This window comes from Mesorhizobium sp. M0676, from assembly GCF_040320535.1.
GTDB lineage: Bacteria > Pseudomonadota > Alphaproteobacteria > Rhizobiales > Rhizobiaceae > Mesorhizobium.
The window spans coordinates 215,172-272,168 of sequence record NZ_JAMYPU010000001.1 but is presented as its reverse complement, the minus strand read 5'-3'; the positions used below and the strand labels follow the sequence as shown (position 1 = coordinate 272,168).

General features: G+C 62.9%; 51 protein-coding genes and 2 pseudogenes (2 of these 53 running past the window's edge). 26 read left to right on the top strand and 27 right to left on the bottom strand.

Annotation, left to right across the window (positions count from 1 at the left end; all coding sequences use genetic code 11):
• A protein-coding gene (locus NKI35_RS01280; RefSeq protein ID WP_031245915.1) for a ribonuclease D crosses the window boundary here: on the bottom strand, nucleotides 1-497 show its 5' portion. 124 nt of this gene lie to the left of the window's left edge; only the first 497 of its 621 coding nucleotides appear in the window; it begins with the start codon at nucleotides 495-497; its stop codon lies off the left edge, out of view.
• A 77-nt stretch (nucleotides 498-574) separates the two neighbouring features.
• On the bottom strand, nucleotides 575-1,960 hold the full coding sequence (locus NKI35_RS01275) for a M20/M25/M40 family metallo-hydrolase (RefSeq protein ID WP_023740823.1): 1,386 nt from the start codon (nucleotides 1,958-1,960) through the stop codon (nucleotides 575-577).
• A 444-nt stretch (nucleotides 1,961-2,404) separates the two neighbouring features.
• On the opposite strand from NKI35_RS01275, the gene polA reads away from it, so the two are divergent.
• Both polA and NKI35_RS01265 read left to right on the top strand, forming a co-directional pair.
• Complete coding sequence (gene polA, locus NKI35_RS01270) at nucleotides 2,405-5,332, top strand: DNA polymerase I (protein ID WP_023740822.1); 2,928 nt, start codon at nucleotides 2,405-2,407, stop codon at nucleotides 5,330-5,332.
• A gap of 7 nt (nucleotides 5,333-5,339) precedes the next feature.
• Nucleotides 5,340-5,618, top strand: a complete 279-nt coding sequence (locus NKI35_RS01265; protein ID WP_023740821.1) for a hypothetical protein — start codon at nucleotides 5,340-5,342, stop codon at nucleotides 5,616-5,618.
• Nucleotides 5,619-5,816: 198 nt separating this feature from the next.
• Here NKI35_RS01265 and NKI35_RS01260 read toward each other — a convergent pair whose 3' ends face one another.
• Nucleotides 5,817-6,221: a Fur family transcriptional regulator gene (locus NKI35_RS01260; RefSeq protein WP_023669789.1), complete on the bottom strand. Its 405-nt coding sequence runs from the start codon at nucleotides 6,219-6,221 to the stop codon at nucleotides 5,817-5,819.
• Nucleotides 6,222-6,516: 295 nt separating this feature from the next.
• Here NKI35_RS01260 and NKI35_RS01255 point away from each other — a divergent pair, with 295 nt between their 5' ends.
• The 6 genes and pseudogenes from NKI35_RS01255 to amrB all read left to right on the top strand — a co-directional run bounded on the left by NKI35_RS01255 (nucleotide 6,517) and on the right by amrB (nucleotide 14,815).
• The gene (locus NKI35_RS01255) at nucleotides 6,517-8,727 is read left to right on the top strand and encodes a caspase family protein (RefSeq protein ID WP_352738150.1); all 2,211 of its coding nucleotides are present in this window, start codon (nucleotides 6,517-6,519) and stop codon (nucleotides 8,725-8,727) included.
• A gap of 89 nt (nucleotides 8,728-8,816) precedes the next feature.
• The gene (locus NKI35_RS01250; protein WP_031201314.1) at nucleotides 8,817-9,209 is read left to right on the top strand and encodes a hypothetical protein; all 393 of its coding nucleotides are present in this window, start codon (nucleotides 8,817-8,819) and stop codon (nucleotides 9,207-9,209) included.
• Entirely contained in the window at nucleotides 9,206-9,919 is a 714-nt protein-coding gene (locus NKI35_RS01245; protein WP_023804601.1) for a DUF4760 domain-containing protein, read from the top strand. Before NKI35_RS01250 ends, NKI35_RS01245 begins: the two co-directional genes overlap by 4 nt.
• 166 nt (nucleotides 9,920-10,085) lie before the next feature.
• Nucleotides 10,086-10,673, top strand: a pseudogene (locus NKI35_RS01240) (WD40 repeat domain-containing protein); the annotation flags it as partial.
• 66 nt (nucleotides 10,674-10,739) lie between these two features.
• Nucleotides 10,740-12,947 (top strand): caspase family protein, encoded by a 2,208-nt coding sequence (locus tag NKI35_RS01235; protein WP_352738286.1) that lies wholly within the window; start codon nucleotides 10,740-10,742, stop codon nucleotides 12,945-12,947.
• A 149-nt stretch (nucleotides 12,948-13,096) separates the two neighbouring features.
• Nucleotides 13,097-14,815, top strand: coding sequence for an AmmeMemoRadiSam system protein B (gene amrB, locus NKI35_RS01230; protein WP_352738147.1), 1,719 nt, complete (start codon nucleotides 13,097-13,099; stop codon nucleotides 14,813-14,815).
• A 29-nt stretch (nucleotides 14,816-14,844) separates the two neighbouring features.
• On the opposite strand, the gene NKI35_RS01225 is transcribed toward amrB, so the two are convergent.
• The gene (locus NKI35_RS01225) at nucleotides 14,845-16,683 is read right to left on the bottom strand and encodes an MORN repeat-containing protein (RefSeq protein WP_352738145.1); all 1,839 of its coding nucleotides are present in this window, start codon (nucleotides 16,681-16,683) and stop codon (nucleotides 14,845-14,847) included.
• Between the two features lie 151 nt (nucleotides 16,684-16,834).
• The gene (locus NKI35_RS01220) at nucleotides 16,835-17,914 is read right to left on the bottom strand and encodes a trypsin-like serine peptidase (RefSeq protein WP_352738142.1); all 1,080 of its coding nucleotides are present in this window, start codon (nucleotides 17,912-17,914) and stop codon (nucleotides 16,835-16,837) included.
• 402 nt (nucleotides 17,915-18,316) lie between these two features.
• Here NKI35_RS01220 and NKI35_RS01215 point away from each other — a divergent pair, with 402 nt between their 5' ends.
• Nucleotides 18,317-19,408, top strand: coding sequence for a S1 family serine peptidase (locus tag NKI35_RS01215; RefSeq protein WP_023733609.1), 1,092 nt, complete (start codon nucleotides 18,317-18,319; stop codon nucleotides 19,406-19,408).
• An 80-nt stretch (nucleotides 19,409-19,488) separates the two neighbouring features.
• On the opposite strand, the gene mgrA is transcribed toward NKI35_RS01215, so the two are convergent.
• From mgrA to NKI35_RS01180, 7 genes are all read right to left on the bottom strand, one after another.
• Complete coding sequence (gene mgrA / locus NKI35_RS01210) at nucleotides 19,489-20,535, bottom strand: L-glyceraldehyde 3-phosphate reductase (RefSeq protein ID WP_352738140.1); 1,047 nt, start codon at nucleotides 20,533-20,535, stop codon at nucleotides 19,489-19,491.
• 58 nt (nucleotides 20,536-20,593) lie between these two features.
• Entirely contained in the window at nucleotides 20,594-21,736 is a 1,143-nt protein-coding gene (locus NKI35_RS01205) for a Gfo/Idh/MocA family protein (RefSeq protein WP_352738138.1), read from the bottom strand.
• A gap of 11 nt (nucleotides 21,737-21,747) precedes the next feature.
• The gene (locus NKI35_RS01200; RefSeq protein WP_352738136.1) at nucleotides 21,748-22,494 is read right to left on the bottom strand and encodes a sugar phosphate isomerase/epimerase family protein; all 747 of its coding nucleotides are present in this window, start codon (nucleotides 22,492-22,494) and stop codon (nucleotides 21,748-21,750) included.
• Nucleotides 22,495-22,612: 118 nt separating this feature from the next.
• A complete protein-coding gene (locus tag NKI35_RS01195) occupies nucleotides 22,613-23,713 on the bottom strand; it encodes an ABC transporter ATP-binding protein (RefSeq protein WP_023728557.1) in 1,101 nt (366 codons plus the stop codon).
• Between the two features lie 5 nt (nucleotides 23,714-23,718).
• Entirely contained in the window at nucleotides 23,719-24,654 is a 936-nt protein-coding gene (locus NKI35_RS01190; RefSeq protein ID WP_023669802.1) for a carbohydrate ABC transporter permease, read from the bottom strand.
• Nucleotides 24,647-25,540 (bottom strand): carbohydrate ABC transporter permease, encoded by an 894-nt coding sequence (locus tag NKI35_RS01185; protein ID WP_023683029.1) that lies wholly within the window; start codon nucleotides 25,538-25,540, stop codon nucleotides 24,647-24,649. Before NKI35_RS01185 ends, NKI35_RS01190 begins: the two co-directional genes overlap by 8 nt.
• An 81-nt stretch (nucleotides 25,541-25,621) precedes the next feature.
• Nucleotides 25,622-26,860 carry an ABC transporter substrate-binding protein gene (locus NKI35_RS01180; RefSeq protein WP_023683028.1) on the bottom strand — a complete coding sequence of 413 codons (1,239 nt, stop codon included), beginning with the start codon at nucleotides 26,858-26,860 and terminating at the stop codon, nucleotides 25,622-25,624.
• A gap of 88 nt (nucleotides 26,861-26,948) precedes the next feature.
• On the opposite strand from NKI35_RS01180, the gene NKI35_RS01175 reads away from it, so the two are divergent.
• Nucleotides 26,949-27,113, top strand: a complete 165-nt coding sequence (locus tag NKI35_RS01175; protein ID WP_023740814.1) for a hypothetical protein — start codon at nucleotides 26,949-26,951, stop codon at nucleotides 27,111-27,113.
• Nucleotides 27,114-27,252: 139 nt separating this feature from the next.
• Nucleotides 27,253-28,296 (top strand): LacI family transcriptional regulator, encoded by a 1,044-nt coding sequence (locus NKI35_RS01170; protein WP_023740813.1) that lies wholly within the window; start codon nucleotides 27,253-27,255, stop codon nucleotides 28,294-28,296.
• A gap of 34 nt (nucleotides 28,297-28,330) precedes the next feature.
• Here NKI35_RS01170 and gnd read toward each other — a convergent pair whose 3' ends face one another.
• Entirely contained in the window at nucleotides 28,331-29,758 is a 1,428-nt protein-coding gene (gene gnd, locus NKI35_RS01165) for an NADP-dependent phosphogluconate dehydrogenase (protein WP_023714135.1), read from the bottom strand.
• 206 nt (nucleotides 29,759-29,964) lie between these two features.
• Between gnd and NKI35_RS01160 the strand changes: the two genes are divergently transcribed.
• Nucleotides 29,965-30,402 (top strand): VOC family protein, encoded by a 438-nt coding sequence (locus tag NKI35_RS01160; protein ID WP_352738133.1) that lies wholly within the window; start codon nucleotides 29,965-29,967, stop codon nucleotides 30,400-30,402.
• Nucleotides 30,403-30,427: 25 nt separating this feature from the next.
• Here the strand turns inward: NKI35_RS01160 and NKI35_RS01155 are convergent, their stop codons facing one another.
• The 5 genes from NKI35_RS01155 to NKI35_RS01135 all read right to left on the bottom strand — a co-directional run bounded on the left by NKI35_RS01155 (nucleotide 30,428) and on the right by NKI35_RS01135 (nucleotide 34,779).
• Nucleotides 30,428-32,053, bottom strand: a complete 1,626-nt coding sequence (locus NKI35_RS01155; RefSeq protein WP_023740811.1) for a copper resistance CopC/CopD family protein — start codon at nucleotides 32,051-32,053, stop codon at nucleotides 30,428-30,430.
• A gap of 53 nt (nucleotides 32,054-32,106) precedes the next feature.
• Complete coding sequence (locus NKI35_RS01150) at nucleotides 32,107-32,625, bottom strand: YcnI family copper-binding membrane protein (RefSeq protein WP_023700138.1); 519 nt, start codon at nucleotides 32,623-32,625, stop codon at nucleotides 32,107-32,109.
• A gap of 39 nt (nucleotides 32,626-32,664) precedes the next feature.
• The gene (locus NKI35_RS01145) at nucleotides 32,665-33,204 is read right to left on the bottom strand and encodes a copper chaperone PCu(A)C (RefSeq protein WP_352738130.1); all 540 of its coding nucleotides are present in this window, start codon (nucleotides 33,202-33,204) and stop codon (nucleotides 32,665-32,667) included.
• 105 nt (nucleotides 33,205-33,309) lie between these two features.
• The gene (locus NKI35_RS01140) at nucleotides 33,310-33,666 is read right to left on the bottom strand and encodes a DUF2946 family protein (protein ID WP_352738127.1); all 357 of its coding nucleotides are present in this window, start codon (nucleotides 33,664-33,666) and stop codon (nucleotides 33,310-33,312) included.
• 210 nt (nucleotides 33,667-33,876) lie between these two features.
• Entirely contained in the window at nucleotides 33,877-34,779 is a 903-nt protein-coding gene (locus NKI35_RS01135) for a GntR family transcriptional regulator (protein ID WP_023700141.1), read from the bottom strand.
• Between the two features lie 251 nt (nucleotides 34,780-35,030).
• Here NKI35_RS01135 and NKI35_RS01130 point away from each other — a divergent pair, with 251 nt between their 5' ends.
• The 7 genes and pseudogenes from NKI35_RS01130 (at nucleotide 35,031) to NKI35_RS01100 (ending at nucleotide 42,627) form a co-directional block, all read left to right on the top strand.
• Nucleotides 35,031-36,536, top strand: coding sequence for a UxaA family hydrolase (locus NKI35_RS01130; RefSeq protein ID WP_023728563.1), 1,506 nt, complete (start codon nucleotides 35,031-35,033; stop codon nucleotides 36,534-36,536).
• Between the two features lie 52 nt (nucleotides 36,537-36,588).
• Nucleotides 36,589-37,587 (top strand): aldo/keto reductase, encoded by a 999-nt coding sequence (locus NKI35_RS01125; protein WP_352738125.1) that lies wholly within the window; start codon nucleotides 36,589-36,591, stop codon nucleotides 37,585-37,587.
• Between the two features lie 73 nt (nucleotides 37,588-37,660).
• Complete coding sequence (locus tag NKI35_RS01120; protein ID WP_023728565.1) at nucleotides 37,661-37,876, top strand: hypothetical protein; 216 nt, start codon at nucleotides 37,661-37,663, stop codon at nucleotides 37,874-37,876.
• 12 nt (nucleotides 37,877-37,888) lie between these two features.
• A complete protein-coding gene (locus tag NKI35_RS01115) occupies nucleotides 37,889-38,881 on the top strand; it encodes an ABC transporter substrate-binding protein (protein WP_023728566.1) in 993 nt (330 codons plus the stop codon).
• A 147-nt stretch (nucleotides 38,882-39,028) separates the two neighbouring features.
• Nucleotides 39,029-40,577: pseudogene (locus NKI35_RS01110) on the top strand (sugar ABC transporter ATP-binding protein); the annotation flags it as partial.
• Complete coding sequence (locus tag NKI35_RS01105) at nucleotides 40,575-41,540, top strand: ABC transporter permease (protein WP_023692012.1); 966 nt, start codon at nucleotides 40,575-40,577, stop codon at nucleotides 41,538-41,540. The pseudogene NKI35_RS01110 and the gene NKI35_RS01105, both read left to right, overlap by 3 nt.
• Before the next feature lie 70 nt (nucleotides 41,541-41,610).
• A complete protein-coding gene (locus tag NKI35_RS01100) occupies nucleotides 41,611-42,627 on the top strand; it encodes a zinc-binding alcohol dehydrogenase family protein (protein WP_352738120.1) in 1,017 nt (338 codons plus the stop codon).
• 298 nt (nucleotides 42,628-42,925) lie between these two features.
• On the opposite strand, the gene NKI35_RS01095 is transcribed toward NKI35_RS01100, so the two are convergent.
• From NKI35_RS01095 to NKI35_RS01085, 3 genes are all read right to left on the bottom strand, one after another.
• Entirely contained in the window at nucleotides 42,926-43,777 is an 852-nt protein-coding gene (locus tag NKI35_RS01095) for a sugar phosphate isomerase/epimerase family protein (protein ID WP_023683013.1), read from the bottom strand.
• 125 nt (nucleotides 43,778-43,902) lie between these two features.
• Entirely contained in the window at nucleotides 43,903-45,090 is a 1,188-nt protein-coding gene (locus NKI35_RS01090; protein ID WP_023744062.1) for a Gfo/Idh/MocA family protein, read from the bottom strand.
• Nucleotides 45,091-45,108: 18 nt separating this feature from the next.
• Nucleotides 45,109-46,164 carry a sugar phosphate isomerase/epimerase family protein gene (locus NKI35_RS01085; RefSeq protein ID WP_023744061.1) on the bottom strand — a complete coding sequence of 352 codons (1,056 nt, stop codon included), beginning with the start codon at nucleotides 46,162-46,164 and terminating at the stop codon, nucleotides 45,109-45,111.
• Between the two features lie 399 nt (nucleotides 46,165-46,563).
• Between NKI35_RS01085 and NKI35_RS01080 the strand changes: the two genes are divergently transcribed.
• From NKI35_RS01080 to NKI35_RS01060, 5 genes are all read left to right on the top strand, one after another.
• A complete protein-coding gene (locus tag NKI35_RS01080) occupies nucleotides 46,564-47,451 on the top strand; it encodes a sugar phosphate isomerase/epimerase family protein (protein WP_023692016.1) in 888 nt (295 codons plus the stop codon).
• 9 nt (nucleotides 47,452-47,460) lie between these two features.
• On the top strand, nucleotides 47,461-48,630 hold the full coding sequence (locus NKI35_RS01075; RefSeq protein WP_352738117.1) for a mandelate racemase/muconate lactonizing enzyme family protein: 1,170 nt from the start codon (nucleotides 47,461-47,463) through the stop codon (nucleotides 48,628-48,630).
• Nucleotides 48,631-48,632: 2 nt separating this feature from the next.
• Nucleotides 48,633-49,349, top strand: coding sequence for a FadR/GntR family transcriptional regulator (locus NKI35_RS01070; RefSeq protein WP_352738115.1), 717 nt, complete (start codon nucleotides 48,633-48,635; stop codon nucleotides 49,347-49,349).
• Nucleotides 49,350-49,434: 85 nt separating this feature from the next.
• Entirely contained in the window at nucleotides 49,435-50,412 is a 978-nt protein-coding gene (locus NKI35_RS01065; RefSeq protein ID WP_352738113.1) for an NAD(P)-dependent oxidoreductase, read from the top strand.
• Nucleotides 50,413-50,480: 68 nt separating this feature from the next.
• Nucleotides 50,481-50,849, top strand: a complete 369-nt coding sequence (locus NKI35_RS01060) for a hypothetical protein (RefSeq protein WP_245261902.1) — start codon at nucleotides 50,481-50,483, stop codon at nucleotides 50,847-50,849.
• Nucleotides 50,850-50,852: 3 nt separating this feature from the next.
• Here NKI35_RS01060 and NKI35_RS01055 read toward each other — a convergent pair whose 3' ends face one another.
• On the bottom strand, nucleotides 50,853-52,151 hold the full coding sequence (locus NKI35_RS01055) for an amidase (RefSeq protein WP_352738284.1): 1,299 nt from the start codon (nucleotides 52,149-52,151) through the stop codon (nucleotides 50,853-50,855).
• 115 nt (nucleotides 52,152-52,266) lie between these two features.
• On the opposite strand from NKI35_RS01055, the gene NKI35_RS01050 reads away from it, so the two are divergent.
• Entirely contained in the window at nucleotides 52,267-52,614 is a 348-nt protein-coding gene (locus NKI35_RS01050) for a GFA family protein (RefSeq protein ID WP_023692020.1), read from the top strand.
• A gap of 2 nt (nucleotides 52,615-52,616) precedes the next feature.
• Here the strand turns inward: NKI35_RS01050 and NKI35_RS01045 are convergent, their stop codons facing one another.
• A complete protein-coding gene (locus NKI35_RS01045; protein ID WP_352738111.1) occupies nucleotides 52,617-53,525 on the bottom strand; it encodes an SDR family oxidoreductase in 909 nt (302 codons plus the stop codon).
• 94 nt (nucleotides 53,526-53,619) lie between these two features.
• Between NKI35_RS01045 and NKI35_RS01040 the strand changes: the two genes are divergently transcribed.
• Complete coding sequence (locus NKI35_RS01040; protein ID WP_023692022.1) at nucleotides 53,620-54,198, top strand: TetR/AcrR family transcriptional regulator; 579 nt, start codon at nucleotides 53,620-53,622, stop codon at nucleotides 54,196-54,198.
• Between the two features lie 38 nt (nucleotides 54,199-54,236).
• Here NKI35_RS01040 and NKI35_RS01035 read toward each other — a convergent pair whose 3' ends face one another.
• The 4 genes in view from NKI35_RS01035 to NKI35_RS01020 are tightly spaced (each overlapping or abutting the next) and all read right to left on the bottom strand, a layout consistent with a single transcriptional unit that may run on beyond the window.
• A complete protein-coding gene (locus NKI35_RS01035) occupies nucleotides 54,237-55,322 on the bottom strand; it encodes an ABC transporter ATP-binding protein (protein ID WP_023669844.1) in 1,086 nt (361 codons plus the stop codon).
• On the bottom strand, nucleotides 55,322-56,425 hold the full coding sequence (locus tag NKI35_RS01030) for an ABC transporter ATP-binding protein (protein ID WP_023692023.1): 1,104 nt from the start codon (nucleotides 56,423-56,425) through the stop codon (nucleotides 55,322-55,324). Before NKI35_RS01030 ends, NKI35_RS01035 begins: the two co-directional genes overlap by 1 nt.
• Complete coding sequence (locus NKI35_RS01025; RefSeq protein WP_352738107.1) at nucleotides 56,422-56,643, bottom strand: hypothetical protein; 222 nt, start codon at nucleotides 56,641-56,643, stop codon at nucleotides 56,422-56,424. Before NKI35_RS01025 ends, NKI35_RS01030 begins: the two co-directional genes overlap by 4 nt.
• Nucleotides 56,640-56,997: the 3' end of a carbohydrate ABC transporter permease gene (locus NKI35_RS01020; RefSeq protein ID WP_023682998.1), read on the bottom strand. 602 nt of this gene lie beyond the right edge of the window; only the last 358 of its 960 coding nucleotides appear in the window; the start codon falls outside the window, past its right edge; the stop codon is at nucleotides 56,640-56,642. The genes NKI35_RS01025 and NKI35_RS01020 overlap by 4 nt, the downstream gene beginning before the upstream one ends.

The following is a 56,997-nucleotide window of genomic DNA, read 5'->3' as shown; positions in this document are numbered from 1 at the left end:
AGCACCTCGCGCAGACGGTGCAGATAGAGAACGTCGGAAGCGGCATATTCGAGCTGTTCGGGCGACAGGGTCTCGGCCGCCCAGTCCGACGATTGCTGCGCCTTCGACAGGCCGACGCCAAGCAGTTCGAAGCAGATGTCCTTCAAGCCGTGCCGGTCGGTATAAGTGCGGGTCAGCCGCGAGGCGATCTTGGTGCAGAACACCGGCTCCGGCATGACGCCGAAGGCGTTGTACAGCACGGCGAGGTCGAAACGGCCGTAATGGAAAAGCTTGGTGATGCCGCGGTTGCGCAGCAGGCTGACGAGGTTCGGCGCTTTCTTCTGGCCGGGCGCGATCTGGATCACGTCGGCCGAGCCATCGCCGGGCGAAATCTGCACCACGCACAGCCGGTCGCGGTGCGGGTTCAAGCCCAGCGTCTCGGTGTCGATGGCCACCGCGTCGACATTGTAGTGGGCGAGGTCGGGCAGATCGTTCTTGTGGAAGCGGATGTCGGCCATGGTTTTCTCCGGATCGCAGCGTAACCCGTCCTCGCCGCGATCCGCTGAAAAATCAACAAGAAAACTTCCTAGCCTCCTCAGCGCGTCAGCGCATCGAGAATGCGCGCCCAGGAGCGCTGGCCCTTGTGGAAGGAGGTCAGCTCGTATTTCTCGTTGGGCGAGTGGATGCGGTCGTCGTCGAGGCCGAACCCGACCAGCAGCGATTCCATGCCGAGATAGGTCTGGAAGTCGCCGACCACCGGTATCGAGCCGCCGCTGCCCGTCGTCACCACTGGCTTCGGCCATTCATCCGACAGCGCAGTCTTGGCCTTGGCCAGGAATGGCGAGTCGTAGGAAAGCTGAATTGCCGGCCCGCCGCCATGCGGGTGGAATTCGACCGAACAGTCCCCGGGAATGCGCGCCTCGACGAATTCCCGGAACGCGGCGCGGATCTTCTCGGGGTCCTGCTTGTGGACAAGACGGAAGGAGATTTTCGATGATGCTTCCGCGGCGATCACCGTCTTGAACCCCTTGCCGGTATAGCCGCCGATGATGCCGTTGAACTCGGCCGTCGGCCGCGCCCAGGTCAGTTCCATCACCGAGCGGCCTTTTTCGCCCGACGGGATCGAGAGGCCGATCGGTCCGAGGAAGGTCTCGGCTGTCTCGCCCAATGTCTCCCAGGATTTCAGGATCTGCGATGGCGTCTCCTCGACCCCGTCATAGAAACCGGGAATGGTGATGTGGCCGTTCTCGTCATGGATGTCGGCGAGGATTTTCGCCAGGATGCGGATCGGGTTGGCGGCGGCGCCGCCATAGAGGCCCGAATGCAGGTCGCGATCGGCGGCCTTGACGGTGACCTCCTCGCCGACCATTCCGCGCAGCGAAACGCAGATCGACGGCGTCTCGCGGTCCCACATGCCGGTGTCGCAGACCAGCGCGAAATCGGCCTTGAGCTCATCGGCATTGGCCTCGAGGAACGGCTTCAGCGACGGCGAACCGGACTCCTCCTCGCCCTCGAACAGGATGGTGATGCGGCACGGCAGATTGCCATGCACCTGTTTCCAGGCGCGGCAGGCCTCGACGAAGGTCATCAGCTGCCCCTTGTCGTCGGCCGAGCCACGGCCGGTGATTACCTTGTGACCGGGCTCGATCTCCTTGACCGCCGGCGCAAACGGGTCGTTCTCCCAAAGCTCGATCGGATCGACCGGCTGCACGTCGTAATGGCCGTAAAACAGCACATGCGGCGAACCGGCGGGGCCTTCATGGTGCGCAACCACCATCGGGTGTCCCGGCGTGTCGCGCACCGAAGCGTCGAAGCCGATCAGCTTGAGGTCCGCCACCAGCCACTCCGCGGCCTTGCGGCAGTCGGCGGCATAGTCGGAATCGGTCGAGATCGACTTGATGCGAAGCAGGCCGAACAGGCGCTCCAGGCTATGGTCGAGATTTTTGTCGAGACGGTCTAGGACGGAGGAAATGGTGGACATTACTGCGGGCCTTTCTTTTCGGTGCCGGGACCGTAAAGGCAGCGCATCAAAACGAAAAGCCCGCGATCGTTGGACCACGGACCGTAAACACTTGTCAGAAGGCAAAAAAGAACCGCCGTGGTGGAGGGGAACCACGGCGGTCTTCTACTCGAAACGATGCGGCAGCCCGGAGAGGGGGGATAGGCTGCCGCAATTGTCCGGGATAGGCGGGGGACGGGCCTTGCTCCGGACTCGGCGAAAACTGCCGACAACCTTTATTTGTGTCTCGGATCGTGGCGTTTCAAGGGCACAAAAATTACACTTTTGTAACATCGCCGTGAGCGCCGAGGCAAACAGCAGCAGGGCCTATCGGCAGGCAGGCTCTGTCAGCATGTCGCCGCAACACCTGTTGGAAGCCCGCCTTTGCCATGGACCGCGCCGTCCCGCCGCGCTATCCCTGCCGGCATGAAAAAAGGCGATCATCTCTTCCTTATCGACGGCTCCGGTTACATCTTTCGCGCCTATCATGCGCTGCCGCCGCTAACCCGCAAATCCGATGGGCTACCGGTCGGCGCGGTCTCCGGCTTCTGCAACATGTTGTGGAAGCTGATGCAGGACGCCCGCAACACCGATGTAGGCATTGTGCCGACGCATTTAGCGGTCATTTTCGATTATTCGTCGAAAACCTTCCGCAACGATCTCTACCCGGAATACAAGGCAAACCGCAACGCGCCGCCCGAAGACCTGATCCCGCAATTCGGTCTGATCCGCCAGGCAACCGTGGCCTTCAACCTGCCTTGCATCGAGATCGAAGGCTACGAGGCCGACGACCTCATCGCCACTTATGCCAGGCTGGCGTGCGAGGCCGGCGGCGACACCACTATCATCTCCTCCGACAAGGATCTGATGCAGCTGGTCGGACCCACGGTCGGCATGTACGACCCGATGAAGGACCGCCAGATCGGCATCCCCGAAGTCATCGAGAAATGGGGCGTGCCGCCGGAAAAGATGATCGACCTGCAGGCGCTGACCGGCGACTCCGTCGACAATGTGCCGGGCGTACCCGGCATCGGGCCGAAGACGGCGGCGCAATTGCTGGAACAGTTCGGCGACCTTGACGGGTTGCTCGCAAGGGCCAGCGAGATCAAGCAGGAAAAAAGGCGCGAATCCATCATCGCCAATGCCGACAAGGCGCGCATATCGCGCCAGCTGGTGACGCTGAAGAACGACGTGCCGGTGACCGACGGGCTCGACGATTTCGTGTTGCACGCGCCGGACGGGCCGAAGCTGATCGGCTTCCTCAAGACCATGGAATTCACCTCGCTGACCCGGCGCGTTGCTGAAGCGACCAGCACCGAAGCCGGCGATGTGCAGGCTGTCGCCGTCACCGTCGAGCGCGCCGACACCGCGCACGGCCCCGATGTCGGTTCCGGCATAGCGGCGCCTGCGGCAACACAGGATGAAGCCAAAACCGAAACCGCCAGGGCCGGCGACGCCCCTTCGCTGCTTGCCGCACTTCGCCTGGAAACGGCCGCTGCGGCCAAAATCGATCCCGCCGCCTATGTCGCCATTCGCGACACGGCAACGCTCAAGACCTGGCTGGCCCAAGCCAAGGAGACCGGAACCGTCGCCTTCGACACCGAAACCACGTCTTCCGATCCGATGCTGGCCGACCTCATCGGTTTCTCCCTGGCGATCGGCCCCGGCCGCGCCGCCTATGTGCCGCTCGCCCACAAGAGCGGCGCTGGCGACCTGCTCGGCGGCGGCACGCTGGAGAACCAGATTCCGGTCCGCGAGGCGCTGGCGCTGCTGAAGCCGTTGCTGGAAGACAAATCGGTGCTCAAGATCGCCCAGGACGCCAAATACGACATCGTCGTCATGAGCCGCCACGGCATCGATATCGCACCCTTCGACGACACGATGTTGATTTCCTATGTGCTCGACGCCGGCACCGGCCACCACACTTTGTCCTCGCTTGCCGACAAATGGCTCGGCCATGCCACGACGCCGCTCAAGGATCTCGCCGGTTCCGGCAGAAGCTCGGTCGGGTTCGAGCAGGTCGACATCGACCGGGCGACCGCCTACGCCGCCGGCCATGCCGACGTAGCGTTGCGGCTGTGGCAGGTGCTGAAGCCGCGGCTTGCCGCCAAGGGCCTCGTCTCGGTCTATGAGCGGCTGGAGCGGCCGCTGGTGCCGGTGTTGGCCCGGATGGAACAGCGTGGCATCTCGGTCGACCGCCAGATCCTGTCGCGGCTCTCCGGCGAGCTGGCACAAGGCGCTGCACGGCTGGAGGAGGAGATCTACGGCCTTGTCGGCGAGCGCATCAACATCGGGTCGCCAAAGCAACTCGGCGACATCCTGTTCGGCCGCATGGGCCTGCCCGGCGGCTCCAAGACCAAGACCGGGCAATGGTCGACCTCCGCGCAGCTTCTGGAAGACCTCGCCGCCGAAGGCCACGAACTGCCGCGCAAGATCGTCGACTGGCGTCAGCTGACCAAGCTGAAATCGACCTACACCGACGCGCTGCCCGGCTTCATCCATCCCGACACCAGGCGCGTGCACACATCGTATGCGCTGGCCGCAACGACGACGGGCCGGCTGTCCTCCTCCGATCCCAATCTGCAGAACATCCCGGTGCGCACCGCGGAGGGACGCAAGATCAGGACGGCCTTCATCGCCGACAAGGGCCAGAAACTGGTCTCGGCCGACTACAGCCAGATCGAATTGCGCGTGCTTGCCCATGTCGCCGAGATCCCGCAGTTGAAGCAGGCCTTCGCCAATGGCGCCGACATCCACGCCATCACCGCCTCGGAAATGTTCAACGTGCCGGTCGAAGGCATGCCGTCCGAAGTGCGCCGCCGCGCCAAGGCGATCAATTTCGGCATCATCTACGGCATCTCGGCCTTTGGGCTCGCCAACCAGCTGTCGATCCCGCGCGAGGAGGCCGGCGCCTACATCAAGAAGTACTTCGAGCGTTTCCCCGGCATCCGCGACTATATCGAGGCAACAAAGGCCTATGCGCGCGAACATGGCTTCGTCGAAACCATCTTCGGCCGCCGCATCCACTATCCTGAGATCCGGTCGTCAAACCCGTCGATCCGCGCCTTCAACGAGCGCGCCTCGATCAACGCCAGGCTGCAAGGCACCGCCGCCGACATTATCCGTCGCGCCATGGTGCATATGGACGAGGCGCTGGAGAAGGCCGGCCTGTCCGCCCGCATGCTCTTACAGGTGCATGACGAATTGATCTTCGAGACGGTTGAAGCGGAAGTCGAGGCGACGATCCCCGTGGTGCGCAGGGTGATGGAGAACGCGCCGATGCCGGCCATCTCGATGTCGGTGCCGCTGCATGTCGATGCCCGCGCAGCGAACAACTGGGACGAGGCGCATTGAAGGTGCGATGATTGTCTTTGTCACCGGAGACCTGCTGGCCGCCCAGGAAAGCTATATCGCTCAAGGCGTGGCAGAGGGCAATCAAGAGGGCCTTGGCACCGGACTTGCGCTGAAGATTTCGAAAAAGTGGCCGAATGTGCAGGCTGCGTTCAAGAAATATGCTCGGACCGGCAGGTTTATTTGGAGCCAGACGGCAATCAGCCGGGCTTCATTTATCTGGCAACCCAGCCAGATATGTATCACGCCACGCTTCCCTATTTACGGAAAGCAGTTCGCGGGCTTGTGAAATGGGCCGACAAAAACGGGTAGAATCCATCGCCTTGCCAAAAATCGGGTCTGGCCTTGGCAAATTATCTTGGCTCGACGAGGTGAAACCCCTGCTTATGGAGCAGCTAACACCTGGGCCTACGCGGTACGTCGTCTATGAGACATTCTTGAACGAATTCGAGAATAGCGCACCGCCTCGGCTCAAGTAGGAAGCAAGCTAAGCCGCTTCAGCCAGGCACTTGGCACACGTCCCCCGAAACTCGATGACCGCCTTCTTCGCAGCAAACCCCGTCGAGCGCACCCATTCGTCCAGCCGATGGTCGACGTCATGGTCGGACATCTCCATCACCTGCCCGCATGTGTCGCAGATAGCGAAGGCTGTCATCGAATGCGTATGGTCGTGCGGTTCGGCGCAGGCGACGAAGGAGTTGAGGCTTTCCAACCGGTGCACGAAGCCTGACTTCACCAGGCTGTCGAGCGCCCGGTAAACCTGTAGCGGCGCGCGGAAACCGCGCTCGCGCAGCTGGTCGAGAAGCGTATAGGCGCTGAGCGGTCCGCTGGCGGCCTCCAGCTTTTCGAGCACGCTCAGCTGATTCTTCGTCAGCACATCCCTTGCCGCCATGGTCCCGTTTTCCGATCGTTTAGAGCATGATGCCGAAAAGTGTGGAGCGGTTCTCGGACGACATCATGTTCTATCTGTTTGATCCAGCGCCGCTCGCAAATCATTTCTGCCATGCGACGGTCTCAATTCCCTTGAGATAGCGACGAAGCAGGCTTTTTGCCACTGTTTCCGTTATCGCCATCGACACCATGACCACCACCGCCGATTGACGGCACCGACCACATTCAAAATACTGACAAAATTCGCGACGAAAGGTGCCGCACTTGCAAATTCGATCGGGCTTGGGGAAGCAATTATGATCAAACTGACACGACGGACGCTGCTCGTCGGCACGTCGGCGCTTGTGGCTGCCGGTACGGTTTCGTTCCGCGCTCTCGCCGCCTCGCGCACCTATCACGCGCTGCTGGTTGCCTGCACCGATTATCCGAACCTGCCGCAGAAGAACTGGCTGATCGGGCCGAAGAACGATGCCGGCCTGGTGCGCGACTATCTCCTGAAGAACACGCCCGATCCGGTGAAGTTCTCGGCCGAGAATGTGATCCTGCTCGCCAAGGACGTCGAAGGCGCCAACGGCCCGCCGACGCATGCGGCGATCAAGGCCGCCCTTGCCGACCTCGCCGGCAAGGTGCAACGCGACGATTTCGTCTATCTGCATCTGTCGGGCCACGGCGCCCAGCAGCCGCAAGCCAAGGCCGGTGACGAGACCGACGGCCTCGACGAGATTTTCCTGCCGTCCGATATCGACAAATGGATCAACCGCGAAGAGGGCGTGCCGAACGCGCTGGTCGACAACGAGGTCGGCGCCGCACTCGACGCCATCCGCGACAAGGGCGCCTTTGTCTGGGTGGTGTTCGACTGCTGCCATTCCGGCACCGCGACGCGCGCCGCGGAAGTCGATGACGAACTGGAGCGCAAGGTCGAGTTCGCCGACCTCGTCGGCGGCGACGACGCGGCGAGAGCAGCCGCGGTGAAGGCCTATGACGACATCTCGGCAAGCGCATCGCGCGGTTTCGACGAGAATGGCGGCCGCAAGCCGGCCTTCAACCTGACGCCGACCGGCGCAGAGCCGATCGCTAGGGGCAAGCTGGTCGCCTTCTATGCCGCGCAAACGGTCGAGACGACACCGGAAATGCCGCTGCCCAAGGGCACGCCCGACGCGCCGCGCTTCGGCCTGTTCACCTTCACGATCCTGTCGAAATTGGCCGAGAACCCCAACGTCACCTATCGCCAGCTCGGCCAGGCCGTGCTGCAGCAATATTCGGCCGACGGCCGCACAAGGCCGACGCCCCTGTTCGAGGGCGAACTGGACGCCCGCGTGTTCGGCACCGACAAGACCGACGCCGTCATGCAATGGCCGATTGCCGTCAAGGACGGCGATGCCGCGATCGGCGCCGGGCTGCTGCAGGGTCTGACCCCCGGCAGCAAGCTCGCCATTTTGCCTTCGGCGCTGTCGAAGCTCTCCGACGCCGTCGGCTATCTCGAAGTGAAATCGGCAAAAAACCTCGAAAGCCAGCTCGCACCAGTCGAATTTGACGGCAAGCCGGCGCTCGCGCCGACAGCCGTGCCCGCCGGCGCCTATGCGCGCGTTGCCGAACTCGCAGTCGACTACAAGCTGCTGGTGGCAAAGCCGGCGCCGACCGCAGGGCTCGAAAAAGAAACCGAGCTGGTCAATTCGGTTCTGGACGAATTGGTGGCGAAGCCGAAGTCCGGCTTCCACATCGCGCTGGTCGAGCCCGGCAAGAGCGCCGATCTGCGGCTTGCGGTGCTGCGCGAAAAATCCATGGACGGCGCTGCCGCCAACGCCAGCGACGAACCGGCGCTGTGGTTCCTGCCGGCGTCCGGCGACATCAGCTTGAAGGACGGCAGCAAGCCGCCGCGCATCGTCATCCATCACGACAAGCTTGCGGAAAACACAGCCAAGACCTTGACCACGATCTTCCGCGCCACCGGCCTGTCGCGGCTCGCCGCGGCGTCCGACTACCGGCCGGACGAGGTCAGCGTCCAGTTCCTGATCAAGCGCCAGGACAGCGATGTGCTGGAGCCGATCGAATCCTCGACGGTGCCGCGCGTTTCGCCGGGCGATCAGGTACACATTGCGGCCAAGAACGGGTCCGACGAGTTAGTCGACATCAACGTGCTCTACATCGGCAGCGACTATTCGATCACCCATATCGTCGCCGAGCGGCTGGCGCCGATCAACGAGCAGGCCGATCAGGGCCTGAAGGAAGGGCTGCTCGCCTTCACCGACACCAGCTTCGGCATGGAGCGCATGATTGCCGTGCTGACCGAGGCGCCGCCGCAGAGCGAGAAAGAGGATCTGAGCTTTCTTGCCCAGGAAGGCGTGCGCGCCGTGACGCGTGCCGCATCGGGAACGCCTGGTTTTTCCGACATGCTGGCCGACATCGGCATGGCGCCGGCAACGCGCTCCGTGATGCGGCTTGCCGACAAGAGCGGTCCCAAAGGCGCGGTGATGATCTTCCCGATGGAGACGGTGCCCCGCGCCTGACCTGACATCGCTTCGCCGGCTCTTGCCGGCGTGATATAGGAACATTCCCGGCTCGCGACACTTCTATGCGCCGCGGCTGGATGCAACAGATGAGGACATCAGTGACTATCCCCGTGCTCTCCTGGCGTGCAGCGACGGTCGGCCTTGCCGGCAGCCTGTTGCTGGTTGCCAGCGCCTCGGCGGACGAGAATTGCGGCCTGTGCGCCAAGCAGATCGTCACCAATTCCGAGCTCGCCACCTGCTTTCTCGACCAGTACGACCAGATCGCCAAGACCGGCAGCACGGCCGTTGTCGTCGATCTCTCCAGCTGCGCCTCGCGCGGCGTGGTCGAGCCCTTGCCGTCACCCAGCAAGGCGGCTGCCGAACCGGACGTGCAGTTCATGATTTCGCGCACGCAGCTCGATTGCCTGAAAAAGAAGCTGGAGACACCCGGCATCGTGCTCGACCCCACCGCCACCATCCAACTGGACAGCTGCGGATGAAAAAGCCGGGGGGCACTGCAACGCAGAAATCGCCGGCCACATCGGCGCCTCCGCCGGCCAAGAAGCCGGCGACCTTGCCCGAAACCACCGAAGGCTTTCCGTGGCCGAGCAGTCACGAGATCAAGAAGGAAGCCAACCCCTTCACCGACCGCGACTGGCGCATGCTGATCTACGCCTGGTCGGGTCTCGCCGTGCGCCTGGCGATCATCTTCACCCTGGCCTTCTCGGTCTTCCAGTTTCTCGCAAACCAGGAACAGAAGCGCGTCGAGCAGACGATGTCGCTGGTCGAGCTTTGGGAAAGCAAGGATTTTCAGCAGGCGCAGCGCGCGCTCAAAGAGCGCCTCTCGTCGCTCAACGCCAAATACGACAATCTGCTCAGCGCCACGCCGTCGCCGACCGAGGAACAGGTCTTCCGGCAACGCATTGGGATTGAGGCGATGACTGCCGGCGGCGGCACCATGCCGATCGCCGATTTCAACGACAATTTTGATCGCATCGTCTATTTCCTCAATCGTCTCTCCATCTGTGTTGAGGGCAAACTCTGTTCGCGCGATGTCGCCGATGCCTATTTCCGCGACTATGCGGTGTCGTTCTGGAGCTATTTTGCCGGCTACATCGAAAAAGAACGCAAGGCCGGTTCCGCCAATTATGCCCAGGCGATCGAGAATTATGTGGGTCACGGGTCGCCGCCGCCCGCCGACTCCAAATAGCGGCGCAACAAGGTGCCGGGCAGCTCCCATCCCTTGCGTGCTATCCGGTGGCTAATCCTGGTCGGTCTTCTGGTCAACCGCCGGTGCCGAGGACCTCGATTTCCATCTCGATCTCAACACCGGCGGCCACAGCGCCAGGGTCACCGATCTTGCCTTCACGCCGGACGGCGAGGGACTGGTCTCGGCGTCCGATGACAAGGCCATCCGCATCTGGGACTGGCAGAGCGGGGTGACGCTCCGCACCATTCGCGGCTATCTTGGCAATGGCAATGACGGCAAGGTCTTTGCGATTGCCGTGTCGCCGGATGGCAAGACGATCGCCGCCGGCGGTTATTTCGGCGCCGGCATCGGCGACAAGCCCCCTTATGGCGATATCAGGCTGTTCGATTTCGCCACCGGCAAGATCAAAACCGTGCTCAAGGCCACCGACTATGCCATCTATGATGTCGCCTTTTCACCCGACGGAAACACGCTCGCCGCCGGCGGTGGCGATGGTTTCGTCTACCTCTGGCGGGCGGACGACAAATCCGCGTCGGGCTGGACGCTGGCGGAAAAACTCGATGCCGATTCCTGGCGTGTGGAAAAGCTCGCCTTCGCCGCTGCGGGAACCCGGCTGGCAGCGACGACCACCGACAATGGCATCCGGCTCTGGGACGTCGCCAAGGCCGAGGAAATTCCTTTGCCCGCCGAGGCCGAGCCGCTGCGCGATGTCGGCGTCGCCGCACTCGCCGTGTCATTGGATGGCAGCCTGTTCGCCACCGGCAGCAAGGACGGCGACGTCCAGCTCTGGCAGGCCAGCACCGGCAAATTCGTCCGCGCCATGCCGAAGCAGGATTTCCAGATCGGCGCTCTGAGCTTCGCCACGGGTTCGCGGCTTGTGGCGTCATGCAGCTATCGCTGCGCCGACAAGCATCGCTCGGTGGTCTGGGATACCGACAGCGGCGAGCAACTGCTCGACTATAACGGCCATGACGGCACGGTCTTTGCTGGCGCCGGCAATGCCGACGGCTCGCTGGTGGCGACAGCCGGCGGCACCCGCAACGCCATCCAGGTCTGGAACCCCATGACCGGCGAGCGCAAGGCGCTGCTGCAAGGGGTCGGCGAACCGGTGACGGCGATCGGGATCGATGCGGCGAGCAGCTCCATCGGTTGGGGCAACACCAACCCCTGCCCTGAACGCGTGTCCTGTCCCGAGCTGCAGGGCACGCTGGACAAGGTGCTGGTGCTACCGACGGCCGAGCGGTTCTTCGAGGACCCGGAGGCGTTGGCGGAACAGGGCGCCTATGCCCGCGCGGCACTGACCGACGGTGAGTGGTCGCTTCGCGCCGTCCCCGGCGGCAAGGACGGCCTGGAGAATGCCGTGCTCGAAATCGCGAGCGGCGGAAAGGTGATGCACAGCATCGAGAATGCCGCCACCAATGGCTTCCTCCATTCGGCTTACACGCTGATCGGCAATGGGCTTGGCCTGATCACCGGCGGCAGCGACGGCACGCTGTTGGAATACAAAACCGCGACCGCCGAGGTATCGGGTGAATTCACCGGCCACACCGGCGAGATCAACGCCATGGTTGCCGTCGAGAAGGAAGGGCTGTTGGTCACCGGCAGCGCCGACCAGACCGTGCGGCTGTGGAATTTGAAGAGCCACAAACTGATCGTGTCGATGTTCTTCGCCGGCTCCGAATGGATCGCCTGGATGCCGCAGGGCTACTATTATTCCTCCGCCGATGGCGACAAGTTGATCGGCTGGCACGTCAATCAGGGCCGCGACCACGAAGGGCGTTTCATCAGCGCCGGCCAGCTGAAGAAATATCTCTGGAGCCCGGAAATGGTGCGCCGGGCCATCATCCTGCGCAGCGCCGAACAGGCGGTCCAGGAAATGCGCCCCGGCGTCGACCGCCAGCTGGAAAAGCTGCTCGAGCGCAAACCGCCGGAATTCGGCATCAAGCTTGCCGCCGACCAGAGCAACGTCCGCGAGGGCTATGTCGCCGTCGAGATTTCGGGCGCGCAGGAAGCCGGCGCCGATGTCGCCGGATTTTCGATCCTGTCGAACAGCCGCAATGTCGGCGATGTCACCGCACGGTCAATCGATGGTGGCAAGAGCACCATCGTCGAAGTGCCGGTCGAGAATGGCGAAAATACCATTCGCATCACCGGCACCAACGAGTTCGGCTATCTGACCGAGCGCAGTGTCACAGCACTTGGCAGGAAAACCGAAAAGCCCGCCAACAAGGGCAAGCTCTACGTCGCCGTGATCGGCGTCGACAAATATCCTTTCCTCACCGATGCATGCGCCGGCCACGCCTGCGATCTGCGCTATCCCGTCGATGACGCCACCGAATTCCTCAAGGTGATCTCGCAGAAATCCGCGCCCTTGTTTTCGGCGATGGAGACGCTGGTTCTGGTCAACCGCGAAGCGCTGGATGAGGCGCCCGATTCCGGCAAGGACGTGTTCAAGGTCGCCAGCGCCGACACCATCCTGGAACCGGATTCCGACACGATCGACGACCAGCTCGCCGACTTCCTCGACAGACCCGGCGAGAACGACACCACCATCATTTTCGTCGCCGGTCACGGCATCAACATCGACGAAGACTATTATTTCATCCCCACGGACGGCCGCAAACAGGATGCCGACCGCTGGAAGCGCTCCTCGCTGGTCTACTGGGGCGACATCCAGAAATCGGTTGAGCGGGCCAAGGGCATGCGCTTCATGCTGCTCGACACCTGCCACGCCGCCAACGCCTTCAACCCGCGCCTGGAAAAAGACGCGCAGGACGCACGCATCGTCGTCTTCTCGGCCACCGCTGCCAACAACACCGCCGCCGAACTGCCCGAGCTCGGCCATGGCGTCTTCACCTATTCGATCCTCGAAGGCCTGCGCGGCCGGGCCAAGACCTCCGACGGCGGCGTGACGCTGTTCGGCCTCGCCGACTATATTTCGCGCGAAGTGCTGCGGCTGACCGCGTCCAAGCAGAAGCCGTTCTACTATGTCGGCGGCGTGGAGAACATTGTGCTGGCTGAGCCGTGAGAGGTCGGCACCCAGGCACCCCCCTCTGGCCTGCCGGCCATCTCCCCCGCAAGGGGGGAGATCAGTCTCTTCATTGCTGGAGATCTATTTTCAAGGTTGATGATTGGCGAAAGTCGAGGCGACATCCAATCTCCCCCCTTGCGGGGGAGATGTCCGGCAGGACAGCGGGGGGTGCCTGGGCACGGACCAGCATTCTGGTCTTTGCCACCGCCTTGCTTATCCTCTCAGTGCTTCAAGCGTCTGCCGCCGCCATCACCTGCCCGCCCGGCGACACAAACTTCCCGTCCTTCTACTCCGACCCCACACTCTTCACCGACGCCATCGCCGCCGTCGCCAGAATCGAGCCGTCCAACCAACGCCTCACCGGCATCACAGTCCCCCACCACCTGCTCGTCGCAGATCTCGTCGCACTCGGTTTCCACGCCGCGTCCGGCTTCCGCTACAAGCGCATCGTCATCCTGTCGCCGGACCATTTCCACGAGACGCAGAAACTCTTCGCCACCACGACGCGCGGCTTCGACACCGTGCTTGGCCCGGTCCTGGCCGACACGGAAGCCGTGCACCTTCTGGAAGCGAACAGCGACATGGTCGAAGACTCCTGCCTGTTCGCCAGGGAGCATGGCGTGCAGGCGATGCTGCCTTTCCTGCATCACTATTTCCCCGAAGCTGAAATCGTGCCGGTGGCGATGTCGGTCAAAGCCAAGCGAGCCGACTGGGACCGGCTGGCGCAGGCGCTGAAAGCGATCGTCGACAAGGACACGCTGATCGTCGAATCCACCGATTTCTCCCACTATCTGCCGCAGCACGAAGCCAGGCGTTTCGACCAGCAGACGCTGAACATGCTCGCCGCCGGTTCGCTCGACGGCATCGCGGCGCTGCGCCAGCCGGATCACGCCGATTCGGTCGGTGCGCTCTATATCCAGACCAGGCTGCAGCGCGAACTGTCCGGTGCTGCGCCGCTGGTCGTCGCCAACGAGAACTCGCAGGCGCATTCAAGCGACTATGTCGAGCGCACCACCAGTTATGTCGTGGCGCTGTTCGGCGCCTTCGGCCCCGGCTTCAACAATCCTGCCCGTCCCGACGACAAGCTCTATTATTTCGCGGGCGACGTGAATTTCGGCCGCGCCATGAAGAAGATCCTGGTCCGCGACGGTGTTGCCGAGAAGATCGTCGAAAGCGTGCTGGCCCTGACCCGCTCGCGGCCGCTGATCGTCAATCTCGAAGGCGTGATCCTGCCCAACGTCCCTGAAGCGATCGACGACATGACGCTGGCGATGCCAACCGATCTCGCCATCGGCATGCTCAAGAAATTGCATGTCGCCGCTGTCAGCCTCGCCAACAATCACGCCTACGACCTCGGCCCGTCAGGCTATGCCGAGACGCTGGCCGCTCTGGACGCCGCCGGCATCGCCCATTTCGGGCAGGGCGAGACGCTGGCGCTTGCCGATCTCGACCTGGTCGGGCTGACCGACATCGATACCAACGGCTCCAGGAACACCGACCTTCTGACGCCTGCTTTGCTCGACCGGCTGCTGCACGACAATGGCGAGCGGCCGGTGATTGCCTTCGTCCATTGGGGCCGCGAGTACAAGACCGAGCCATCGCCGCGCGAGGAGATGCTTGCCGACCAGATGCGGCTGCGCGGTGTCACGGCAATCGTCGGCGGCCATCCGCATGTATCGAGCGAGGCGATCCTGCCGCTCGGCGGCGGCGATGTTGCGGAGATCTATTCGCTCGGCAATTTCCTGTTCGACCAGAAGGCCGAACGATCGTCCGGGTCGATGCTGGAACTCAGGGTGTTCAGCCAGGGCACGATCTTTGCCCGGCTGATCCCGCTGCCCAATTATTTCGAGATGGGCTCGAAATAACGCCATTCCCGAAAGGACGTGACAGGACCTCAACAGCCTTGCAGATCTTCCGGCAGATAGCAGACCGCCGGCTTGGTGCTGGTTTCGAACAGCGACTGCTTCGGCCTGAAATAGAAGAGCGTGGCCGGCTTGCTCTCGCGTGTGCTGCCATCGGCGAAATGGGCGGCGATGCTGAAGCGATGGATCGACGACATTGACGACCACATTTTCAGCCGTGCCGTGTAGGCGCTGAGATTCTTGTTGCCGCGCACCGGCATGGGGATGCTGTAATCGGTCTTGCCGATCGGAAATTCGATGTTCTGGTAGCGCAGCGCTTCGGGCGACGCGCCGCCGCCATCGCCGCATTCGGCGAGCGATTCTGGGACCTCGATGCTGACCAGCGAGACGATGACGCGAAACGGCTCGCTCTGCTGGTAGACAGCGCCCTGATCGTCCGCCCAGGAATAATCGAGCTTGCCAATCCCGGTCACGCTCATTTTCTCGACGCTGCCGCTGATGTAATCGGCAACGTCGCCGAACTTGACCTTGTTGGCCACCTGGGCGCGGCAGACATCCAGGCTGTCCCTTGACGGGCAGGTGAAGCGCTCGGTCTCGAGCGTGGTTGTGTCGACGCCGGCTTCAGTCAGCACGTCCTTGATCGAGACGTCGACGCCATCGCCGAAAGTGCCGATGTCCTTCGTGAACATGCGGCTCGGCTCGCCGGTCGCGTTGTCCTCCTCGTCGGTCCTGGTGAACTGGATCGACATCTTCATGTCTTTCACGTCGCCCCAGCCATTGTTGACGATCGAGAAGTCGGGGCGGAAGCCGACGCAGCCATAATGCTCGCTGATCGACAGCATCGGCTTGCGGTAGGCCTCGCTCGCGGCCACCTTCATTTCCAGGCTGTCGATCTTGACCCTCGACTGGTCGGTGGTCTTGAGGTCGACTTCGGCGAAGGCCGGCGCCGTCTCCCAGTCCATGCCTTCATAGACATTGCCGGTACCAATCTCTCCGGTGCCGTTCCAGGCATCATTGTACTGGTCCGACACCGGATAGATCGCGATGTCTTCGTCGCGCACGAGATGCTGGTACTGCATGTCGGCCTGCTGCGTCATGCGCTGGTCGACGGCAATGCCGATCTCGACCTTGTCGGCGGAACCGCCGCCGGTCTGCGCCTTGAGCAACCCGCCCACTCTGGCATCGGCCAGCACATCGGGGCGCGCACCGCCGATCTCCTTGCCCATCGCCCATTGCGACCAGTAGACGGTGCCGCCGGGCAGCCGGGTGCGGCCCTTGCCGTCCTTCAGCCCATCGGCAAAAGAGCCGACGAATATCTCGCCTGTCTTCGTCTCCAGCCTGCCCTCGCCATTCGGCACACCGGCCCTGAATTGCCCTTCATAGCGATTGCCGTCGGCATCGACATGGATCGCATGGCCGTCGAGCTGGCCGGCGACCCAACGGCCGTCGAGAATCTCCCCTGAGCGCAGCTCCAGCCGGCCTTGTCCTTCGGGGCGGCCATTCCTGATCTCGCCGAAATAGCTGGAATAGATCGTCTTGGGGTCATAGCTCGCCGAGCCGCGTACGCGCCAGACCAGCCTGCCCTTGCCGTTGACGGTGCCGTCGGCTGCGACGGTGCGGTCCGGCGACACGCCGGCTGCCGGCTCCCAGGTGAAATCAAGACCCAATTCCGGGTGGGAATCCCAGACCCGTACATTCTTGCGCAGCACCGAACGTGTTTCGCTTTTATAGAGGATTTGCACCCGCTCGGCCCAGGCGCCATCGGGTGTGGCACCGCCTTGATCGGCCATAGCGGAAAAGCATGTCAGTGCGGCCAGCATGGATGCAGCCGCCATCGCTTTGACCCCGAAGATCATTCTTGCCCGCGCCATCTTACCCAACCCCTTGGATCGCCTAGCGTAAGCACCGCTGCAACACAGTGCAAGGGAGGTGTTTCGATACAAAAAACCGGCGGCAGGAACGTCCCGCCGCCGGTTTGCTAATGCTGGTTCTCGCCGCTGTTTGCCGGCGAAAGATCGGGCCTTATTTGTACAGGCTGTTGATCCACGCCACGTTGGCAGCGTTCAGGCGCACCGCTGTGTTGGCGTTGGGGCTTTCGGCCACGTTCACGCCGGTGACGACGCGCTGCTTGGCGCCATTGTCATAGGCGTAGACCGAGCTGCCGCTCGACCCCGGATAGGTGTCGCAGTCGTACTGGAAATACTCCGCGCCGATGTTTTCGGCTTTCACTTCGCAGGTCGCCTTCCACATCGTACCCATCGGCTTGTCGCCGGGGTAGCCAACGATGTTGGCGGTGAAATCGCCGAGGTTCTCATAGTTGGCATAACCCAGCCAGCCGAGATTGGTGCCGACATCCTGCTTCAGCGTGATGATGCCGAGGTCCCACGGAATGACCGAGCCGTAGTAACCCTGATAATTGTCGATGAAGCCCTGCAGGATATAGACGCTCTCGTAGCTGAAAGCGCCAAACGGTGCATCGTCGGCGGTGTTGCCGTTGAGCGACGGCACGAAGATGACGTCGTCGAGCCAAGCCTTGTCTTCATTGCTGTAGAGGCAATGCGCGGCGGTGAGCACCGTGCGCGGACCGATCAGGGTTCCCGAGCAGCTGCCATAACCGCTCTTGGCTTTGCCTTCGATATAGCCGATCGCGGTGAACGGGTAGGTCTTGGTGTTCTTGATCTGCTCGCGATCGTCGGCCCCGAACACCTGGCGGCCGGCTTCGTCGCCGCCCGTCAATCCGGTCTTGTCGGCGTTCGGTGTGTTGGCGGGCGCGTTCAAATCCTTGATGACAAGGTCCTTCAGCGTCTCGCCTGCATCGATCTTGATGTCCTTGCCATCGGCGGAACGTCCGACGATGCCATAGGATTTGACCGCCGTGCCCTCGTCGGTCAGCGGCGCTGCCCGGCTGGCTTCATCTTCGGTCAGTTTCGGCGGCGCGATCGGCTTTGCACGGCCGGGCTGGTAGTCGCCCGTTCCGAGATCGCGCATGCTTTCGCCATTGCCGGCATTCGCTGAGCCGGGATCGGCGGCGAAGGCAGGCATCGTCCACAGTGCGGTGGATAGCAGTGCGGACGCAATGATAGTGCTTGTCAGTTTCGTCATGGTGAGACTCTCCCAAAAGTCAGCAAGGAGTGGAGCAAAATACAGAAATATTGTCGAGATCGTGGTGGAGTTAAAAAATTAGTTTGGTTACCCGCCCGTATCGGATCATCGGTCCGGGCGGCCTCGTTAAAGCCCTCCGCCAAACGCACCCGCGTCGATATACTGCCTAAAATAATCCAACATTGGCAATGACAAATCGCTTCCACGTAGCCCGTGGGGGGCTATAGGGTTTGGGTGGACTCTGCCCGATGGGGCACGATTAGCAAAAGTCGTATTTCGGTTTTATGACCGCGCGGATGTCGTTCGTTCTGGCAGAAGGCGATCGAGGTACCGGTACCGCTTCTGTTGGTTATGCGTCATGGCGGCATGGCTCGGCATTTTTCATCTCAGGAGGGTTTCAAGGTGAACATTATCCATCGGTTCAGGCCGCTTGCCGCTGCATCGCTGCTGGGCATCGCGGCCGCTTTCCCCGCCGTCAACGCGCTCTATGCAGCCGACGACGCCGCCAGGCCGGAAGCGGCGGTCTCGCCGATGCAGCGCGTCGCCGAATCCCGGGACAAGGCCAAGGCCGAGAATCCCGACGGGGCCGACCGCGTCTATGGCGGCAAGGAAGCCGACAAAGGGGCCTATCCGTTCCAGGTGGCGCTGCTGACCAGCGCCCGGCTGGACCCCAGCCCGGCCTCGCAGCCGAACGCGCAATTCTGCGGCGGCAGCCTGATCGCGCCGCAATGGGTGCTGACGGCGGCGCACTGCCTCAACGACAAGGGCCGGCCGATTTCGCCCGATACGGTGACCGTGCTGACCGGCGCCACCGATCTTACCGAAGGCAAGCGCTACAAGGTGGTCGAGGTTATCGTCAACGAGGGCTACAGCGAACAGACGCTGGACAATGATCTCGGCCTGCTCCGGCTGGCGGAGCCCGCCGACGCGCCGGTCATCAAGATCACCAATGAGCCGACGCCAGACAGCGGCAAGACCACGGTCATCGGCTGGGGCAAGATGCAGGACGGCACCTTCCCGACCGCGCTGATGGTGGCCGATCTCGATCTCGAGCCGAGCGCTGCCTGCAACAGCGGCATCAAGTCGATCTATGCGCATGACCTAAAGGCGGCACTTGGCGATCTCTCCCACCGGATGCGTTATTCGGAAAAGGGCATCGATGCCGCCGCCAATGCGATCGCCGCCGATATGTCGGATCCGCTGACCAAGAACATGATCTGCGCCGGCACCGACAGCGGCGAACGCGACGCCTGCAACGGCGACAGCGGCGGTCCGCTGTTCATGACCGGCGCCAGCGGTCCGGTCCAGGTCGGCGTCGTCTCCTGGGGCGAAGGTCCGTCCGACGGCACCGCCGCTTGCGGCCACAAGAATGCCTATGGCATCTACACGCGATTGGCTAACTATACCGGTTGGATCGAAGCCAAGATGAAGACCCCGGCTCCGGCAGCCGCGGCGGCGCCCAAGGCCGGTCTCGGCACGGCCAAGAAGCCCTGAACGGGCCCGAAGCTTGATAAACGCAAAACGGCGGGATCTTTCCCGCCGTTTTGATTCATGTCCGGTGCCGGCTGTTCCGCTTACTTCCGCGGCGGGCCTTTGCGCTCGGCCGACGCCGCCCACAGATTGATGTCGGACTCGCGTGCGTAAGTGTCGATTTCGGCGAGCTCGGCATCGCTGAACTCGAGCACCTTGAGCGCGCCGACGCAGTCCTCGACCTGTTCGGGCCGGCTGGCGCCGATCAGCGCCGAGGTGACCCGGCCCTTGCGCAGCACCCAGGCTAGCGCCATCTGCGCCAGCGTCTGGCCACGCTTGCCGGCGATCGCGTTCAGCGCCTGGATGTTAGCGATGGTCTTTTCGTTGATGAAGGCGGGCCGCAGCGACTTGCCTTGGCTGGCGCGGCTACCCTCGGGGATGCCGCCGAGATATTTGTCGGTCAGCATGCCTTGCGCCAGCGGCGAGAACACGATCGATCCGACACCGAGCCCTTCCAGCGTATCGAGCAGTCCGTCCTCTTCGACCCAGCGGTTGAGCATCGAATAGCTCGGCTGATGGATGATGCAGGGCGTGCCGAGCTGCTTCAATATGTCGGCCGCCTCGCGCGTGCGCTGCGAATTGTAGGACGAGATGCCGGCATAGAGCGCCTTGCCGGAACGCACCGCATGGTCGAGCGCGCCCATCGTTTCCTCAAGCGGCGTATCCGGATCGAAGCGGTGCGAATAGAAGATGTCGACATAGTCGAGCCCCATCCGCTTCAGGCTCTGGTCGAGGCTCGCCAGCACATATTTGCGGCTGCCCCATTCGCCGTAAGGCCCTGCCCACATCTCATAGCCGGCCTTGGTCGAGATGATCAGCTCGTCGCGATAGCCGGCGAAGTCGGTGCGCAATATCTCGCCGAAGGCGATCTCGGCCGAGCCCGGCGGCGGACCGTAATTGTTGGCGAGATCGAAATGGGTGATGCCGAGATCGAAGGCCTTGCGCGCGATCGCCTGCTTGGTCTTGTGCGGCGTGTCGTTGCCGAAATTGTGCCACAGGCCGAGCGAGATCGCCGGCAGTTTCAGGCCGGATCGCCCGCACCTGTTGTAGAGCATTTTCTCATAGCGGTTTTCAGCCGGCTGCCAGCGCATGGGTAACAGATCCTGGATTGTATGGATGTCGGCGCGAGCGCGCCGACACCCTTCTACCTCATTTCTGCTTCGCCAACAGTCCTTTTGCGTCCTTGACGCCGAGCGCGGCCGGCCGCTCGCAGCTGGTCTGCATGGCGACGAACTTGCCGGTCTCGCCCGACCGCAACAGGCCGGTCATGACGTCGACCGCATGCAGCGCGAGCTCCATCGAGCAACGATGCGGCCGGCCCTCGGCGATCGCCAGCGCCATGTCGGCAAGGCCTGCGGTGCGGTAGTTGGCCATCATGCCCTGGCCGTGCATTTCGTTGAGCACGCCGAACGGATGCTGCCATTTCGGCAGTTTCTTCACCGGTTTTGCCGCCTTGGTTATGCGCACGTCGCCACCGAAGAAATTCGGATCCGGCACGAACACCGTGCCCGTCTCGCCATAGAGTTCCATCGGCGCGTGACCATGCGCCCAGACGTCCCAGCTGGTGTTGAGCGTGATCACGGCGCCGTTCTCGAACTCCAGCAGGCCGTGGATCGTCGTCGGCGTGTTGACCGGGATTTTCTCGCCCGCGCGCGGCTTCGATGAGATCGTGCGTTCCTTGGCAGGCGTCGTCGCGAAGGCCGCCACCTGCTTCACCGGCCCGATCAGCTGGATCAGGTTGGTGATGTAGTAAGGTCCGATATCGAGCACCGGCCCGGCGCCCGGCTGGAAGAAGAAATCGGGATTGGGGTGCCAGTGCTCCATGCCGTGGCCCATCACATGACAGGTGCCGCTGGTGATCTTGCCGAGCGCGCCGGTGTCGATGAGGTTGCGCACCAGCTGGTGCGCGCCGCCGAGGAAAGTGTCCGGAGCCGAACCGATGCGCAGCCCTTTCTTCTCGGCCCGGCTCTTGAGGTCGAGGCCTTCCTTGACCGACAGCACGAACGGCTTTTCCGAATAGACGTGCTTGCCGGCATCGAGGATCTGCTTCGACACCTCGTAGTGCACCGCCGGGATGGTGAGGTTGACGATGATATCGATCTCGTCGTCCTTGAGCAGTTCTTCGACGGTCTCGGCGCGCAGCTCGAACTCCTTCGCCCGTGCCTTCGCCGCGTCCATGTTGATGTCGGCGCAGGCACGCATCTCGATGCCGCGAAACAGCGGCGCCAGCGAGAAATACGCTTTCGAGATGTTGCCGCAGCCGATGACGCCGATACCCAGTTTCTTTGCCATGATGATTGTTCCTAGTAAGCCTTGACGGATGCGAGCGAGCGGCTGGCGAAGCGCTCGATGTCGTTGGGGTTGTCCTGTTCCATGACGTAGTATCTGGCCGCGCTCTTCGCCCGAAGTGTCTTGATCAGGCCGGCCCAGTCGATGGTGCCGTGGCCGACATCCGCCCAGCCGTCCTCGTCAAGGCCTTCGCCTGACTTGGCCATGTCCTTGACATGGACGGCGCTGATGCGCTTGCCGTGCTTTTCGATCCACGGCAGCGGATCAACGCCGCCGCGGGCTACCCAGGCGACGTCCATCTCCCAGCCGATGTCGGGCGCAGCCGACAGGATGTGATCCTGCGGCACCGAGCCGTCGGCGAGTGTCTTGAACTCGAAATCATGGTTGTGCCAGGCAAAGCCGTAGCCAGCTTTTATTGCGGTCTCGCCGACCTTGGCCAGACGCTCGCCGAAGCCGCGCCAGCCGGCAGCGTCGGCCGGCCGCTGCTCGGCCACGAGATAGGGACAGATGACGAGCGTAATGCCGAGTGCGTCGGCTGTTTTGCGTACGCCGTCGAAATCATTCTCCAGCGCATCGATCGAGAAATGTCCGGTCGGCATCGAAAGCCCGTTCTTGTCGAGTTCGGCGCGGAACGCCTTGGGGTCGTCATAGACGCCGCCGAAACCTTCGACTTCCTTGTAGCCGAGCTTACCAAGCATTTTCAGGATGCCGTCCCACGGCTGGAAATTGCGGGCGCTGTAGAGTTGGAATGACCAGTTCATCGTCTCTGTCCGTTTCTTGGGTGGTTAAGGCTTGGGGATGTTTTCGGGGGATCGTTTTCGCGAGATCGTTTTAGGGGGATCGTTCTTGGGAGGATGGTTTGCGGATGATTCTAGAGGGTCACAGGCGATTGCCGGTCGCAGCGTCGAACAGCGAGGCGCGCGCCGGATCGAAACCGAACTGGATCGGATCGCCGCTGCGCAGCGTCCGTTCCGCCTCGACGCGGAAGGAGAGGTTGCGGCCGGCAAGCTTCGTCCACACCAGCGTGTCGGAACCCATCGGCTCCACGATCTCGACCGAACCGCCGGCGGAAAACGGCATCGACTTCGCCGCGTCACCGAAAGCGATATGTTCAGGCCGGATGCCCAGCACGCAAGCGCCGGCCGGGCGCTCCGTGCCGTCAAAGGTATAGCGATCGAGCGGCACCGAAACACCGTCGGTCCTGAACACTGGAGCAGCACTGGCCTCCAGCTCCCCTTCGAGGAAATTCATCGCCGGCGAGCCGAGGAAGCCGGCGACAAACCGGTTGACCGGCCGGTTATAGATCGTCTGCGGCGCGTCAAGCTGCTGGATGACGCCGCCGCGCATTACCGCGATACGGTCGGCCAGCGTCATCGCCTCGATCTGGTCGTGGGTGACGTAGATCATGGTGTTCTGCAGCTTGCGATGCAGAAGCTTGATTTCGACGCGCAGTTCCGAGCGCAGCTTGGCGTCGAGATTGGATAGTGGCTCGTCGAACAGGAAGACGTCGACGTCGCGCACCAGCGCCCGCCCGATCGCCACGCGCTGGCGTTGGCCGCCGGACAAGGCCGCGGGCTTGCGCTGCAAAAGCGGCTCGATCTGCAGGATCTCGGCGGCGCGGGCGATGCGCTTGGCGATCTCGTCCCTGGGCACGCCGGCAACGCGCAGGCCGAACGACAGGTTCTTCTCCACCGTCATTTGCGGATAAAGCGCATAGGACTGGAACACCATGCCGATGCCGCGATCCTTGGGCTCTTCCCAGGTGACGTTCTTGCCCTTGATGAAGATGCGGCCTTCGGAAATATCGAGCAGCCCGGCGATGCAGTTGAGCAAGGTCGACTTGCCGCAGCCCGATGGACCGAGCAGCACGATGAACTCGCCCTCTGCGACCTCGAGATTGAGGGTCTGCAGCACCGATACAGAGCCGAAGTTCAGGGACAGGTCCTGGATCGAAACGCTGGTGCCGTTGGCTGCCGTCATCGCCATCACCCTTTCACCGCACCGGCGGCGATGCCGCGCACGAAAAGCTTGCCGGAAATGAAGTAGACGATGAGTGGCACAAGGCCGGTCAGGATGGTGGCGGCCATGTTGACGTTGTACTCCTTCACGCCTTGCACCGAATTGACGATGTTGTTGAGCTGCACCGTCATCGGATAGGTGTCGGGGCGGGTGTAGACGACGCCGAACAGGAAGTCGTTCCAGATGCCGGTCACCTGCAGGATGATGGCGACGACGAAGATCGGCAGCGACATCGGCGCCATGATCCGCAGGAAGATGCCCCAGAAGCCGGCGCCGTCGACCCGTGCCGCCCTGAACAGCTCTTCCGGCATCGAGGCAAAATAGTTGCGGAACAAAAGCGTGAGGATCGGCATGCCGAAGATGGAATGGACGATCACCAGGCCGCTGAGGCTGCCGTAGAGGCCGATCTCGCGCAGGATGATGACGATCGGATAGATCATCACCTGATAGGGGATGAAGGCGCCGACGATCAGGATGACGAAGAATGTGTCGGCGCCCTTGAAGCGCCAGTTGGCGAGCGCATAGCCGTTCACCGAGGCGATCGCGATCGACAGCAGCACCGACGGCACGGTGATGCGCACCGAATTCCAGAAGCCGCGCGAAAGCCCGTCGCAATTCAGGCCGGTGCAGGCGGTCGCCCACGCCTTCACCCACGGTTCGAACGTGATTTCGAGCGGCGGCGAGAAGATATTGCCCATCCGTATCTCGGGCATGCCCTTGAGCGAGGTTACGACCATCACGTAGAGCGGCAGCAGATAGTAGACCGCCACCACGATCAGCGTGCCATAGAGGAAGATATTGCGGCGCGAGAAGACATGCCGCGGCTTCGGCCCGCGCGGCCCGGAGGCTTCGCGCTCGGCGGCACCCGCGCTGGCGGGCAAAGGGACGGCCGGGTCAGCCACGCTTCCTGCCTCCAAATTCAAGGTAGGCCCACGGCACGACGACGATCACCACCGAGAGCAGCATCATGGTCGAGGCGGCAAAGCCCTGGCCAAGATTCTGTGCGAAGAACATGTAGTCATAGACATATTTGGCCGGCACTTCGGAGGCGATTCCGGGGCCGCCGCTGGTCTGGGCGACAACGAGGTCGTAGACCTTGACGATGCCCGACGCGATGATGACCAGCGTGGTGATGAAAACCGGCCGCATCATCGGGATGACGATGAACAGATAGGTCTTCCACATCGGGATCCCGTCTACCCGCGCTGCCTTCCAGATGTCCTCGTCGATGCCGCGCAGGCCGGCCAGCATCAGGCACATAATGAGCCCGGTGCCTTGCCACAGCGCCGCAATCGAAATGCCGTAGATGACGATGCTGGAATTGTAGAGCGGGTCGAAGTTGAAGCTCGTCCAGCCGAGGTCCCGCACCACATGTTGGATGCCGAAATCCGGATTGAGCAGCCACTGCCAGACCAGGCCGGTGACGATGAAGGAAAGCGCGAACGGATAGAGGAAGATGGTGCGGAACGTGTCCTCGAAACGGATCTTCTGGTCGAGAAGCGCTGCAAGCAGGAAGCCGATGACCAGTGAGAACACGAGCGAGATCGCGCCGTAGATCAAAAGGTTCTCGATCGAGATCAGCCAGCGCGGCGTCGCCCACAGCCGGTAATACTGGTCGAGCCCGGCGAAATTCAGCCGTGGCAGCAGCTTCGAATTGGTAAAGGAATAGAACACCGTCCAGACGGTGCCGCCGACGAAAACCACCGACGCGGTGAGGATCATCGGGATCGAGGCGACCTTCGCATTGATGTTGCGGAACAGCGGGTTGGGGCGTTCGCTCTTGCTCATCTCGTCAGCCGGCTGGGTAAGGGCGGTGCGATCCCGGCCCTGCTTTCGCAAGGCCGGGATCGAGGTGTATTGCCTCCAACGTCAGTCTGCCGAAGCGATGAGGTCGGCAAAGCGCTTCTGCGCGTCTTCGATGGTCAGGTCCGGCTTGGCGAAGAATTCGGCGAAGAGATCTTCCTTCTGCTTCTGGGTATCCTGCGAAAGCAGTTGGTCCGTCCACGGGATGACGGCGCCCTTGGCGAGGATCGCCAGACCCTTCTTCATGCAGTCGTTCGCCGCATTGAGATCGACGTCACCGCGCACCGGCAGCGAGCCCTTCTTGAGATTGAAGGCGACCTGAGTCTTAGGGTCGAGCAGCGTCTCTGCCAACACCTCCTGCGCCTTGGACTTGTCGGCATCCTTGAGCAGCGGGAAATAGAAGGCGTCGCCGCCGGTGGCGATCACTTCGTTCAGACCGAGGCCCGGCAGGCAGGCATAGTCCTTGCCGGCGACCTTGCCGGCAACCTGGAACTCGCCTTGCGCCCAGTCACCCATGATCTGGCCACCGGCCTTGCCGGTGATGACGAGATTGGTTGCCTGGTTCCAGTCCTGCACATTGGTGTTCTTCGCCATCTTGCGGGCATCGTCGGCGGCCTTGAAGACCTTGGCGATCTCGGGCCCGGCGGCGAACTTGGCATCCTTGTCCTTGTAGACCTTAAGGAACGCGTCGGTGCCGCCGACCGCCGCCAGCAGCACGTCGAAGGCGCCGGAAGATTGCCAGGCCTGTCCGCCGACAGCGAGCGGGATGATGCCCGCCTTTTCCAGGGCGGGCGCTGCCGCCACGAATTCATTCCAGTCCTTCGGCAGCGGCACGCCGGCCTTCTCGAAGGCTTCGTTCGACAGCCACAACCACTGCCAGGAGTGGATATTGACCGGCACGCAATAGATCTTGCCGTCGATGGTGCAGCTGTCGAGCAGGCTCTTCGGCCGCACGATTTCCGTCCACTTGCCCTTGGTGGCGACATCGGTGAGGTCGCGCATCAGGCCGGCCTGCACCAGTTCTTCGGCCTGCCGGCCGTGATTGAACTGGGTGGCGCCCATCGGATCGCCGCCGGTGATGCGGCTGATCATGATCGGCCGTGCCGTGCCGCCGGATCCGGCAATGGCGCCGTCGACCCAGTGATTGCCGGTCGCGTCAAAAGCCTTCGCGAATTCCGCAACCGCCGCCGCCTCGCCGCCCGACGTCCACCAATGGGTGACTTCCAGGTCGGTGGCGGCCGCCGGGCCGGCAAGCTGAAGCGCGGCCGTCGCGGCAAGGGCAGCGGTCAAAAGTCTATATCGCATTTCGGTTCCTCCCAGAATCTGAAACGTTACAGATTTTTCGATACGGCAATTATGCGGAGCGTGCAACCCCTGAGATAAACGCGCTCGAATGTTTTTTCGAGGCGCGAACAAATTCGTTGCCTGCAAACCGGCAAACTCCGCGCAAAACCGGGTGCTGCGCTGCAAAATCATGCTGCAGCGCAAGAAAACCGTCTCGAACCTGATTCTCGCGCAACGTTTCTGGCCGCCAAACCCTGCCAAAACCATGGCTTGAGAGACCCACGCGCTGCGATGTTGGAAATCTGTAACGTTTCAGTATATTGAGGCCTGACGGCGAAGAACCGTGCCACATCGTCATCGAAGCGATTGTCGGCTGGTCCGGCGGCTGCTATGCGCCTGACGGGGCGGGACGAATGGACAGGGACCAGACGGAGAAGGACGACGAGGCGTCGGCGCATGAGCGGCCGACGCTGAAAACGCTTGCCTTCATGACCGGGCTCGGCGTCACCACCGTCTCGCGCGCGCTCAAGGATGCACCCGAGATCGGCGCCGAGACCAGGCGGCGGGTTCAACTCGTCGCCAGGCAGATCGGCTACCGGCCGAACCGCGCCGGCGTGCGCCTGCGGACTGGCAAGACCAATGTTATCAGCCTCGTGCTCAATACCGAGCGCGAGATCATGAGCTTTGTCTCGGACATCATCTACGGCGTCTCGGAGGTCATTGCCGACACACCCTATCACCTGATCGTCACGCCCTACTCGCGCTCGCAGGATCCGCTGGACCCGGTAAAGTATCTGGTCGAGTCCGGCTCGGCCGATGGCGTCATCATCTCACGCACGCAGCCCAACGATCCGCGCGCCCGCTACATGCTGGAGCGTGGCATACCCTTTGCCACGCATGGCCGCACCGATATGGGGCTTGTCCACCCCTATCACGACTTCGACAATTACGCCTTCGCCGCCGAAGCGGTACGCCATCTGGCCAGCGTCGGCCGGCGCCGGCTGGCGCTGGTAGCGCCGCCGGTCGGGCTCACCTATTACGACCACACGGTCAATGGCTTTGCCGACGCACTGAGCGAGGTCGACGCCAGCGAAGTGCCGTTCAACGTTGTTTCGATCGACCAGTCGATCGATCAGATCAGGACGCGGACCGCGCAGTTGATGCGCCGCGACGTCAGGCCGGACGGTTTCGTCAGCAGCGCCGCCGCAGCGACGCTGGCCATCGTCGCCGGCATCGAGGATGCCGGCCTGAAACTCGGCCGCGACGTCGATGTCGTGTCCAAGCAATCGTCGGAACTGCTGCATCTGTTCCGCCGGGAGTTGCTGATCGTCAACGAAGACTTCCGCCTCGCCGGCACCGAGCTTGCCCGCGCCGTGCTGGGCTGGATAGGCGGCGCGGCACCTGGCTCTTTGCAGACAGTGGTCAAGCCAGGCGACGTCGTCGCGTATCAGGGCTGACTGGCACGACCTGAGAGGTCCGCCTCACCTGACCCTATCCGGCCGCTCCACTTCCCCATGGCCCATGGAAAGCGCCCTGCTCGCCGATGCGCTCGAAGCCATGCGCGCCGAAGAAGTCGCGCTGCGCCTGGATCAGGTTCGAGGTGCCGCGGCCCTGGCGGTAGCTGTCGAAATAGGCAAGTGCCGACGCCAGTGCAGGCACCGGCGAGCCTGCTTCCGATGCCTTGGCAACGGTGCGCCTAAGCGACGGATGCGCCTCCTGCATCATGGTGGTGAAAGCCGGCGCCATCAAAAGGTTGGTGGACGCGCCGCCCGAGCCGAAGGCTTCCGCCATGGTGTCGAGCATCTGCGAGCGGATGATACAGCCGGCACGCCAGATCTTGGCGATGGTCGGCATCGGCAAGTTCCAGTTGAACTCCTTCGAGGCGGCGCTCATCACCGCGAAACCTTGTGCATAGGCGGCGATCTTGCCGGCGAGCAGCGCCAGCTCCAGGTCTTTCAGAAGTGCCGCCTTGTCGCCGGAGATCTTGGTGACGCCGATATTGCCATAGGCTTTTTCGGCCGCCTGCCGCTCATCCTTGATCGAGGACAGCACGCGGGCCGCCACCGCCGCCTCGATGGCCGTCGCTGGAATGCCGAGCTGCTGCGCCTCGATGACAGACCATTTGCCGGTGCCCTTCTGGCCGGCACGGTCGAGGATGATGTCGACCACCGGCTTGCCGGTCTTTGCATCGTCGGCGGCCAGCACCTTGGCGGTGATCTCGATCAGATACGAATCGAGCCGGCCCTTGTTCCAGTCCTCGAAGACCTTGCCGATCTCCTTCGGCCCCATGCCGAGACCGTCACGCAGGATGCCGTAGATCTCGGCGATCATCTGCATGTCGGCATATTCGATGCCGTTGTGGATGGTTTTCACGAAATGCCCGGCGCCGTCTGTGCCAAGCCAGGCAGCGCACGGTTCATCCTTGAACTTGGCCGAGATCGCGGTCAGCACGCGTTCGACGCGCTTCCAGGAGTCTTCGGTGCCGCCGACCATGATCGACGGTCCATGGCGCGCGCCTTCCTCGCCGCCGGATACGCCCATGCCGATGAAGGTGAGACCTGAGCCCGACAGTTCCGAAAAGCGCCGCATCGTATCGCGGAAATTGGCGTTGCCGGCATCGATGACGATATCGTTGTCAGACAACACGCCGCGCAGCGCTTCGATCTGTTCGTCGACCGGCTTGCCGGCCAGCACCATGATGATGACCGGGCGCGGCGGCTTGATCGCAGCTGCCAGTTCCTCCAGGCTGTAGCAGGGCACCACCATGTCCCTGAGCGAACCGGCGCCTTCGAGGAAGGCATCGGTGCGCGCCTTGGTGCGGTTGAAGACGGCGATGCGGTGCCCGTGCTCGGCAATGTTGAGCGCGAGGTTGGAGCCCATTGTGCCAAGGCCGATCAGGCCTATTTCGGCTTTTTCCATCGTTTCTTCCCTGCTTTCGGATTTTGTTGAGGCCGCGTTTTTCGGGATGCCCATTTTTCGGCGAGATGATTGACGGGCCTTTCGCGCCACGTCAACCGCCTCGCCGAATTGTGTTGCGTCTGCGTTGTGTCAGACCGAGTCAGGAAGGGTCAGTTGGTGACCAGGCGACGCCTTGCCGATCGAACATATGACGTTAGGTTGAACTTATGGCAGTCAGACGGATGGACAATGTCGGAATCGTCGTCGATGACCTCGACGAGACGATTGCCTTCTTTCGCGAGCTCGGCCTCGAACTGGAAGGGCGGGCGACGATCGAAGGCGAGTGGGCCGGACGTGTCACCGGGCTCGGCGATCAGCACGTCGAGATTGCCATGATGCGCACACCGGATGGCCATAGCCGGCTCGAGCTCTCCCGCTTCCTCACGCCGACGGTCGTCGCCGATCACCGCAACGCCCCGGTCAATGCCCTGGGCTACCTGCGCGTCATGTTTACCGTGGACGACATCGACGACACGCTTGAAAGGCTCCGCAAGCGTGGCGCGCAGCTGGCCGGTGAAGTCGTCCGTTACCAGGACGTGTATCGGCTCTGCTACATCCGCGGGCCGGAAGGGCATCTCATCGGGTTAGCCCAGGAACTCGGCTGAGCGCCCTTCGCAGGCGGGCTGAATATCACTCGGCGCGGATATCGATCGGCGCTTCGATCTTTACCACTTCGAAATCCGAAACCAGAATATCGAGCCGCGCCGTCCAGCGGCCTGGAATCGGAATGACGAGATTATCGACGCGCCAGGTGCCGTCGCCTGGCTTGGTCGCCGGACGCTTGATCGGCTCGATCCCCGAATCGGGCTTGGACAGCACCAGCGTCACTTCCTTGGCGTCGAGCGGGCCGAAATCGCCATCCATGATGACGATGGAGGCGGTGACCTCCCCGGTATGGCCGGGCGTGATGTCGATGTCGGCCATCGCCTTCATAGTGTGGATATGGGTCGACGTCGGTTGTGCCGCGGCGATTGCCAGGGCCCGTGGCGGCGGCGTGAAGCGCCAGCCGGCGGCAACGCCGAAGATCAGGAGCACGATCAGCATTTCGACTGAGATCGAGCGGCTAAGCCGTCGCCGCACTTCCGTCGCTCCGGCCTCGGCCAAGGCGGTGAGCCGCCATCGATTGACCGCCGCCAGCGTGAACAGAAACACCAGCAGCGCCAGCTTGATCAGCAGCAGCCGGCCATAGGCGGTGTTGACCAGTGCCGCCGGTGTCTGCACCTGGATGATGGCGAGCACCACACCGGCGGCGGCAAGCACTACCACCACGGGCATGATCGCGCGCGAAAACCGCCGCAGGAACGCCCCGGCTTCCACCGATTGGCTGCTCAACGCCAGGCCCAGCGGCAGCAATGCTCCAGCCCAGAAAGCGATGCCGGCGCCATGCAGGAACACCATAGGCCGCGTCAGCCATTGCGGTTCGGCTGCACTGGCATGGCCGCTGGCGGCAAGGGCTGCACCCACACCGGCCAGCCCGGCGAGCGCCAACGGCCTGGCGCCAGCACGCGATCCGACCAACGACAGCAGGCCAAGCCCGAGCGCCGCCAGCGAAATCAGCACCGTCCAGCCGAAGCTGGTGCCAAGCGCCGTCCGCCAGACCACCGGTTGCGCCAGCCGGGCGAGTGGCGCGCCCAGCGCGTCCAGCCCCTGGAACCCGAGCGACAGGGGTGCTGCGACCAGCCCGCACAGGATGGCGGCAATGACGAAGCGCTGGCCTGAGCGCTGGCCTTGCGCCAGCCATGTCAGCGCGAAGGCGCCGCCAATGCCGAGGAAAAGCCCGATGTAGAGAAGAACCTTGCCGGTCCAGATCGCTGACCGCAAATCTATATCGACAGCTTCCCCCACCGCCGGCGCCGCACTTGGCGCGCCAACGGAAAACAGCACCGAGCCGCCGACCGGATGGCCATCGGCGGAAATCACCCGCCAGCTCAAGACATGGGTGCCCGGCCCGAGCTTTTGTGGATTGTCGATCTCAACCGTTTGGTCGCTCAACCGAAACGAGGTCAAAGCGACAGGCGTACCGTCGGGCCGCACCAAGGTCAGCACCAGCGGCGACACAGGCTCGCTGAAGGTCAGCGAAAATTGCGTCGGCGCTCGCTCCATAACCGCGCCGTCGGCAGGCTCGGCCTTGATCAGCGCCGCATGGGCAAAGGCCTGGTTTGGCGTGGCAAGGACGGCAAGCAGCAGGATCGCGGCCAGCAGGCCGAAGCACCTGCCGGCTGTCCGTTCTATCCGCTGAAAACAGGCCACGTTCATGCCATCCACCAAAACAGTGGCGCGCCGCTTCGAAGCAGCGCGCCGCCAATGCATCATTTCTTCGGCAGCAGGTTGAGGCCGGGCGCCGGATCTTCCAGCGCATCCTCATCCTGACCAGCCGCCGGAATCTCTATCCAACGCGTGGTGGCGCCATCGCATTCCTGCACCACCGGAAAATAGAGTTTTTGCCCGGCCGGCAGATCGGCGGCCAACGTGCCGCGGAAGACGAACTCGTCATAAAATTCATCCGGCAGGCTGCCGCCGCTCCAGTCGACTTCCTTGACGCCCGAGGTCACCGCCTCGCCATAGAGCTGGTAGGATTTCTCGTACTTGCCTTTCTTGACCTGCAGCGTCCAGCCGGGCTTGGGCATCGGCTTCACCCCGATCACCCCTTCCGGGATCTGCACGCGCACGGCAATCGTCGCCTTGCCTTCGCAGCCATGCGGCACGCGCAGCACGGCCTTGTAGGTCGAACCGACCGCAACCTCCTGTGTTTCGAGCGTGATATGGGCGAAGGCGGCACTTGTCCCCAGGACGAGGAATGCAGCGGCCGGCAAATGATGCTTGTTCATGATGGGTCCCTCTCGAAAAAATTGATTGGCAATAATTGGTCAGTCGTTGTCTTCCAGGGGTGGCGCGCTGCCTATGGCTTGCACGGCAAACTCGACGGTCACGGTTCCGGCCCTCTCGAAAGTCAGCGTAGCGGCAAACATCTGACCTTCTTTAGGGGGCTGCTTCAGATCCATGAACATCACGTGATAGGCGCCGGGACCCAGCGTGACCTTGCCGCCCGCCGGGATATCCAGGCCGCCACTGACCGGGCGCATGGTCATGACGCCGTCTTTGACTCCCATTTCATGCAGTTCGGCCTTCCCCGAAATATCGGAGGCAATCGACAGCAGCCGGTCCGGCGCGCTGCCCTTGTTGACGATGGTGAAATAGCCGCCGGCAACCTTGGCGCCGGCCGGCGTGGCGCGCGACCAGGGATGCTTGATCTCGATGTCACCGGCCTTGAACTCATGCGCAAGGACGGAATGGGGGCCGGCGAACAACAGTGCAAAGGCGAAGAGGGCGCTGCCGAGACGCTGCTCGATAGTGGTGGAGAAAGGGGCACTGCGGCGCAACGCGCCGGCACGAAGAAAAAGGAACATGGGTAGGCTCCATGAATATGAGGTCGCGCCTTTGTCCGGCTGCGAACGTGTTTATCATTGGATGATTATCGCCTGCGCAGGTTACGCGAAGCGAGCGGCGGTTTTTCAGCCCGCAAGCGGCGGCGCGCGGGGATTGGCCGGAGAGCGCTCACGCGTGACGTCGGGATGCCTGACTGCCGGCGGGAGAAACGCGACTGTTTCAAAAGACAGGCTCACCGGCGCCACGCCGACGCCTGCTGGCGACGCATAGGCGATGGAGGCCATGCTGCAGCCGAGCATGCAGCACGCCGGCATATGCTGCTGGTGCGGATCGCCGCCGGGAAGCTTGACCGCTCCCTCATGGCTGCAGATGACATTGCCGAAAGCGTCGAGTTGCGAGGCATCCGGCGCAATGCCGAAGGCAAACACGCCGAGCGTCGACTGGAGCAGCAGCACACAGGCCGCGACAAAGGCGGCCGTCATGCTCCATCTCTTACGCCGGAAGTCCAAAGACCTGCCTCTTCACGCAGCAACGCGTGGATATCTAGCACGCGGCATGTCGGCGGAAAATCGCCAAATCATCGCTGCGGCAACGCGGCGCGTTCGATCCATGTCGCACAAAAGTGCGCAGCGGTTTGGGATAACGCATGAGGCAGAGATCTTGTGCGCATAACGTCCCTTCGGACGTCGCGCTCAGGAAGCCGGGCGGCCGCCGATTTCCGGGATCGACGTCAACAGCGTGTGGCGTGCCGACTTCAGATGCTTGCGGCAGGCGGCGTCGACCTTGCCGAGATCGCGCGATTTCAGCGCCGCGATGTAGGCGAGATGCTCGCCAACCGCGACTTCGTTGCGCTCGCGCTCCTGCGCCTTGTTCCACTGGTAGTGGTAGTGAAAGATCATGGCGATGACGTCGTAGAAATCGACGATGAAGCGGTTGTGCGACGCCCGGTGGATCAGCCGGTGGAAGCGCTCGTCTAGCTCCGAGAATTCGTTGAAGCGGATGGCGATTTCGCTGGCCAGAAGCCGGTGCTCGTCTTCCAGCCGGTCGAGATCCGCCCAGACCGGACTATCCCCAGGCAAGGCGGCAAAGGCCGCCGCCGAGCGTATCTCGAACATTTCGCGGATTTCAGTGAGTTCGAGCGCAAAGGCACGGGTAAATCCTTTCAGCACCCAGTGGCTGTTGCGCCGCTTCTCGATCAGGCCGAAGCGGGAGAAGCGGATCAGGAACTCGCGCACGCTGGTGGTGCCGACGCCGATCTCGCGCGCCAGTTCGAGCTCGTTGATCTGCATGCCGGCCTCTGCACCGCCGGCCAGCAACCTGCGCATAAACGACCGCTCGATGATCTGGGCCAGTGTGTCTGTCTCCTCCTCGGGGAAGAAATCATCCGGCTTCGGCGTCCTGAGCACTGTCTTGCTGCGTTTGTTCCACGCGATCAGCCCGGTCTCTTCCATGCGCGCCAGAATGGTGCGCACGGTGGTACGGCTGACGCCAAGCAAAGTGCCCAGCTCCGGCTCTGACGGCAGGCTCTGCGTCTCATCGAGCAGCCGCAGACCCCTATTGTAAGCGTCCTTGTAGACGTTGTTGCTCTTCGACATCCCTGCCCCGTTGCGCGCCGGCGCTTGCTGTGGCTGGCTTGAAGCGCGATATCACATATGGCTCTCACCCGGCAGAGCAAACGCTCTGCGTGTCAGACGCCGCTCCCCACAAGCCAAGCGTCCATCGGACGCATGGTCTCCTCCTGAAAAAACAATTGACGCACAAATGTTTTTTCACGATAAAAGACATTATATGTAAACAGACGCGTGTCAATCCGCGCATCCCCAGGAACAGACCCAGGAAACTGCCCGTGAACGCCTCGAACAGCATTCTTCTGTCCCCCGCCGACAATGTCGCGGTCGCCAATGGCCGCATCGAGATCGGCACCCCTCTGCCCGGCGGCGCCGTCGCCACGGCCTTGATCGAGCCCGGCCACAAGGTGGCGATCAAGCCTATCGCCGCCGGCGAGGCGGTGGTCAAGTATGCCCAGGCCATCGGCCGCGCCACCCAGGACATCGCGCCCGGCGACCACGTCCATTCGCACAATCTGGTCTTCGAGTCCGGCCGTCTGCCGGTGGTGCCGCCGAGCGAAGCGGAGCATGCCACCGAAGCTGACCGCGCCCGGACATTCATGGGCTATCGTCGCGCCGATGGCCGTGCCGGCACGCGCAACTTCATCGGCATCATCGCCAGCGTCAATTGCTCGGCCACCGTCTGCCACGCCATTGCCGACGAGGCCAACCGCGTGCTGTTGCCGAAATATCCGGGGATCGACGGCTTCGTCCCGATCGTCCATGGCCAGGGCTGCGGCATGAGCGGCACCGGCGACGGCATGATGGTACTGCACCGCACGCTCGCCGGTTACACCCGCCACCCGAATTTCGGCGGCGCGCTGATGGTCGGCCTCGGCTGCGAGGTCAACCAGCTCACCCTTTACGGCCAGAAGGGTGCGGCGGCGGGAAAACGCCATTTCAATATCCAGGACGCCGGCGGTTCGCGCAAATCGGTCGCAAAGGCGATGGGCGTGCTCGCCGAAATCGCCGAGGAAGTCGGCCAGTATCAGCGCGAGCCGATCCCAGTCTCGGAGATCGTCGTCGGCCTGCAATGCGGCGGTTCCGACGGCATGTCGGGCATCACCGCCAATCCCGCGCTGGGAGCGGCGGTCGACATCCTGGCCGGCGTCGGCGGCATCGGCATCCTGTCGGAGACGACGGAGATCTATGGCGCCGAACATCTGCTCGCCTATCGCGCGGCAACGCCGGAGATCGCCAAGAAGCTCGACGGTTTCGTCAAATGGTGGGAGGACCATGTCGCCAAGCACGGCGCCTCGATCGACAACAACCCCTCGCCCGGCAACAAGCGCGGTGGCCTGACCACCATCCTGGAAAAGTCGCTGGGCGCCGTGGCCAAAGGCGGCCAGACTCCGCTCAACGGCGTCTTCGGTTATGCCGAAAAGGTCACCGGCAGTGGCCTGGTGTTCATGGACACGCCCGGTTACGACCCGGTCTCGGCGACCGGTCAGGTGGCGGGCGGCGCCAACATCATCGTCTTCACCACCGGCCGCGGCTCCTGCTTCGGCTGCCGGCCGACGCCGTCGATCAAGGTCGCCACCAACTCGACCATGTACCACCAGATGGAAGAGGACATGGACGTCAATTGCGGCGTCATCGCTTCGGGTGAGAAGACCATCGCCGGCATGGGCCGGGAACTCTTCGAACTCATCGTCGAGACGGCATCGGGCCGCAAGACCAAGAGCGAGGCGTTCGGCTACGGCGACAACGAGTTCGTGCCGTGGCACCTCGGCGCGACGCTCTAACCACCGACGAAAAAAGCGGGCTGCAAAGACGGCTCACAAGGGGAGGCTGTGGATGGACAAACGCCGCATCGGCACGACTGCGCTCGAGGTAACCGAGATAAGCTTCGGCGGGGCGGCGATCGGCGGGCTCTACCGGGCCTGTCCGCGCGAAGCGGCGATGGAGACGCTGCAGACAGCCTGGGATGCCGGCCTGCGCTATTTCGACACCGCGCCCTTCTATGGCTTCGGCCTGTCGGAACGGCGGACCGGCGATTTCCTGCGCTACAAGCCGCGGGATTCCTATGTGCTGTCGACCAAGGTCGGACGGTTGTTCCGCCCGGTGCCGGAAGACCAGGTTCCCGATCATTCCTATGTCGACCCGCTGCCCTTCGCGCTCGACTACGACTACTCCTATGACGGCATCATGCGCTCGGTCGAGTTCTCCTATGCCCGGCTCGGGCTGAACCGGATAGACATCCTGTTTGTGCACGACATCGGCACCTACACACATGGCGTCGAGAGGACGAAGCTGCACTTTCGCCAGCTGATCGACGGCGGCTTGAAGGCGCTGGAAGAGCTTAAAACGTCCGGCGTGATTTCCGCCTATGGGCTCGGCGTGAACGAGGTGCAGATCTGCCTCGACGTGCTGCGCGAAGCGCCGCTCGACTGCATCCTGCTGGCCAGCCGCTATTCGCTGCTCGACCGCTCGGCTGAAGCCGAGTTGCTGCCGCTGTGTCGTGAGCGACAGACTTCGCTGATCATCGGCGGCGTCTTCAACTCCGGCATCCTGGCAACCGGACCGGTGCATGGCGCGCATTTCGATTATCTGCCGGCGACGCAGGACATACTCGAGCGTGTCGGGGCGATGGAGAAAATCGCTGATGAGGGCGGATATCCGCTGGCGGCGGCTGCATTGCAGTTTCCGCTGCAGGAGCCTGTCGTGGCCAGCGTGCTGACCGGAACGGCCAAGCCCGCCAACCTGACGCGCAACCTCGACATGTTCGACGTCCAGGTGCCGCAAGCGGAATTCGCCCGCTACGCTCCCTACACCATCGTGCAGGAGCTCGGCTGACGAAACGCCACAATCACGGTTCTCAAAAAGGAATGAATATTCCATATTGACTCGACGGTGGAATTAATATTCCATGATGATCAAGGAGGATCGGGAGCGTCTGGACGTGGCACTGAGGATCGGCAGGGAGGCTTCTCAGCCAAGCCATGCGCAGGCCGATATGAAACACCGCTTGCGTCGGCCGGACCGATGCACTATCAAAAAGCGGCAACTGTTTTTTATTGATAAAGGTCTGTTTGGGCCGCGCCTATCCAAATGGAGCTTCCGCAACCTTCACCGGGCGATCTAGGGAGGATTCCTAATGAAATTCGTGACCAGCATTCTCAACCGCCGTTCCCTGGTGGCACTTGCTGCCGCCTCGATGCTTGCCGGCACGCTGCACACGGCGCCCGCTTCGGCGGCGGACGTGACCATTCCGATCATCGTCAAGGACACCACGTCCTTCTACTGGCAGATCGTCCTGGCCGGCGCCCGCAAGGCCGGCAAGGATCTCGGCGTCAACGTACCCGAACTCGGCGCCCAAGCTGAAACCGACGTCAACGGCCAGGTCTCGATCCTCGAGAATGCCGTCGCCGGCAACCCGGCCGCGATCGTCATCGCGCCGACCGAATTCAAGGCGCTCGGCAAGCCGATCGATGAAGCGGCCAGCAAGGTCAAGGTCATCGGCATCGACTCCGGCGCCGACTCCAAGGCGTTCACCTCGTTCCTGACCACCGACAATGTGCAGGGCGGACGCGTCGCCGCTGACGGTCTTGCAGCAGCCATCGGCGAAGCCAATGGCGGCAAGATCGAGGGCGACGTCGCCCTGATCACCAACGCGCCGGGCGCCGGTTCGCTGGAGCAGCGCAAGCAGGGCTTCACCGAGCAGCTGGCCGCGAAATATCCGGGGCTCAAGCTCGTCGCGGACAAATATGCCGACGGCCAGGCAACGACCGGTCTCAATATCGCCACCGACCTGATCACCGCCAACCCGAACCTCAAGGGCATCTTCGCGTCCAACCTGATCATGGCGCAGGGCGTCGGTCAGGCTGTCGCCGAGAACAACCTTGGCGGCAAGCTGGCGCTGGTCGGCTTCGACAGCGACGAGAAGCTGATCAAGTTCCTCAATGACGGCGTCATTTCCGCGCTCGTCGTCCAGGATCCGTACCGGATGGGCTATGACGGCATCAAGACCGCGCTCGCCGCCTCGAAGGGCGAGAAGGTCGAGGCCAATGTCGACACAGGCGCCAACCTGGTGACCAAGGCAAACATGAAAGACCCCAAGATCGACGCCCTGCTCAACCCGAAGCTCTGAGCCCGTCGACCAAAAATCCTTTCCGGGGCCTCGCGCCCCGGAAACACCGGATACAAGCTTGAATATCCACCGGCTTGAATCACCTCGACGATGCGGCTTGACTGCATCGCGACGTGCCAATCGTAAGGCCAATCTGGGAGGATTGTCATGACGCCCATGGCGCAGGAACTGCACCCGGCCCCAACGCTAGCGCCCGGCAGGACGATCCTCGAACTGCACGGGCTGGAAAAGCGCTATCCCGGCACGCATGCGCTGAAGCCCGTTCACCTTGCCTTCAAGGCAGGTGAGATCCACGCCATCGTCGGCGAGAACGGCGCCGGCAAATCCACCTTGATCAAGCTTCTGACCGGGGTCATGCCGCGCACCTCCGGCGATGTCATCTGGGAGGGCAAGCCGGCAGCGCTGGCAACCCCGCACGAGGCAATGGCGCTGGGCATCAACGCCGTGCATCAGGAGGTCGTGCTCTGTCGCCATCTCACCGTCGCCGCCAACATGTTCCTCGGCGAGGAGAATTCGCGCTTCGGCATCCTGCAGCAGCGCGCCATGGTCAAGGAAGCGCAGAAGATCATCGACGGTCTCGGCTTCGACCTGCCGGCGCATGTCATGCTGGGTGACCTCACCATCGGCCAGCAGCAGCTGATCGCCGCCGCCCGCGCCACCGTGCGCGGCACCAAATTCCTCATCTTCGACGAGCCGACCGCCTATCTCACCCGCAAGGAAGCCGACCAGCTGTTCACGCTGATCCGCAGGCTCAAGGGCGAAGGCGTCACCATCATCTACATCAGCCATCGCATGGAAGAGGTGTTCGAACTCGCCGATCGCGTCTCGGTGCTGCGCGACGGCACGCTGGTCGGCACTCGCAACATTGCCGAGACCAATGACGCCGAGCTGGTCAAGATGATGATCAACCGCTCGATCGAGCAAGTCTATCACAAGGAGCATTTCACCCCCGGTGCCGTGATCGTTGAAGCGAAAAACCTGTCGGGCAAGGGTTTCGAAGACGTCTCGATGACGGTGCGCGCCGGCGAGATCGTCGGGCTCTATGGCCTGATCGGCGCCGGGCGGAGCGAGTTCGTCACCACGCTCTATGGCCGCCACAAGAAGTCGGCCGGACAGGTCCTTTGGCAAGGCAAGCCGGTCCACATCAATTCCGAGCACGACGCGATCAAGCTCGGCATGGCGCTGGCGCCAGAAAGCCGCCGCGACCAGGGCCTGTGCCTGAACCTGCCGGTCGGCCTCAACCTCAACCTGCCGATCTACAAGCGCATCTCCAACAACCTGCTGATTTCGAACACGAAGGAAAAGGCTGAAGCCGATCGCCAGATCGCCGGCCTCCGCATCAAAACGCAAACACGCGGCGCCCTGGCCTCCAGCCTGTCCGGCGGCAACCAGCAGAAGATCGTCATCGGCAAATGGCTGGCGCACGGCGCTAAGCTGTTCATCTTCGACGAGCCTACGGTCGGCGTCGATGTCGGCACCAAGGCCGAGATCTACCGCCTGTTCGGGGAACTGTTGTCCAAGGGCGCCGGCATCATCCTGATCTCGTCCTATCTGCCCGAGGTTTATGAGCTCGCCGATACGCTGCACGTGTTCCGGCGGGGCAAACTGGTCGCCAGCCATGGCTTTCGCGCCGCCAGCCACGAAGACGTGCTGACACAGGCGATCGGCTGACAAACAAGAAACGGGAGGAACCATGAGCATCGAAACCATCGCGATCGAAAAACCGAAACGGAACTACAACGTCCTGTTTGGGCTGACGCTTCTGGCGTTGCTGGTTCTGCTCTGGATCGTGCTGTCGGTGGCGACGCCGAGCTTCGCCTCCTCCAACAACATCGCCAATCTTTTGCGGCAGGGCTCGATGATCGCCATCATGGCGGTCGGCCAGACCTTCGTCATCATCACCGGCGGCATCGACCTCTCGGTCGGCGCCGTGGTCGGCTTCGCCACCGTCATTGTCGCCATGATGATCAATGCCGGCTTCCCGATCTGGGTCGCCATTCTGGTGACGCTGCTGGTCGGCGTTGCCATCGGCCTGTTCCATGGCTTCGGCATCGTCAAGATGGGCCTGCCGCCCTTCATCATCACGCTGGCGACGCTGACCTCGTTGCGCGGCATCGGCCTGTTGATGACCAACGGCAATTCGATCAACATCAACAGCGACAGCTTCACCGCGTTCTCGCGCAGTTCCTTTGTCGGCATCCCCAATCTGTTCTGGATGGTGATCCTGGTCGGTATCCCAGCCTACATCTTCCTGCACCACAGCCGCTGGGGCCGCTATCTCTTCTCCGTGGGATCCAATGCCGAGGCTTCGCGCCTCTCGGGCGTCAATGTCCAGCGCACCATCTACATGGCCTACACGCTGTCGGGCCTATGCGCGGCTTTCGTCGGCGTGCTGCTGGCGGCGCGCATCGGCATCGGCAACCCGACCCAGGCCGAAGGTTGGGAGTTGCAGGCGATCGCCTCATCGGTGATCGGCGGCACTTCGCTATTCGGCGCCGTCGGCTCGGTGCATGGCCCGCTGCTCGGCGCCTTCATCCTGGCCACCATCAACAACGGTGCCAATCTGCTCAACGTCAACTCGTTCTGGCAGCGCATCATCACCGGCGCGTTGATCATCATCATCGTCTATTTCGACGGCCTGCGCCGTCGCGGCAAGTAATCCTCCCTGACCTTCCGTGTCGGTCCGCTCAACAACGGACCGGCGCCTTTTTGAACACTGGAATTGCCGAATGAAAGCTGTTGTCTGCCGCTCGCCCGGCGAGCTTGTCCTGGAAGACCGGCCGGCGCCAGGAGCGCCGCCTGCCGGCTGGGCGCTGGTCGCCGTCAGCCATGTCGGCATCTGCGGCACCGACTACCACATCTTCGAAGGCAAGCACCCGTTCCTCGCCTATCCCCGCATCATGGGCCACGAAGTGTCGGGCGCCGTCGTCGAGACCGGCGAAGATGTCGACCTTGCCGTGGGCGAGCCCGTCATCATCAATCCCTATCTCGCTTGCGGAAAATGCATCGCCTGCCGGCACGGCAAGCCGAATTGCTGCGTCAGGATCGAAGTGCTTGGCGTCCATCGCGACGGCGCCATGGCCGAGCAGATCCTGGTGCCGGCACGGAATCTCTATCCAGCAAACGGCTTGTCGCTGGCCGACGCGGCGGCGGTGGAATTCCTCGCCATCGGCGCGCATGCCGTGCGGCGTGCCCGCGCCGAACCAGGCGCCCGCACGTTGGTCATCGGCGCCGGGCCGATCGGCCTTGGCGCAGCGCTGTTTGCGCGCATCGCCGGGCTCGATGTCAGCCTGCTCGACATGAGCACGGAGCGGCTGGATTTTGCAAAAGGCGAACTCGGCTTCGCCACGCTCGGCGGTTCACAAAAAGCGGCAGCCGAACTGGTGCGCGACGCAACCGGCGGCGAAGGGTTCGACGTCGTCTTCGACGCCACCGGCAACACCGCCTCGGTGCAGTCGGCCTTCGCCCATGTCGCGCATGGTGGCACGCTCGTGCTGGTCAGCGTCGTCAAGGACGACATCGTCTTTTCCGATCCGGAATTCCACAAGCGCGAAATGACATTGATCGGCAGCCGCAACGCGCTGAAAGTCGATTTCGACCACGTCGCCGCCTCGATACGCAACGGCGCCGTGCCTCTGGCAAAACTCGTCACCCACCGCACCACGCTGGCCGGCACGCCGGATGATCTCACCCGCTGGGCGCATGAGAAATCGGGGTTGATCAAGGCTGTGATCGAGGTGGGGTAAGACATCCGAAAAAATCTAGTGGAGCGAAAGTGCCGAGTTAAGGCAGATCGCATACCGCGGCGATTTGCGAAAAGGCCCGTCGCTTCCTCATCCATGGGCAGAGCAAGGAGCGAAGCGACGCGGCGCAGACCCGAGGATTCATTCGGTGACGTCTGCGCTAGAATCCAGCGGTGCAAAAAGAGGCGTCCATTCGCATCTCCTACCTGCACCGCTGCGGCGCGCGACAGTCGCGGCATGGGTCCTCGGGTCTCCGCGTGCGCTGCGCTCCCGCTCCGCCCGTGGATGAGGAAGTGAGCGGCTAAGCCGCCCGCTTCCACCCATCCCTGATATGCCTGTATCCCTCGCGATAAACCGCTTCCGGCGTCTCGGAAAAATCCCGCCACACCTTGGTCGCCGCCGCCAGATCCTTCAGCGATCTGCCAAACGCCTCGATCGTCAGCCAGTCGTCATAGCCGCTCTTGCGGATGGCCGCGAAAGTCTCTTTCCACGGAATGTTCCCGCGCCCCGGCACGCCGCGATCGTTCTCCGAAATGTGGATGTGCACGACATTCCGCCGGTGCTTCATGTAGGCGCCGATCGGGTCGGCTTCCTCGATATTGGCGTGGAAGGTGTCGTACATCGCCTTGATGTGCGGCCGGTCGATGGCATCGACGTGCTCGGACAGATCGGCCATCGTGTTCAGCAGATAGCACTCGAAACGGTTGAGCGCCTCCAACCCGATGGTAACGTTCCGCTTGCCGGCATGATCGCCAATGGCGCGCTGCGAGGCGATCGAGCGCTTCTTCTCGGCAGCGGTCGGCCCGCTGCCGGAGAAGGCGCCGAGCGTCGAATGCAGCGGCCCGCTCAGCGTACTCGCGCCGAGCGCCTGGGCGCAATCGATCGCCCATTTCATGTAGCCGATGCCGGCCTTGCGGGTCGCGGCATCCGGCGAAATCAGATTCATCGCCGGGTCGCCCATCGCCGTAACAGCCGTGCGCTCCAACCCGATGCGGTCGAGCAGATCGCCAAGGTTCTTGTAGTCCTCTGGCGTGCCTGAGAAGATCGGTATCTCGACGCCGTCGAAGCCGGTCGCCTTGATGTCGCGCAGCAACGGCTCGTGTTTCTTAGACACGGAAGTCGTCCACAAAAACATGCACATGCCGATTTTCATCGACAGCCCCTCCCCGTTTGACGGCGCGCGCTGGTTTCTTTCGCATCTCGCACCATGCGCCCTCATTCGGCCGCTTCGCGGCCACCTTCTCCCCGAAGGGAGAAGAGACTTGGCGCCGGCGCTCCCTAAAGTTTCGTCCACGCCCCGTTCTTCTTCGATGACTTAACGCAGGCCTCGATGAACGCCATACCTTCGACGCCGTCCTGGATGGTCGGGAACACCACGTCCTTGCCCGGCTTGCCGCCCTTCTTGCGTGCCGCGCGGATCGCCCGCGCCGCCTCCTGGTAGATGTTGGCGAAGCCTTCGAGATAGCCTTCCGGATGGCCAGACGGAACGCGGCTGACGCGTCCCGCAACTGGCAGCGCGCCGGCGCCGTTGCGGGTGAGCAACTGCTTGGGCTGGCCGAACGGCGTGTACCAGAGATAGTTCGGATCGGCCTGCACCCATTCCAGCCCGCCTTTAGAGCCATAGATGCGCAGCTTCAGCCCGTTCTCGTGGCCCGGCGCCACCTGGCTCGCCCAGATCATGCCCTTGGCCGGATGCACCTTGCCGACCGGCTTGAAGCGCAGCATGACATTGACATTGTCGTCGAGCAGCCGCCCCGGCACGAAAGCGTCGAGATCGGCCGACAGGGAATCGAGCTCCAGACCCGAGACGAAGCGCGCCAGATTGTAGGCGTGCGTGCCGATGTCGCCGAGCGCGCCGCCCGCGCCCGCCTGCTTGGGGTCGGAGCGCCACGCCGCCTGCTTCTGGCCGGTGGCGGCAAGATCTTCGGTCAGCCAGTCCTGCGGGTACTCGGACTGAACGATGCGGATGTCGCCAAGCTGCCCCTTGGCCACCATCTCGCGCGCCTGCCGGATCATCGGATAGGCAGTGTAATTGTGCGTCAGCACGAACACCTTGCCGGTCTTTTCAACCACGGCCGCGAGCTTCTTGGCCTCGGCCAAAGTCGTCGCCAGCGGCTTGTCGCAGATGACGTGGATGCCCGCCTCGAGGAAGACCTTGGCCGCCGGCACGTGCACATTGTTGGGGGTGACGATCGCCACCGCCTCGATGCCGTCCGGGCGCTTGGCCTCGGCCTTGGCCATCTCGGCATAGGAGGCGTAGCTGCGCGCCGGGTCGAGACCGAGTTCGGCGGCGGAAGCCTTGGCGCGCTCGGGATTGGCCGACAGGGCGCCGGCCACCAGCACGAAGTCATTGTCCATGCGCGCCGCGATCCGATGCACCGCGCCGATGAAGGCGCCTTGGCCGCCGCCGACCATACCATAGCGGATCGGGCCGCCCCCCGCTTCCGAATTCGATGCGCCGACCATGTCTTTCTCCTGCTTGTCTCAAATACCCATCATGGCGCGCAGCATCTTCTTGTCGGTGGTGCCGCCGGCGAAATCATCAAAGGCCTTTTCCGTCACCCGGATAATGTGGTGCTGGATGAAGGGCGCGCCTTCGGCCGCGCCGTCCTCCGGATGCTTGAGGCAACACTCCCACTCCAGCACCGCCCAGGAATCGTAGCCATACTGGGTAAGCTTGGAGAAGATGCCGCCGAAATCGACCTGCCCGTCGCCAAGCGAGCGGAAGCGGCCGGCGCGATTGGTCCAGCTCTGATAGCCGGAATAGACGCCTTGCCGCCCCGTCGGATTGAACTCGGCATCCTTGGCATGGAAGGCCTTGATCCGCTCGTGATAGATGTCGATGAATTCGAGATAGTCGAGCTGCTGCAAAAGGAAATGCGATGGGTCGTAGTTGATGTTGCAGCGCTTGTGGCCGCCAACCGCATCGAGGAACATTTCGAACGTGGCGCCGTCGAAGATGTCCTCGCCAGGATGGATCTCATAGCCGACATCGACGCCGTTCTCGTCATAGACGTCGAGGATCGGCTTCCAGCGCTTGCCGAGTTCGGCAAAGGCCTCCTCGATCAGCCCGGCCGGCCGCTGTGGCCAGGGATAGAGATACGGGAAGGCCAGAGCGCCGGAAAACGTCACCGAGGCTTTCAGGCCAAGATTCTTCGAGGCCTTGGCGCCGAACTCCATCTGTTCGACCGCCCATTTCTGCCTGGCCTTGGGGTTGTTGTGCACCGCAGGCGGTGCAAAGCCGTCGAACTGGGCATCATAGGCCGGGTGCACCGCCACCAGCTGCCCTTGAAGATGCGTCGACAGTTCGGTGATCTCGACGCCGGCATCCGCGCAGATGCCTTTCACCTCGTCGCAATAGGTCTTGGAAGATGCCGCCTTCTTGAGGTCGAACAGGCGTGCATCCCAGGTCGGGATCTGCACGCCCTTGTAACCGAGACCGGCCGCCCATTTGGTGATCGAGGCCAGCGAATTGAACGGCGCGGTATCCCCCGCGAACTGCGCCAGAAACAGCCCCGGACCCTTCATTGTCGACGGCATCGGCATCCTCCCAATTCATTTTTCCAAGGACCAAGCATAGCGCCTGATGAAAGCAGGGCCAGCCTCTTTGGTCTCTTGCGATGTGCATTCTCGTATCGGCATTCTGGTATTACCAAATACCGAAAATCGGTCAAGCCATTTGACTCACGCGCAAAGCTGCCAGGGCATTCCATTTTTGGCGATATATACCAGCATAATCAATACGGTACACAGATGCCGATATCGCATGGCGGCGGTTCTTGCCGCGCGACAAAAATTGCTGTAGACCTCCATTAGGGCCCAATTGGTCGAACCAGTTGCGCAAAAACGCTGGAGCGCCTTGGGGAGGAAACACGCGACGCGCCTTGTGGGGCGCATCGCAGGCGAACTGGCACAGACGAATTCTGGGAAGGATAGACCATGCATCTTTCGACGCACAACTGGATGCGCGCGGAACCGTTGGAGGTGACGCTGAAGCGCATCAAGAAATTCGGCTACGAGTCGATCGAGATTTCCGGCGAGCCCGAGCAATACAAGACCAAGGAGACCCGCGCGCTGCTGAAAGAATACGGCATCCGCTGCTGGGGGTCGGTGACGCTGATGCTGGGCGAACGCAACCTTGCCGCCAGGGACCAGGGCCAGCGCGAACGCTCGGTGCAGTACGTCAAGGACGTGCTGACCATGGTCAGCGAACTTGATGGCGAGATCATAACGCTGGTGCCCGCGACCGTCGGCAAAGTGGTACCGGACGGCACCGAGGAAGAGGAATGGAAGTGGGTGGTCGACGCCACCCGCGAATGCTTCACCCATGCCAAGAAGGTCGGCGTCAAGATCGCGGTCGAGCCGCTCAACCGCTTCGAGACCTATCTGTTCAACCGCGGCGCGCAGGCGTTGGCCCTGGCCGATGCGGTCAGCCCCGAATGCGGCGTCTGCCTCGACGCCTATCACATCCATATGGAAGAATTTAACGTCCATGACGCGATCCGTCAGGTCGGCAAACGGCTGTTCGACTTCCACGTCGCCGACAACAACCGCTTTGCCGCCGGCCTTGGCCAGATTGATTGGCCACGGATCGTGCAGACGCTGAAGGAAGTCGGCTATGACGGCGCGCTGACGAACGAATTTGTCGCGCCAGTCGACCGCACACCCGCCGCGCCCTATCCCGACATGGTCGAGCGCAATCCGGTCGACATTTCTCCCGAACAGCTGAAGTTCATCCAGGATCACGGCTCCAGCGTGCTGACGGAGAAATTCTACACCGACCAGATGCGCATCACGGCCGAAACGCTGCTGCCGCTGATCAAGTAGCCGATCGGGATGCGCATCAAAACGGTCCAGGCGTGGTGGGTCCGCGTGCCGATTGAGGCCGCGAAGCAGCATCGCAGCGACTTTGGCCAGGTGACGACGTTCGACGCCGCCATCCTGCGCATTGAGACTGACGACGGGCTGATCGGCTGGGGCGAGGGCAAGAACGCCGCCGGCAGCGCCGGCAGCTATGGTGCGCTGGTCTACATGCTGAATCAGGAGGTCGGGCCGCAGCTGATCGGCCGCGACCCCGCCGACATCGGCATGATCTGGGAGATGCTCTACAACGGCGTGCGCCATGACAGTGCCGCGCGCGCCGGCCATGCCATGCCGCAGCTGGCGCGGCGCGGCATGAGCATTGCGGCAATCAGCGCCGTCGATATCGCGCTCTGGGATATTCTGGGCAAGTCGTTGGGACAGCCGGTGTGGCGGCTCATCGGCGGCCGCAAGCTCGACCGCATGCCGGCCTACGCCTCCGGCGGCTGGGCTGCCGCCGACGCTATCGGCGAGCAGCTCAAATCCTACATCGCCAAAGGCGGCTTCAAGGCGCTGAAGATGCGCGTCGGCGCCATGGACGGCGCCCCGCACATTTCCGCCGCCCGCGTCCGCGCCGCACGGCAGGCGCTCGGTCCTGACGTCGAGTTGATGGTCGACGCGCATGGCACCTATACGGTGGCCGAGGCCAAGCGCTTCATCAGCCTGGCCAGGGATCTCGACCTCGCCTGGTTCGAGGAGCCTGTTATCGCCGACGACAAGGCTGGTATGGCCGAGGTGCGCGCCTCGGGCTCGATCCCGATCGCCACCGGCGAAAGCGAAGCGACGCGCTACGCCTTCCGCGATCTCGCGGTGCTGAAATCCGCCGACATCTTCCAGCCGGATCCGGCCTTTTGCGGCGGTATCAGCGAGGCGATGAAGATCGGCACCATCGCCAGTGCCTTCAATCTGCGCTTTGCCCCGCATCTGTGGGCCGGCGCGCCATGCTTCTTCGCCGGCCTGCATGTTTGTGCGGCCTCGCCTGCCAGTTTTACCGTCGAATATTCGCTCGGCGCCAACCCGATGATCCACGATCTTATCGAAGAGACTGTCGAAGCAAGGGACGGTATGATAGCGATCCCTGAAAAGCCGGGTCTGGGATTCACCATTTCGGAGCGGTTCCTGGAGGCGCACGCGCAACGCGGTTGACGATGAAAGAAAAGAACCTTCTCGCCGAGCTCGCCGCCTATCTCTTCGCCCATTCGGACAAGGAGACCGGCCGCACGCCTTCGGAGCGCGAACTGGCGGAGCATTTCGTCGTCAGCCGCGGCCAGATCCGCGAAGCGCTGGCCATTCTGGAGGCCATGCGCATCGTCGAGCGCCGCGCCAAATCCGGCATCTATGTCTGCACCAGGCAGGCCAGTGTAGAAGCCTTGGCTCTTTTCGCCCGCGCGGGCCTGCCGCTCGATCCGGTGCAGATCTACGAGACCGTCGAACTGCGCAAGATCCACGAGATCAAGGCCGCCGAACTTGCCTGTTCGCGTGCCACCGAAGAGAATTTCGAACGCCTGCGGGAGATCCTGAAAGCCTCGGAGGAGTGCATCGCCGCCGGCGAAGGCCTCGCCAAGGAAGACCGCGAATTCCACCTCGAAATCGTGCGGGCGACCAAGAACGGCGTCTTCCACAATATCTGCAGTGTCTATTACCTGATGGGCGAGCAGCGGCTGCCGATCTACTTCAACGATCCCGAGCGCTCAGTGCGCTCGCATGCCGAGCATATCCAGATCTACGAGGCGCTGCTGCGTCGCGACGGCAATCTCGCCCAGGCGCTGATGAGCGCCCACCTGCAAGGCGCGGAAAGCTACTGGAAGGGGATCATCGAGGGCCGGGAGGCGCAAGCGCAAAGCCTGGCACTTGAGAAGGTCTAGTGCAATTCCAGAAAAGGTGTGAAACGGTTTTTCTGGGAAAAGCGCGCGGCGCTTTCCTTTGAGAATTGCGACTAGCGAGAGCCCCATGCCCAGAATCCTGTCGACGCACACGCTGCATCCGGGTGCCTCCGCAATGCTGGCGGGCGCCGGTGAACTCGTCGTCGCCTCAGCGCTTGATGCGGCAACGCTGACCGCCGAGGCGAAGCATGCCGACGTCATCATCGTTCGCGCACCGCTGCCGCCGTCGCTGTTCGAAAACGCCACGAAACTCAGAGCAGCGGTCCGCCACGGCGCCGGGCTCGACATGGTGCCGATGGAGGCCGCGGCCGCGGCCGGCGTGCTGGTCGCCAACGTGCCGGCGGTCAATGCGCGTTCGGTCGCTGAATATGTGATGTTCGCGGCCCTTGCCCTGCTTCGGCGCTTCCGTTCGGTCGACCGCGACTTGCGCGCCAAGGGCTGGAATGCCGGCCGCGACCACGCCAGCCATGCCAGCGAGCTTGCCGGCAAGACCATCGGCATCATCGGCTTCGGCGCCATCGGTCAGGCAGTCGCCCATATCGCCGCGCACGGCTTTGGCCTCGACGTCGTGGCGACGACCCGCAGCATGCAGCCGGCACCCGACAGGATCGGCTTCCTGTCGATCGATGCGCTGGTCGAACAGAGCGACATCATCGTGCTCTGCTGCCCGCTGACGGAAGAGACGCGCGGCTTGATCAGCCGCGAACGCATTGCCCGCATGAAGCCCGATACGCTTTTGATCAACATTTCGCGCGGGCCGGTGATCGATGACGAGGCGCTGATCGAGGCCTTGCGCAAGGACCGCATCGGCGGCGCCGCGCTCGATGTCTTTGCCACGCAGCCGCTGCCGCCGGCTCATCCCTATTTCAGCTTCGACAATGTCATCGTCACCCCGCACATGGCCGGCATTACCGAGCAGTCGATGATGCGCATGGGGGTGGGTGCTGCCGGCGAGACCTTGCTGGTGCTGGCCAACCGGCTGCCTGTCAATCTGCGCAATCCCGACGTGGTCGAGCATTACCGCAGACGGTTTCCTGCCGACTGACGTTTCTGCAAGCCGCCTCAATTTTCGCGGATTTGGCGTCGACCTTCGCCGATATGGTCAAGAGCGTCGTGAGAGTTCTTCTTCTGATTGCCGGTACAAGCGTAGGGACAGCCAAGGCTCAGGCCGAAAGCAGCTACGTGCCTTGCGACAACGGCCTGCGCTGCGTGATGGCGCCCTGCCCTTCTACCAGCGCGCTCGACCTCGCCACCGGAAAGGTCGTCAAGGGTGTGTGGGTCGACATCGACGGCTTGCCGCAGCAGGACAAGGCGCTTGACCTTTCCGACAAGCTCTATGCCGGCAAGCTCGTTGTCACAGGAACAATCGAGAACCGCCCACACAGCTTCAACGGCAAGCAGCACGACGTGCCGACATTGTTCGCGACGGGCATCCTACGCACCGCCAAGGACAGCGAACGCAAGCACTGCTCGTCGGGTTGACTATTACCGACCAAGCAGCCGCTCGATTTCAGCCGCGATGCGCAGCAGATGGTGGTCATGGCCATTGCGCGCCACCAGCATCAGCCCGGCCGGCAGCGTCATGCCGGGCATCGGTAGCGAGATCGCGCAGAGGTCGAACTGGTTGGCGACCTGGGTGTTGCGCAGCAGCAGACCTTCAGTGCGTTCACGCAGAGCCGTATCCTCGGCCATCGAAACGATAGTCGGCGCTGTCGCCGGCGTGGTCGGCAGAGCCAGCACATCGACCGAACCCAACCGCTCGTCCATGGCTATGCACAGTGCCGCGCGACGACGCATTGCCCTGATATAAACCGGCGTCGGTATGGCCGCCGCCCGCGACAGCGGCCCGCTTACATGGGGATCGACCGGCATCGATGCGCCCGTCGCCAGCCAGTCGGCATGGATTTCAGCACCTTCCATGGCCGCGATCGAGCCGCGTTTGGTGGCCAGGCGCAGATCGGCAATGAGGTCGTCGATCGAAATGTCCGTGAGCCACGCGCCTGCCTGCTCGATCCCGGCAAGGCTGCGATCGAACGCGGCGGCAATCTCCGTTTCCGTGTCTTCGAAAAGCAGGCCGCGCGGAATGCCGACACGAAGCCCGGCAAGCGCTAACGGCAGGTGCAGTTGCGGCATCTGCTCGCCCGTCATCGCGGCGTCAGCCAGGGCACACGCAGCAACACTCAGCGCCAGCGGCCCGATCGAATCCAGCGTCGCAGAAAGGGGATAGGCACCAGTCAGCGGCACGCGCCGCGCCGTCGGCTTGAAACCGACGACGCCGTTCAGCGATGCCGGGATGCGCACCGAACCGCCGGTGTCGGAGCCGATGGAAATGTCGCTCGTCCCCTCGCCAACGGACACGGCGGCGCCCGACGACGAACCGCCCGGAATGCGGCTGGTGTCGGCGGCATTGCCCGGTGTGCCGTAGTGCATGTTGTCGCCGATGGCGGTGAAGGCGAATTCGGTCATGTTGGTCTTGCCGATGATGACGGCGCCGGCCTGGCGCAGACGGTTGACGACCGCAGCGTCGTGCCGACGGGGCGCGGTGTCCCTCAACATCAGCGAACCGGCCGTGGTCGATTCACCGGCGACATCGAACAGATCCTTGATCGAGATGATGGCGCCGTCGAGCGGCCCGAGCGATACGCCGGCCTTCTTGCGCGCATCGGTGGCCTCGGCCGCTGCGCGCGCCGCCTCGGCATAGAGTTTGGTGAACACCTTCTCGCCTGCCGCGCAATTGGCAAGACGTGACAGGATGATCTCAAGACGATCGCGGATTGATTGCATGTCGATGTCGGATTCCGTCAAGGTGGAGCGTCTTTAAGGCATATGGGCCGCTAGGTCAGCGGAAGGAATAACCCGGACAGCGTGCCTTTGCACCTGCCAGCGATAGGAAGAGATGATGCTGTACAAAGGCAGCTGCCACTGCGGCAAGGTAGCGTTCGAATTCAAAGCCGAACTGACCGGCGCCGTGCGGTGCAATTGTTCGATGTGCAGGCGCAAGGGCGTGCTGTTATGCGCCATCCCGCATGACAGCCTGAAGGTGCTCGCATGGGGCGATGATCTCGGCACCTATACGTTCAACAATCACGTATTGGCGCATCGCTTCTGCCGGACCTGCGGCATCCATCCCTTCGCCGAGGATGTCAGTCAGGGCAACGAACGCAGCGCCTACGTCAACCTTAACTGCGTTGCGGATATTGATGCTGTCGGTCTGTCGATTTTCGACTTCGATGGCCGCTCGGTCTAAGCTTACCGGTAACCCGCGGCATCGGCAGGTTTGCCGGCGTCCTGTACCTCCGGAACATAGCGCCAGGCGTCCGGGCGTGAGCCGTCGAGATCGGTAAAACCATAAATCTGCGCCAACCCACCGCTGGACAGCGACTGGCCGTTCCAGCGCGCACGATCCGGATCCGCCGCAAGCGACGCGACCGCGCGGCCGACAAAGCGCGGCGTTTCGGAAATGACGAAATGCGGCACGTTGGCGGTGGCGTCGCGCCAATTGTCTTCGGTGACGCCAAACGCCTCCAGCATCATTTCGGAACGCAGCCATCCGGGCGTCAGCGACACCGAGGTGGCGCCATGCGCAGCAAGATCTTTGGCGTGTGCCCATGCCATGCGGTTCACCGCGACCTTGGCGAGATCGTAGAACGGCGACAGCCGATAGTGATCGGCATTGTACTCGGCGGTGCCGTCAGTGACCTCGACCAGCAGCCCGCCCGGCCGCTCGATCATCAGCGGCAGCGCATGATGCGCGGTGATCAGATGCGTGTCGATGCCGAGCCGCAACAGGCGCAGGCCGTTTTCCAGATTGTGGTCCCAGACCGGCTTATTCCACTCGAACAGCTTTTCGCCGCCCCAGATATCGTTGACCAGAATGTCGAGCCGACCCTGTTCGGCCCGGATGCGCTCGACCAGACTGCGCACATCATCACTCACCATATGATCGACTTGCACGGCAATGCCCTTGCCGCCATGCGAACAAACCAGCTCCGCCGTCTCCTCGATGGTTTCGGGCCGGGCATAGTCGGATTGCTGGCTGCGTGTGGTGCGCCCGGTGACATAGACGGTGGCGCCGGCGGCGCCGAGTTCAACCGCGATCCCCCGCCCGGCACCACGCGTGGCGCCGGCGACCAGGGCGACCTTTCCTTGCAACGTCATGGTAGTCTCCCAACCGAATCTATCGACCAAACCGATCTGGCTTACGCCGCTCGCATTATATATAAATGATTATTCGGTTATTTGAGATGTCAAGGTGACGCGACCAAAAACCAAATCCGACGAGCAGGTGCTGGAAGCCGCGTTGGGATTGATTCACGAACATGGACCCGAGGCGCTCACCTTCGAGCGGCTGGCAAAGGCGTGCGGCCTCTCTGGCGCAACACTGGTGCAGCGTTTCGGCAACAAGGCGCAGCTGAAGCAGCGCACCTTGCTGCAAGCGTGGGATGGCCTCGATGCCAAGACGAGGGAACTCGCAGCCACCGTTCCCAAAACGCCGGCCGGCGCGATCGAATTGCTGGTGGGGCTGTCGCAGGGCTACGGCGGCATCGAAGCCTACGCCGAGGGCCTGCTCGTCCTGCGCGAGGATCTGCGCGACCCCGTGCTCAGGGCGCGAGGCGCCGCCTGGAAAGCGTTCCTGAGCGAGGCCCTTGCGGCTTGCTTGGCCGGAACGCCCGACACCCCGCGCGACATCGGCCTGCTGATGGCATCGCATTGGCAGGGCTCACTGCTGTGGTGGAGTTTTGACCCGACGATCGAGGTGGCCACCTATGTCGAGGAAAGCCTCAAGTGCTTCGTTGCAGCCATCACCAAAACAGCGGCCCGAAAACCGTGATGGGCCGCTGCGCAAGCTGGGAGTGGATGTAGTCTAAATTAGCTGGCGTGCCGCAAGCTCACGCCGCTGCCCTTGTCGAACAGCACCACCTTGTCCTGATTCCAGGCAAAGCGCACCGGCTGCTCGATCTGGACATCGGTTCTGGCCGGCACCGTGGCGCGTAGCGTAGTGTCGCCGACCCGCAGAGTCAGGATCTTTTCCACGCCATGGTTCTCAACATCGTGGACGCGTGCCTCGACCGGCGCACCGCTTTCAAGATACACATCCTCAGGTCGAATACCGAAGACGAGCGGGCGACCGTCGGTCGCACCGCCCGCCTTGGCACCCCCAGAGAAAGGCAGTTCGAAATTCAGCGGCGCCATCACCGCGCGGCCGTTGACCAGCTTGCCATCGATCAGGTTCATCGGCGGCGAGCCGACGAAGCTCGCCACATAGGTATCGCGCGGGTTGTTATAGATCTCGTGCGGCGTGCCGGTCTGGATGATGCGGCCATGGTTGAGCACGCCCACTTTGTCGCCCATCGACATCGCCTCGATCTGGTCGTGGGTGACGAACAGAAAGGTGGCGCCAAGCTGGATCTGCAGGTTCTTCAGTTCCGTGCGCAGCGCCTCGCGCAGTTTGGCGTCCAGCGCCGACAGCGGTTCGTCCATCAGGAACACGCGCGGCTTGCGCACGATGGCGCGCCCGATAGAGACGCGCTGCATTTCGCCGCCTGAAAGGCGGTCGGTCTTGCGGTCGAGCAGATGCTCGATCCGCAGTGTCTTGGCCGCTCGTGCAACACGGTCCTTGATCTCGGCATCCGGCAGCCGACGTATCTTCGGCTTCAGCGGGAATTCGAGATTTTCGCGGACCGTATAGCGCGGATAGAGCGAATATTGCTGAAGCACCAGCGCCACGTCGCGCTCGGCCGCACCCCAGTCGGCGACGTCGACGCCGTCGATGAACACCTGACCCTCGGTCGGCTTTTCCAGACCCGCGATCATGCGCAGCGTCGTCGTCTTGCCGGCGCCGGTCTCGCCGAGCAGCACGAAGAACTCGCCATCGGCGATCTCGAGATCGAGCCCGGTCAGTGCGGTGTGGTTGCCGAAGCTCTTGGAAATATTCTTGAGCTGGATATGAGCCATCAGAGCCTCACCTCAAGCGACTTGCCGCTTGCCGTGTCGAAGAAATGTGCCTGCGCCGGATCGATCCTGGCGAAAACCTTTTCGCCCGGGCCGCCGACGAAGCCGCTCTTGGTGCGCGCGCGCAGCATCTTGGAGCCGACCTTGAGATCGACAATGTCAAACGAGCCGAGCGGCTCGACGATCTGTGTCTCGACCGGCACGAAACCCTCCGCCGCTTCATGGCGCACCAGCACGCCTTCCGGCCGGATGCCGAGCGCAAGCTGGCCGCCGGCATGGCCGTTGAGCTTGGACAAAAGCGTGCGCGGGAATTCGAAGCCGGCGGCAGCGCCACCGAGGGTGACCGAGGCCGCCGAAGCGGTCTCGGCGATCGCCGCGTCGGCGACGTTCATCACCGGGCTGCCGACGAACTGCGCCACGAACAGATTGGCCGGATGCGAATAGACCTCGTCGGGCGAACCGACCTGCTGCAGCACGCCCTCATGCATGATCACGATGCGGTCGGCGAGGCTCATCGCCTCGATCTGGTCGTGCGTGACATAGATGGTGGTCGAGCCCTGTTTGATGTGCAGCCGCTTGATCTCGGCCCGCATCTCTTCGCGCAGCTTGGCGTCGAGGGCGCCGATCGGCTCGTCCATCAGCATCGCCTTCGGCCGCCGCACCAGAGCCCGGCCGATGGCCACACGCTGCATGTCGCCGCCCGACAGCGCCGACGGCTTCTTGGCCAGCAGTTCCGTGATCTGCAGCGTCTTGGCGACCGAGCGCACCTCGCTATCGATCTCGGCCTTGCTCTTGCGCGTCGCGCGCAAGGGAAAAGCAATGTTCTCATAGACGCTCATATGCGGGTAGAGCGAGAACGACTGGAACACCATGGCTATGTCGCGGTCGGCGGCCTTGAGGTGTTGCACCGGCTTGCCGTCGATGAGGATGTCACCGCCGTCGATCGTCTCCAGCCCGGCAACCGCCCTCAATGTCGTCGTCTTGCCGCAACCCGACTGACCGAGCAGCACGATGAACTCGTTGTCGTCGATCTTGAGGTTGAGGTCCTTGATGACCTGGACCGCACCGAAGAATTTCTGGACGCCGCGAAGCTCAATCTGGGTCAATGCTCTGCTCCCGGATTGCGCACCTGGCCGGTACCGGCCTTCTCCGCCGGCGCGATCTTCGAGCTGATGTTGAAGCCGATCAGGCCGATCAGGATGATGGTCACGCCATAGCTGTGCAGCAGCAGGTTCCACGGCTGGCAAAGCGCGATGATGCCGAGGACCATCAGCACCTGAGACCCCGGTTCGAGATATTTCTGGTTGATGGCTCGAAAGCTCATTTGCGGATCGCTCCGAAGGACATGCCGCGCAGCAAATGGTTGCGGAGCAGGAAGGTGAAGATTGCGACCGGCAGCAGGAACAGGAAGGTTCCGGCGGCGATCACCGTCCAGTCGGGCAGGCCGGCGCCGACCTGGCTGGGGATGAAGGGCGGCGCCGTCTGGGCGCGGCGGTTGGTCATGATCAGCGCGAAAGCATACTCGTTCCACGCCGTGATGAAGCAGAAAACCGCGGTCGCGGCGATGCCGGTGGCGGCCTCCGGCAGCACGATCTTGAAGAAGGCTTCCATGCGGGTGTAGCCGTCGACCAGCGCTGCCTCTTCATACTCCTTCGGGATCTCGTCCATGAACCCCTTC

Coding starts and splice junctions, on each gene's coding strand:
- NKI35_RS01085 (WP_023744061.1), bottom strand. CDS start 46,164: ATGCCGTCGACAATGAAGGGTCCGGGGCTGTTTCTGGCGCAGTTCGCG.
- NKI35_RS01080 (WP_023692016.1), top strand. CDS start 46,564: ATGCATCTTTCGACGCACAACTGGATGCGCGCGGAACCGTTGGAGGTG.
- NKI35_RS01170 (WP_023740813.1), top strand. CDS start 27,253: ATGGACAGGGACCAGACGGAGAAGGACGACGAGGCGTCGGCGCATGAG.
- NKI35_RS01255 (WP_352738150.1), top strand. CDS start 6,517: ATGATCAAACTGACACGACGGACGCTGCTCGTCGGCACGTCGGCGCTT.
- mgrA (WP_352738140.1), bottom strand. CDS start 20,535: ATGCGCTGGCAGCCGGCTGAAAACCGCTATGAGAAAATGCTCTACAAC.
- NKI35_RS01120 (WP_023728565.1), top strand. CDS start 37,661: ATGATGATCAAGGAGGATCGGGAGCGTCTGGACGTGGCACTGAGGATC.
- NKI35_RS01260 (WP_023669789.1), bottom strand. CDS start 6,221: ATGGCGGCAAGGGATGTGCTGACGAAGAATCAGCTGAGCGTGCTCGAA.
- NKI35_RS01075 (WP_352738117.1), top strand. CDS start 47,461: ATGCGCATCAAAACGGTCCAGGCGTGGTGGGTCCGCGTGCCGATTGAG.
- NKI35_RS01145 (WP_352738130.1), bottom strand. CDS start 33,204: ATGTTCCTTTTTCTTCGTGCCGGCGCGTTGCGCCGCAGTGCCCCTTTC.
- NKI35_RS01135 (WP_023700141.1), bottom strand. CDS start 34,779: ATGTCGAAGAGCAACAACGTCTACAAGGACGCTTACAATAGGGGTCTG.
- NKI35_RS01125 (WP_352738125.1), top strand. CDS start 36,589: ATGGACAAACGCCGCATCGGCACGACTGCGCTCGAGGTAACCGAGATA.
- polA (WP_023740822.1), top strand. CDS start 2,405: ATGAAAAAAGGCGATCATCTCTTCCTTATCGACGGCTCCGGTTACATC.
- NKI35_RS01195 (WP_023728557.1), bottom strand. CDS start 23,713: ATGACGGCAGCCAACGGCACCAGCGTTTCGATCCAGGACCTGTCCCTG.
- NKI35_RS01045 (WP_352738111.1), bottom strand. CDS start 53,525: ATGACGTTGCAAGGAAAGGTCGCCCTGGTCGCCGGCGCCACGCGTGGT.
- NKI35_RS01185 (WP_023683029.1), bottom strand. CDS start 25,540: ATGAGCAAGAGCGAACGCCCCAACCCGCTGTTCCGCAACATCAATGCG.
- NKI35_RS01205 (WP_352738138.1), bottom strand. CDS start 21,736: ATGGCAAAGAAACTGGGTATCGGCGTCATCGGCTGCGGCAACATCTCG.
- NKI35_RS01105 (WP_023692012.1), top strand. CDS start 40,575: ATGAGCATCGAAACCATCGCGATCGAAAAACCGAAACGGAACTACAAC.
- NKI35_RS01025 (WP_352738107.1), bottom strand. CDS start 56,643: ATGAGCTTTCGAGCCATCAACCAGAAATATCTCGAACCGGGGTCTCAG.
- NKI35_RS01200 (WP_352738136.1), bottom strand. CDS start 22,494: ATGAACTGGTCATTCCAACTCTACAGCGCCCGCAATTTCCAGCCGTGG.
- NKI35_RS01265 (WP_023740821.1), top strand. CDS start 5,340: ATGATTGTCTTTGTCACCGGAGACCTGCTGGCCGCCCAGGAAAGCTAT.
- NKI35_RS01055 (WP_352738284.1), bottom strand. CDS start 52,151: ATGCAATCAATCCGCGATCGTCTTGAGATCATCCTGTCACGTCTTGCC.
- NKI35_RS01225 (WP_352738145.1), bottom strand. CDS start 16,683: ATGGCGCGGGCAAGAATGATCTTCGGGGTCAAAGCGATGGCGGCTGCA.
- NKI35_RS01050 (WP_023692020.1), top strand. CDS start 52,267: ATGCTGTACAAAGGCAGCTGCCACTGCGGCAAGGTAGCGTTCGAATTC.
- NKI35_RS01275 (WP_023740823.1), bottom strand. CDS start 1,960: ATGTCCACCATTTCCTCCGTCCTAGACCGTCTCGACAAAAATCTCGAC.
- NKI35_RS01090 (WP_023744062.1), bottom strand. CDS start 45,090: ATGGTCGGCGCATCGAATTCGGAAGCGGGGGGCGGCCCGATCCGCTAT.
- NKI35_RS01115 (WP_023728566.1), top strand. CDS start 37,889: ATGAAATTCGTGACCAGCATTCTCAACCGCCGTTCCCTGGTGGCACTT.
- NKI35_RS01235 (WP_352738286.1), top strand. CDS start 10,740: ATGCCGAAGCAGGATTTCCAGATCGGCGCTCTGAGCTTCGCCACGGGT.
- NKI35_RS01095 (WP_023683013.1), bottom strand. CDS start 43,777: ATGAAAATCGGCATGTGCATGTTTTTGTGGACGACTTCCGTGTCTAAG.
- NKI35_RS01180 (WP_023683028.1), bottom strand. CDS start 26,860: ATGCGATATAGACTTTTGACCGCTGCCCTTGCCGCGACGGCCGCGCTT.
- NKI35_RS01155 (WP_023740811.1), bottom strand. CDS start 32,053: ATGAACGTGGCCTGTTTTCAGCGGATAGAACGGACAGCCGGCAGGTGC.
- NKI35_RS01065 (WP_352738113.1), top strand. CDS start 49,435: ATGCCCAGAATCCTGTCGACGCACACGCTGCATCCGGGTGCCTCCGCA.
- NKI35_RS01070 (WP_352738115.1), top strand. CDS start 48,633: ATGAAAGAAAAGAACCTTCTCGCCGAGCTCGCCGCCTATCTCTTCGCC.
- NKI35_RS01160 (WP_352738133.1), top strand. CDS start 29,965: ATGGCAGTCAGACGGATGGACAATGTCGGAATCGTCGTCGATGACCTC.
- NKI35_RS01250 (WP_031201314.1), top strand. CDS start 8,817: ATGAGGACATCAGTGACTATCCCCGTGCTCTCCTGGCGTGCAGCGACG.
- NKI35_RS01175 (WP_023740814.1), top strand. CDS start 26,949: ATGTTTTTTCGAGGCGCGAACAAATTCGTTGCCTGCAAACCGGCAAAC.
- amrB (WP_352738147.1), top strand. CDS start 13,097: ATGTCCGGCAGGACAGCGGGGGGTGCCTGGGCACGGACCAGCATTCTG.
- NKI35_RS01220 (WP_352738142.1), bottom strand. CDS start 17,914: ATGACGAAACTGACAAGCACTATCATTGCGTCCGCACTGCTATCCACC.
- NKI35_RS01140 (WP_352738127.1), bottom strand. CDS start 33,666: ATGACGGCCGCCTTTGTCGCGGCCTGTGTGCTGCTGCTCCAGTCGACG.
- gnd (WP_023714135.1), bottom strand. CDS start 29,758: ATGGAAAAAGCCGAAATAGGCCTGATCGGCCTTGGCACAATGGGCTCC.
- NKI35_RS01245 (WP_023804601.1), top strand. CDS start 9,206: ATGAAAAAGCCGGGGGGCACTGCAACGCAGAAATCGCCGGCCACATCG.
- NKI35_RS01100 (WP_352738120.1), top strand. CDS start 41,611: ATGAAAGCTGTTGTCTGCCGCTCGCCCGGCGAGCTTGTCCTGGAAGAC.
- NKI35_RS01150 (WP_023700138.1), bottom strand. CDS start 32,625: ATGAACAAGCATCATTTGCCGGCCGCTGCATTCCTCGTCCTGGGGACA.
- NKI35_RS01035 (WP_023669844.1), bottom strand. CDS start 55,322: ATGGCTCATATCCAGCTCAAGAATATTTCCAAGAGCTTCGGCAACCAC.